This window comes from Streptomyces sp. NPDC052114, assembly GCF_040680155.1.
GTDB lineage: Bacteria > Actinomycetota > Actinomycetes > Streptomycetales > Streptomycetaceae > Streptomyces.
Genome location: NZ_JBFAWC010000006.1, coordinates 393,238 through 448,998, shown reverse-complemented (window position 1 = coordinate 448,998; position 55,761 = coordinate 393,238). Strand labels below are relative to the sequence as shown.

Genomic DNA, 55,761 nt, shown 5'->3' with positions numbered 1-55,761 from the left:
CTCAACGGGCTCATGCTCGGCACCCTGCTGGGCCTGCCCCTGTCCACCGTCATCGGTGAACACTTCGGCTGGCGCGCCGCGTTCTGGGCGATCACCGTGCTGACCGTGCTCGCCGCACTCGCCACGCTGGCCGGTGTGCCGAGCGCCGAGGCCGGCGCCGAGGAGGGCGGCAGCCTGCGCGAGGAGCTGGGCGCCTTCCGCAGCCCGCGGCTGTGGCTGACCCTCGTCACCAGCACCTTCGTCATCGGCGCGACCTTCTCGGCCTTCAGCTACCTGAACCCGATTCTCACCGAGATCACGGGCTTCTCCACCGGAACCGTGCCGCTGCTGCTCGTCGCGTACGGGGCCGCCACCGTCATCGGCAACACCGTCGTCGGCCGGCTCGCCGACCGGTACACCCTTCCCGTGCTCGTCACCGGCCTCGCGCTGAACCTCGCCTTCCTCGTCGGGTTCGCGCTCCTCGCCCAACTGACCGTCCCTGCCGTCGTGTTCATGCTGGGCATCGGCCTCGTCGGCGTCACCATGAACCCGGCCATGGTGACCCGCGTCCAGCGCACCGGCAACGCGCGGGCGCTGGTGAACACCGTCCACTCGTCCTTCATCACGCTGGGCATCATCATCGCCACGTCCGTCGGCGGACCCGCCATCGACGGCTTCGGGCTGCGGGCGCCGCTGTGGATCGGCGCGGCCCTCGCCGTACTGGGGCTCGTGACGCTGGTGCCGGACGCCCTGCGCCGCAGGGCGCAGGCGCGCACCGCCGACCCCGACCCCGCCGGGGCCGCGAACCCGGCCACGGAGGACGTGCCCCAGCCCGTCTAGTCACCCCAGCGCGCCCAAGGGGTCGTCGAGCACCGGCTGCCAGGCCAGCTCGGCGGCCCCCACCAGGCTGTTGTGGTCCAGCGTGCAGGCCAGGATCGGCACGCCGCCGCTGCGGCCCCACAGGCTGCGGTCCGCGACGACGGCCCGCAGCCGCTCCGGGTCCGCCTCCAGGAGGGCGCGGTGCAGGCCGCCCAGGACGATCCGGTCGGGGTTCAGGATGTTGACCAGGCCCGCGAGGCCGAGGCCGAGCCGGTCGATCAGCGCCTCGGCGGCAGAGCGCACGGCCGGGTCGCCGTACGCGCCCTTGAGCAGCTCGCGCGCCTGCACGAGCAGGCCCTCGGGTCCCGGCTCGCGGCCCGCCGCCGTCAGGAAGGCGAGGGGATCCGTCTCCACGTCAAGACAGCCCCGGCCGCCGCAGTGGCAGGGGCGCCCCTCGGGGTTCACGACGACATGGCCGACCTCCAGGGCGAGGCCCGAACTCCCGGTGTGCAGACGGCCGTCGAGGACCAGCGCGCCGCCGACGCCCCGGTGCCCGGTCGCCACGCACAGCAGGTCGCGGGCGCCGCGGCCCGCGCCGTGGCGGTGCTCGGCGAGTGCCGCGAGGTTCACGTCGTTGCCCGCGAAGGCCGGTCCCCCGATGCCCGCGTCACGTACGCAGGCGGCGAAGATCTCGCGCACCTGGGCGCCCGCGGGCCACGCCAGATGCAGCGGGTTGAGTGCGGTGCCCTCCGGCTCGGCGACCGCGGACGGCACGGCGAGGCCCGCGCCCACACAGCGCCTGCCCGTCTCGCGCAGCAACCGTGCGCCCGCGGCCACGACCGCCCCGAGGACCTGCGCGGGATCGGCGTCGATGGTCTCGCAACCGGGCGCGGTCGCCACGATGCGCCCGCCGAGCCCGACCAGCGCGGCCCGGAAGCCGTCGGCGTGCACCTGCGCGGCGAGCGCCACGGGCCCCGCCTCCGCGACCGACAGCCGGTGCGAAGGGCGGCCCTGTGAGCCGGCCGCCGCACTGGGCTTCGCGTCGATACGGATCAGCCCGAGCGCCTCCAGCTCGGCGGCGACGGCGCCCGCCGTGGCGCGCGTGACGCCCAGTTCGGCGGTGAGCACGGCACGGGTCGGCGCGCGCCCGGTGTGGACCAGTTCGAGCGCGGGACCCAACGCGCCGCGCCCCCGCTCCAGGCGGGTACGCGTGGTCACTTCCCCCTCGGCACGGGGGTCAGCCTTGCCGTTCATGAGGGCGAGTCTCCCATGATCCGTACATGCCCTCGCCGTCGTGCCGTCATCTTCCGGTCCTCCCCGAGCCGTCCCGCACGTCACCGCGCAACCGGCTTGTCCACGCCCCGCGCGCACCCCTACTCTGACTTTGTGCCGCTACTGAACAAACTCGACGCCCCCGCGCCGGGGGCCACCGACCCCGACCTCCGCCGCCTGCGCATCGCCCTCACCGTCTTCTTCGCCCTCGACGGCTTCGTCTTCGCCGGTTGGGTCGTCCGCATCCCGGCCATCAAGGAGCAGACCGGCGCCTCGGCAGGCGAACTCGGGCTCGCGCTGCTCGCGGTCTCCGCCGGGGCGGTGGTCACGATGACACTGACCGGACGGCTGTGCAGACGCTACGGCAGCATCCCGATGACCGTGGTCTGCGCGGTGCTGCTCCCCCTGAGCGTGGCGCTGCCGCCCCTGACGGGGTCGGCCCTGACGCTCGGCCTCGTGCTGCTGTTCTTCGGCGCCGCGTACGGCGGGATCAGCGTGGCCATGAACAGCGCGGCCGTGGACCTGGTGCGCACGCTGCGGCGGCCGGTGATGCCGAGCTTCCACGCGGCGTTCAGCCTGGGCGGCATGCTCGGCGCGGGGCTCGGCGGCTTGGTCGCCGGGCACCTCTCCCCCACCCGGCACCTCCTCGGCATCACCGTCGCCGGTCTCGCGGTCACCGCCGCGACGGCGCCCGCACTGCTGCGGAACCCCGCGGTGCCGCGCATCCGGACGACCGCCGGCACCCCCGGCTCCTCGTCCGCCGCCGCGCGCGGCGGCGCCCACCGGCTCGACCGCCGCACCCGCGGGCTCGTCGTGGTCTTCGGTCTCATCGCGCTGTGCACCGCGTACGGCGAGGGCGCCATCGCGGACTGGGGGCCGCTGCACCTGGAGCAGGATCTGCACGCCCATCCGGGCGTCGCCGCCGCGGCCTATGCGTGCTTCGCGTTCGCCATGACGATCGGCAGGCTCTCCGGCACCGCGCTCCTCGAACGGCTCGGCAGGACCCGCACGGTGGTCGGCGGCGGCGCGACGGCGTGCGGGGGGATGCTGCTCGGCGCGCTCGCGCCCTCGACGGGCCTCGCCCTCGCCGGATTCGCCGTCACAGGGCTCGGACTCGCCAACATCTTCCCCGTGGCGGTGGAGCGGGCGGGCGCGCTCGCCGGTCCGAGCGGGGTCGCCGCCGCCTCGACGCTCGGGTACGGCGGCATGCTGGTCGGACCGCCGCTGATCGGCTTCATGGCGGACTGGTACTCGCTGCCCGCGGCGCTCACGAGCGTCGCGCTGCTCGCCGCCGCGGCCTCGCTCATCGGCTTCGCGACCCGGCACACGGAGCACGGCGAGCGTACGAAATCGGACTGACACCGTCCGGAGGCTCCACAGCGGAGTCGTTTCGTCCGCCACAATTTCCGGCATGGAGATTTCGGAGTACGCGGAAGAGCACATACGAGAGCACATAGAAGTGGTGGCCGCGGAAGGGGAGTTACTGGCCCGCGCCGCCGAGGAGGCCGGGCCCGACGCCAAGGTGCCGACCTGTCCGGGCTGGCAGGTGCGGGACCTGCTGCGGCACACGGGAATGGCACACCGCTGGGCCACCGCGTTCGTCGCCGAGCGCCACACCTCGTACCGGCTCGTGGGCGAGCTTCCCCATCAGGACGGCGACGCGCTCGTCGCATGGTTCCGTGAGGGGTACGCCGGGCTGGTCGAGACGCTGACCACCGCGCCCTCCGACGTCGAGTGCTGGACATTTCTGCCCGCCTCCTCGGCGCTCGCCTTCTGGACCCGGCGGCAGGCGCACGAGACCACCGTCCACCGCGTGGACGCCGAGTCCGCGCGCGGCGGACCCCTCTCGCCGATCGACACCGCGTTCGCCGTGGACGGCATCGAGGAACTGCTGCTCGGCTTCCACGCGCGCAAGCGGAGCCAGGTGCGCAGCGACGTACCGCGCGTGCTGCGCGTACGGGTCACGGACGCACCCGGGGAACGGACCTGGACCGTGCGCCTCTCCGAGGGGCAGCCGGTCACGGAACGCGGCGCGACGGCCCCGGCGGACTGCGAGGTGGCGGGGCCCGCGGCGCGGCTCTATCCGGCGCTGTGGAACCGGCTGCCGTTCCCCGAGGTCACGGGTGACCGCACGCTGGCGGACCTGTGGCGGGAACGGTCGGCCATCGTCATGAGCTGAGGCCGCGCGAGCGGCCGGATCCGGCGCTGCGGGCGCGGTGGGGCGCCCGTCAGTCGCCCGAGGCGGCGAGCATCCTCTTGAGGACCGCCCGCTGCACGGGCCGCACCTCGCGGTGGAGGGTGCGCCCCTTGTCGGTGAGGGAGACGCGCACGCCCCGCCGGTCCTCGCTGCACATGCCCCGCTCCACGAGGCCGTCCTTCTCCAGACGCCCGATGAGACGGGAGAGCGCGCTCTGGCTCAAGTGGACCTGCGCGGAGATCTCCTGCACGCGGAACGTGCAGCCCCCGTCGTCCGACGACCCCTCCGCCAGGACGTCGAGGACCTCGAAGTCGCTCGCCCCGAGTCCGTGCGGATGCAGCTCACGGTCGAGTTCGCACAGTGTGCGCGCATGCACCGCGAGGATGTCGCGCCATTGATCCACGAGCCCCTGCTCGGCCGTTTTCGCCGCCATGCCACCGCACGGTAGCAGAATTCCGGCTGTTTGTTGCATCGTCATTAATTGCACATGCATATACATCCGGTGCGGTGCTCGTCGAATCGCTCAACACGCCACTCCCGTAAGGCAATTGCTTGCCGCACGGGAGCACTTTCCCGACACTGAACAGATGGGACGCAGGACGCAGGGCGAGCGGGACGCGACCACCGTGGAGATCGGCTACGCCCTCTTCGTCGCCACGGGGCTCGCGGCCGTCGTGTTCCTCGCCGTCTCGGCACCCGCCGACTTCTTCGGCGTGACCTCGCCCGCCAAGGGCGTCCTGCACCGGGCCGGCCTCCTCGCCGCGGCCGCCGTCTTCGTCACGACCGTGGCGGTCATCCTCCTGCGGCACGGGCGGGCGTCCGCGCGAGCGCGCCGCCGCGCCGACCGCCCGACGACCGGCCCGGCACCGCGCCGCCCTACGCCCGCTCAGCCCAGCCAGCCCGGCCGCACCAAGCCCGACTCGTAGGCGAGGACCACGAGCTGGGCCCGGTCGCGGGCACCCAGCTTCACCATGGTCCGGCTCACGTGCGTCTTGGCGGTGAGGGGGCTGACGACAAGACGGCGGGCGATCTCCTCGTTCGACAGGCCGATGCCGACCAGGCCCATCACCTCCCGCTCGCGCTCGGTGAGGCCGGCGAGCGCGTCGGCGGCCGCCGGCTCCTTGGAGCGGGCCGCGAACTCGGCGATGAGCCGGCGGGTCACCCCCGGCGACAGCAGCGCGTCACCCTCCACCACCGCCCTTACCGCGCGCAGCAGTTCGTCCGGCTCGGTGTCCTTGACGAGGAAGCCCGAGGCTCCGGAACGGATCGCCTCGAAGACGTACTCGTCGAGTTCGAAGGTGGTGAGCATGACCACCTTCACTTCCTGGAGGCCCGGCTCCTCGGTGATCCGGCGGGTGGCGGCGAGCCCGTCGAGCAGCGGCATGCGGATGTCCATCAGGACGACGTCGGGGCGCAGTTCCCGCACCAGCCGGAGCGCCTCCTCCCCGTCCGCGGCCTCCCCGGCCACCCCGATGTCCGACTGCGCGTCGAGGAGCGCCTTGAAGCCTGCCCTGACCAGGGACTGGTCGTCGGCGAGCAGTACGCGGATCACTGGTCCTCCCGAGGTGCCGTACCGGCCCGGGGGCCGCGCCCCGCCGCCGGCGGCAGCACAGCGGTCACCCGGAAGCCGCCGTCCGGGCGCGGGCCCGCCTCGATCGTGCCATCAAGGGCCGCGGCGCGCTCCCGCATCCCGGCGAGCCCGTTGCCGCTGCCGCCCGCGTCGGCGCCGGTGGCGGGACCGTCGTCGTCGATCCGCAGGGTGAGCGCGCCCCGGTCGTGACGGACCAGCACGCGCGCGTGGCGCGATCCGGAGTGGCGTACGACGTTCGTCAGGGCCTCCTGGACGATGCGGAACGCGGCGAGGTCCGCGCCGGGCGGCAGCCTGACGGGCGTCCCCTCGGTGGTGACGTCGACGGCCAGGCCCGTGCTGCGGGCCTGCTCGACGAGTTCGGGCAGCCGGTCGAGGCCGGGGGCGGGGGCGCGGGGCGCCTCGCCCGGGGCCCGCAGGGTGTCCAGGACCTGGCGCACCTCCCCGAGGGCCTCCTTGCTCGCGGCCTTGATCGTGGTCAGCGCGGTACGGGCCTGCTCGGGGTCGGAGTCGAGCAGGGCGAGGCCGACGCCCGCCTGGACGTTGATGACGGAGATGCTGTGCGCGAGGACGTCGTGCAGTTCGCGCGCCATGCGCAGCCGCTCCTCGTCCGCGCGCCGCCGGGCCGCCTGCGCGCGCTCGGCGCGCTCCTTGGCCCACTGCTCACGGCGTACGCGGCCCAGCTCGGACACGGCGACGATCGCGACGACCCAGACGGCGACCGGGATCTCCTCGCCCCAGGAACGGGCGCCGTCGTCGCCGGGCGGCAGCCACGCGTAGAGCCAGTGCGCGATCAGCAGATGCCCGGCCCAGAGCGCGCCGACGGCTCCCCAGGCGGCCCTCCGGTGCCCGGCGACGACCGCGGCGAAGCAGCTCACGGCGACGGCCAGGAAGACCGGCCCGTACGGGAATCCGGCACCGATGTAGACCAGCGTCACCCCTGCGGTGGCGTAGGCGACGGCCACCGGGTGGCGGTGGCGCAGCAGCAGGACCGCCGTCGCGAGGAACAGCAGCACGCGGCCGAACGGGGTCAGCGCCTCGCGGCCGGGCTGGCCGTGCCCGGCGAAGCCCGAGCCGATCTGGACGAAGGCGGTGAGCGCGAGCGTCGTCAGCCAGGGCAGGCGACGGCTCTCGCCCTCTTCGGGCCCGGCGTTCCACCAGGGCGGCCCGTGCCGCCACATCGGCGGCCCGCCCCGTGCGAAGGGCGGACCTCCGGGCCTGCGTTCGTGCTGCTCGTCCATGCCGGCCACGCTAGACGGCGGGGCGCGCCGGGGGCGTCCGACGGGCGTGGTGATCACGGGTACTCCTGGGGGAGTACGCGATCCGGGAGGGGCGGGCGGCGGCGCGGCGCGAGGCAGGGCTCCGGCAACCGGATCCGCCCGGCCTCCCTGCCTCCCGCCTCCCCGCTCCCCCGGGGGTCGCCCGCAGTTCTCAGCTCTCGACCCGCAGCTCTCAGCCCTGCGGCAACAGTCCGACCCCATGGGCGAGTTGCGTCACCGCGCGCGAGAAGAACGCCTCGCGGTCCTCCACGACACGGTTGAACTGTCCGAACACCTCGAAGCCCACGAGCCCGAACAACTGCGCCCACGCCGCCACCATCGCGGTGATCACCGCCGGCGGCAGATCGGGCGCCAGATCCGCGGCGAGCCGCTCGCCCTCCGTACGCAACTCGGCGGGCAGCGGCGCCACGGCGACCCCGCGCCCCCGGTGGGCGTCGCGCACGACGTCGATCAGCAACTGCCCCACGCGCGCGGCGGCCCGAACCGTCGTGGCCGGCGCGCTGTAACCGGGAACGGGCGACCCATAGATGAGCGCGTACTCATGCGGATGCGCCAGCGCCCACTCCCGCACCGCCTCGCACACCACCGTCCACTGCCGCACGGGGGCCTGATCGACGACACCGGCGTGCGCGGCCTCGGCGGCGGCGCCGAGGGAGTCGTACGCGTCGATGATGAGCGCGGTCAGCAGGTCGTCACGGCTGGGGAAGTACCGGTAGAGCGCGGAGGAGACCATCCCGAGCTCGCGGGCGACGGCGCGCAGGGAGAGCTTGGCGGCGCCCTCGGCCGCCAGCTGTCTGCGCGCCTCGTCCTTGATCGCCGCGGTCACTTCTTCGCGGGCCCGGGCCCGCGCTCCTTTGGTGGCACTGGTGCTGCTGCTCATACGGGCCAGTGTGCCACGCAGGCGGAGCGGTGCACACATATGCGAGCGATGCTCTGAATAGAGAGCGGTGCTCCAGCCGTCCACCGCAAGGGCGGCCCCTGCCTCAAACGAGAGCGGCGCACATCTTCGAGAGCACTGCTCTTGCTTTGGAGCACCCATCTCGTGCACACTGCTCTCAAGCGAGAGCAGTGCTCTCGCAGCCTGATCCCCGATCCGCGATCCCCCGGCCCCTGATCCCCAATCCCCGCCCCCTGGCCCCCCGACTCCCCTCCTGGAGGACACCATGTCGTCGTCATCCGCCTACTACCTCAAGGGCAGCCCGCTGAACGTCCGGCTCAACAGCGTGATCGGCTGGCTGGCGCGGCACGGCGTCAGCCTGATGGGCAGCGCCGAACTCTCCGTGCGCGGTCGCAAGAGCGGCAAGATGCAGCGGATTCCCGTCAACCCGTATCTGCACGAGGGCGACCAGCGCCAGTACCTCGTGTCGGCACGCGGGCACTCCCAGTGGGTACGCAATATGCGCGTCGCCGGCGGTGGAGAGTTGCGGGTGGGGCGCAAGGTGCGGGAGTTCACCGTGGTGGAGGTGCCCGACGACGAGAAGCCGGCCGTGCTGCGCGGGTACCTGGAGAAGTGGGGCTGGGAGGTCAACCAGTACTTCCAGGGCGTGACCGCGAAGTCCTCCGACGCGGAGATCCAGGCGGCCGCCCCCGACCACCCCGTCTTCCGGATCACGGTGCGGAACACGACCAAGCGCGGCCGGACGCAGTGAGGGCGGCCCGGGGCCGCCTCGGCCCCGACCCGCCCCCGGCAGCGGCTTCCGCCGCGCCCCTAGCGATCCAGCGTGTTCAGCGCACGCCGTGCCAACGGATGCGTACGCACCAGCTCGCCCAGCGTCGTCGAGCCGCGTGTGATCTTCGCGAAGGCGTTCCACGCGGGACGGAAGCCCGTGATCGCCGCGTGCAGCACACCGGGGCGGCGCTCGAAGACCTGGAGCATGCGGCGCCCCACGCTCATCTCGACACCGAGGCCCGCCTTGATGGCGAAGGCGTAGTTCAGCGCCTGACGGCGGGCGTCCACCGCGTCGTGCGCCTCGGCGATCCGCACCGCCCACTCCCCCGCGAGACGTCCGGAGCGCAGCGCGAAGGAGATGCCCTCGCGCGTCCACGGCTCCAGCAGACCCGCGGCGTCGCCGCACACCAGGACCCGGCCGCGCGAGAGCGGCGAGTCGTCGCTGCGGCAGCGCGTCAGGTGCCCCGAGGAGATGCTGGGCTCGAAGCCGGCGAGGCCGAGCCGGGCGATGAAGTCCTCCAAGTACCGCTTGGTGGCCGCGCCTTCGCCGCGCGCGGAGATCACGCCGACGGTCAGGGTGTCGCCCTTGGGGAACACCCAGCCGTAACTGCCCGGCATGGGACCCCAGTCGATGAGGACCCGGCCCGCCCAGTCCTCGGCGACCGTCTCCGGCACCGGGATCTCGGCCTCCAGGCCCAGGTCGACCTGGTCGAGCTTCACGCCGACATGTGCTCCTATACGGCTCGCGCTGCCGTCGGCGCCGATCACCGCGCGGGCAAGGACCGTCTCGCCGCCCTGGAGCACGACGGCGACGGTGCGCCGGTCGGGCACCTCGGGGCCGTGCTGCTCGACGCGCGCGACGGTGACGCCGGTGCGCAGCTCGGCGCCCGCCTTCTGCGCGTGCTCGACGAGCTGCTGGTCGAACTCCGGGCGGTTGATCAGCCCGAAGAGCATCTGCCGGGAGCGGCGGGTGCGGGTGAACTTGCCGTCGAGGGAGAACGTGACCGCGTGCACCCGGTCCCGGAAGGGGAGCTCGAAACCAGGCGGCAGGGAGTCGCGCGAGGGGCCGATGATGCCGCCGCCGCACGTCTTGTAGCGGGGCAGTTCGGCTTTCTCCAGGAGCAGCACGCGGCGTCCCGCGACCGCCGCCGCATAGGCCGCCGAGGCCCCGGCGGGGCCGGCTCCGACCACGACCACGTCCCACACGTACCGGGCGTCGTCCGCTGAGTTCTCGCTGCTCACGTTGGTCTACCGCTCCTGATCCCGCTGTTGGCCGCGCTTTCCTCAGGCATCCTACGGCGGAGGCTCGCGGCTCCCTCCTGTGGGAGGATCACATGTACCCACACGTACAACGTCGCACCTACGAGGAGCGTGCCCATGTCGCGGAATCCGATCGCCGAGACCGTCGCCTCACTGATGCCGAAGGCGAAGGCGGAGCTCACCGAACTGGTGGCCTTCAAGTCGGTGGCGGACTTCGAGCAGTTCCCGCGGAGCGAGAGCGAGGCCGCCGCGAACTGGGTGGCGGACGCGCTGCGCGCCGAGGGCTTCCAGGATGTGGCGCTGCTGGACACCCCGGACGGCACGCAGTCGGTGTACGGCTTGCTGCCGGGCCCCGAGGGCGCGCCGACCGTCCTGCTGTACGCGCACTACGACGTCCAGCCGCCGCTCGACGAGGCCGCGTGGGTCTCGCCGCCGTTCGAGCTGGTCGAGCGCGACGGCCGGTGGTACGGCCGGGGCAGCGCCGACTGCAAGGGCGGTCTCATCATGCACCTGCTCGCGCTGCGCGCCCTGAAGGCGAACGGCGGTGTGCCCGTGAGCGTGAAGGTGATCGCGGAGGGCTCGGAGGAGCAGGGCACGGGCGGTCTGGAGCGGTACGCGGAGGAGCACCCCGAGCTGCTCACGGCCGACACGATCGTCATCGGTGACGCGGGCAACTTCCGCGTGGGTCTGCCGACGGTGACGTCGACGCTCCGCGGCATGACGCTCGTGCGCGTCAGCGTCGACACCCTCGAAGGGAACCTGCACTCGGGCCAGTTCGGCGGCGCCGCCCCGGACGCGCTGGGCGCGCTGGTGCGCACGCTGGACTCCCTGCGCGCCGAGGACGGTTCGACGACGGTCGACGGCCTGACGAGCGACACCGTCTGGGACGGACTGCAGTACGAGGAGAGCGACTTCCGCAAGGACGCCAAGGTCCTTGACGGTGTCGAGCTGATCGGCGAGGGCACGGTCGCGGACCGGATCTGGGCGCGTCCCGCCGTCACGGTCCTCGGCATCGACTGCCCGCCGGTGATCGGCGCGACGCCGTCGGTGCAGGCGAGCGCGCGGGCGCTGATCAGCCTGCGGGTGCCGCCGGGCGTGGACGCCGCCGAGGCGACGAAGCTGCTCCAGGCCCACCTGGAGGCGCACACTCCGTGGGGCGCGCAGGTGCGGACGGAGCAGATCGGGCAGGGCCAGCCGTTCCGCGCGGACACCACGAGCCCGGCGTACGCGGCGATGGCCGAGGCGATGGGCGAGGCCTACCCGGGCGAGGAGATGCAGTACGCGGGGCAGGGCGGCTCGATCCCCCTGTGCAACACGCTCGCGTCCCTGTACCCGAGCGCGGAGATCCTGCTGATCGGCCTGAGCGAGCCGGAGGCGCAGATCCACGCGGTCAACGAGAGCGTGTCGCCCGAGGAGCTGGAGCGCCTCTCGGTGGCCGAGGCGCTGTTCCTGCGGAAGTACGCGGCGAGCTGACGGAGCCACGCGGCGGGCCGCGCCGCCCCGGGCAGCGGTGCTCTGCCCACAGCTAAGGAGCCTCGCCTTCGGGCGGGGCTCCTTCTTATGGTCGGCGCATGGACGTGATCGAAGTGCTTCCCGAGCTGCACATGCTGCGCTTTCCCGTCGGCCAGGCCTATCTGTGGCGCGACGGCGACGAGTTGACCCTGATCGATGCCGGGGCGGTCGGCGCCGGGGCGGAGATCGCCCGTGCGGTGACCGGGCTGGGCCTGCGCCCCAGGGACGTACGACGGATCGTGCTGACGCACTTCCACGAGGATCACGCGGGCGGCGCGGGCGAGTTCGCGGCGCTCAGCGGTGCTCCGGTGTACGTGCACGCCTCGGACGCGCCGTTCGTGCGCGGTGAGGCGGTGGGTCCGGAGCCGGTGTACGAGGACTGGGAGATACCGATCCACGCCGCGGCGAAGGAGCTGCTTCCGCCGGCACCCGAGGATCCGGTGCTGCCCGGTGAGATACGGGAGGTGGCGGACGGCGACGTCCTGGACTTCGGCGGGGGCGCGCGGGTGGTCGGTGCGCCGGGGCACACGGCCGGCAGCGTCGCCGTCCATCTGCCCGCGCACGGGGTCCTGTTCACGGGTGACGCGGTGGCCGCGTCACCCGTGGACGGCCAGGTGATACTCGGCGTGCTGAACGTGGACCGCGAGCGGGCGATCGCCTCGTTCCGGCGGCTGGCCGCGCTGGAGCACGAGGTGGCGTGCTTCGGGCACGGGGGCCCGGTGACGGAGCGGGCTTCGGAGGTGCTGCGGGCCGCCGCGGACGGCTATCCGTCGAGCCCGTCCGTGGGGGCGCCCGCCTCCAGGTAGAGCGTGGTGCCGCGCTCGCGTGCGCGCAGGGCCCAGCGGAGTCGCGCGTAGCGCACGGCGGGCAGCAGGTCGGCGGCTTCCTCTTCGGTGACGAAGCGCCAGGCGCGCAGTTCGGGTCCGGGCAGCAGCATGCGGACCCCGCCGCCGTCGAGTCTGCCGCCGTCGAAGAGCAGCCGCATCCCTCCGTAGCCGGGCGGGATGGGCGGCTCCCAGTCGGCGACCAGCAGGCGCGGGGTCCCGGTGAGCCGGATGCCGGTCTCCTCCGCCACTTCGCGCACGCCCGCGCGCGCGGGCGCCTCGCCCGGTTCGACGACGCCGCCGGGGAACTCCCATCCGGCCTTGTACGTCGGGTCGACGAGCAGCACCCGGTCGCGCTCGTCGAAGAGGAGCACTCCGGCGGCGAGGGTCTCCGCGGTGGGCTGCGGTGTCTGGACGATGTCGCAGACGGGCGCGGTGCCGGTACGGACGGCGTCGGCGAGGCGTTCGGCGGTCTCGTACGGGGTGAGGTCGCTGGTGTCGACACGGTGGGCGTCCGCGGCGAGCCAGCCGGTGAGGGCGCTGCGATACGGCTCGATGTGGTCGAAGGACCACTGCCGGATGCGCATGTCCCCGTCGGGCAGGTCCGGGGGCAGGTCGCGGGCGGATATGCGGGCGCGCAGGATCGTTTCATCCGGGGCGAGCAGGACATGGCGTACGGCGATCCTGCGCGAGGCGAGTCCACCGAAGATCTCGTCCCGGTACTCCTGGCGCAGCAGTGTCATCGGCACCACGAGCACGCCGCCGACCTCGGCGTGCAGCGCGGCCGCCGTGTCGACGACGAGCCGGCGCCACATCGGCAGGTCCTGGTAGTCGGTCACCTCGGCGAGGTGCTTGGGCGGCAGCAGATGGGTCAGAGCGCCACCGATGACCTCGGGGTCGAAGAGCGTGCTGTTCGGGATCAGCTCGATCAGTTCCCGTGCGGCGCTGGTCTTGCCCGCACCGAACGCGCCGTTGATCCAGACGATCACGGTTCCCCCTCTTCCGTAGGCCCCCTGCTGGTGCCGGACCCTGTGGTTGGCCCCCTGTGGCTTGCCCGCAACACCCTGCCACGGAAACCAGACGCTGATAGGAGAGGAGGTCCCACGGCCGATCCCGATGTCAAGTGTTGCGCAATGAATTCACCCCAATGAGTGGCGCGGCGCTTCCGTGAATCGTTCCCGCACTCCAGAGTGCGCCGGTCCCCGCTAGCGTTGCTGACAGGCGCCCCAGCCCCCGGTGGCCTTCCGACATGGCACTCCGTTGTAGCGCGCCCTCTCATGGGCACGCAGCGTCCGCGCTGGGGGGATGGATGCGGCAGGACCAACTGAGCGAATACGCACGCGAAGAGTCCGATCAGCCTCCTCGGGTGTACGGGCTCGGCCGCGCCATCGTGGTCGAGCTGCACGGCGAGATAGATCTCGCGGCCTATCAGCGAACGGTTCCCCTGCTGGACTCCGTGGCCGCGGGCCCGGAACCGATCGTGGTGGTCGACCTCAGCAAGGTCGACTTCTTCGACTGCTCCGGGGTCGCCCTCCTGATGCGGGCCCGTCGACGTGTGAGACACCGGGGTGGCGAGCTGCGCGTCGTCTGCTCGCACCCCCTGACCCTGCGCATCCTGCGCGTCACCAACCTCTCGACGGTCCTGTCCCCGGCACCGACGCTGGGCGCGGCGCTGCTCGAACCGCACGGCGAGGGCTGACGCGACCGGAGGCCGACCCGGTCAGCACGACCAGCGGGGCCGACGACGGGAACGTCGTCGGCCCGGCGACCGTGAGCCGATCCGCGCCGGGCGGTGTCAGCCGGTGCGCAGCGGTCTCCTGCGCGGCTTCGCGGGCTCGTGGCGACGCTGGTAGTGGTCGCGCCAGGCCGGTGTCGCGGCGCCACCCATGACCGTCATCACGACGTCGTGGGCGAGCGAGTCCGTGACGGGCAGATGGCCGAAGAGCACCCGGTGGTAGGTCGTGGCGCCGAGCATGTCCAGGAGCAGGTCGATGTCGGCGTCCGGCCGGATGTCGCCGCGCTCGACGCCGCGCCGCAGGGCCGCCTCGGTGGTGCTCCGCCGGGGGCGGAAGATCGTCTCGGTGAACACCCGGTCCAGCTCGGGGTCGTCGGCCAGTTCGGCCATCAGCGCGGGGAGCGTACGACGGCCCAGGCTGCCGCCGAACGCGCGGCTGAGCGTGCCGATCCCCTCGATCAGATCGCAGTGCGTGCACCCTGTGTCGGGCGTCGGCGCCGTGCTCATCATGTCGGCCAGCGCGGCGATGACGAGGCGCTGCCGGGACGGCCAGCGCCGCCGGATGGCCGGTTTCGTCGTGCCCGCGCGCCGCGCCACGGCCTCCATGGTCAGAGCGGGATATCCGGCTTCCTCCAGCAGTTCCTGAGTCGCCGTCAGGATCGCCTCGTCGAGCCGGCCGTCGCGAGGGCGGCCCGCGGGACGTGCGGCGCGGGCTGCGGGATCGGGGGTTGCCATGGGAGGGAGTATAGGTAGCGTGTGATTTCGTTCCGTTCCGGATCGAAACATAAGGAGGGGCCACCTTGTCCGAGCAGGAGTCGACCGCCGACCACACGCTCGCGGAGTCCACCGGGACCATGGACTTACGTGATCGCGATCAGGAACGGGGTGACACGGAGACAAGTGACGTCGTGCGCGGGAAAGCCAGACACGACGGGCGGGAGAGCGTGTTCCGCGCTCCCTACGCGGCGCTGACCTGGGGCATCGTCCTGTCGGTCGGCCTGGTGGCCTTCGAGTCCATGGGTGTGGCCACCGTGCTGCCCGAAATCGCGGGAAAGCTAGGGGGGTTGGGCGCCTACGGCTGGGGCCTGTCGGCGCTGATGCTCGCGAATCTCATCGGCACCGTCGCCGCGAGCCGGGACGCCGACCGGCGCGGTCCCGCACGGCCGTTGGCCCTCGGGCTCGCCGTCTTCGCCGTCGGCTGCGCGGTGGCCGGTTCGGCGGCGAACTGGCCGGTGTTCCTGGCCGGGCGCTTTCTGCAGGGGCTCGGGGTCGGCGCCGTGATGGCGCTCGCGTACACGGCGATCGCGCTGGCCTATCCGCAGCGGCTGCGTGCCCGGATGTTCGCGCTCGTGTCGGGCGGCTGGACCGTGCCGTCGCTGATCGGCCCGACGATCGCCGCCGTGATCGCCGAACGCCTCTCCTGGCGCGGCGTGTTCGTCCTGCTGCTCCCGCTGGTCGCCCTGGCCGCCACGCTTGCGCTGCCGCAGCTGCGCAGGCTCGGCGGTGCCGACCGGGCGCGGACCCGCGACGGCGGACCGTGGTGGGCGACCCCGGTGGCGCGCAGTGTGCTGCTCGCCGCGGGCACCGGCGTACTGCTCGCCGGTCTCGAACTGCGTCAACCGGCCCTGCTCGGCGTGCTCGTCGTGGCCGGCGGTGCCGCGGCGGTGCTCGCGCTGCGCTCGGTGACGCCCCCGGGCACGCTCACCGTGCGGCGCGGGGTGCCGACGGGAGTGGTGCTGCGTTTCCTGCTGTGCGGCGCGTACTTCGGGAGCGAGGCGTTCCTGCCGCTCGGCCTGGTCGAACTGCGCGACCTGAGCGCGACGGAGGCCGGGCTCGGCCTTTCGGCGGGCGCGATCACGTGGGTGCTCGGGGCGGCCTGGCAGGGCAGGGCCGACAGCCGCTGGACCGGGCGGTCTCGGGCGGTGCCGATCGCGGCGGGGTTCGCGGTGCTGCTCGCCGGGATCGCGGTGATGGCGCTGGGCATCCTGGTCGACGCCACGCCGTCGCTGACCGCCGTCGCGGGCTGGGCGATCGGCGGCGCGGGCATGGGCGTGGCCTTCAACGCCGCGACCACCGACACGATGGAGCAGGCGCCGGCCGACCGCCAGGGCGAGGCCAGCGGCGCGATGCAGCTGGCCCAGACCCTGGCGGTCGCGGTCCTCAGCGGACTCGGCGGCGCGGCGGTGGCCTTGTCCGACGCACACAGGTCGTCGGTGTCGATCGCGCTGACGGCGACGTTCGCCCTGACGGCGGCGCTTGCGGCGGTGGGTGTCGTGACGGCGCGGAGGATCAGGCCGGGGGTGGGGTGACGCGGGGCGGGGTCGTACGGGTTGGGGGTCTCGCCGGTACGAGGGGCCGGGCCGCGCGGGTACGGGAGTCCGGGGCCGCGCGGGTACGAGGACGGGGCGGCTGTCAGGCTCCGACGGCCCGTGTCACTCCGGCGGGTCCTCCCCCGTGAGCCCGTCCACCGACTCCCGGATGAGGTCGGCGTGGCCGGTGTGCCGCGCGTACTCCTCGATCATGTCGATCAGGACGCGTCGCAGGCTGGGCGATTCGCCGCGCGCGTTGGTGTACCGGCCCAACTGCTCCGGGCCGCCGTCGGCCAGCGCCTTGTCGACGAGCGCGCGGGAACGCAGCACGGCGGAGCGCCAGAGCGCCAGCAACTCCTCGGGCGTGTCCCCGGCGGCCGAGGTCCAGTCCCAGTCGGGCGTGGCGTCCCAGTCCACCGCGTCCCACGGCGGGCCGGGCTGCCGCTGATCGAACAGCAGTCGGGCGAAGTGCGTGTCCTCGACCAGGGCCAGGTGCTTGAGCAGCCCGCCCAGGGTCATCGTCGAGGCGCCCACCGTCACCCGCATGCCCTCGGCGTCCACGCCCGAGCACTTCCACGCGAAGGTCGCGCGCTGGCGCTCCAGGGAGCCGAGAAGGTGGGCGGTCTCGTCGCCCGCGAGGGGTGGTTCGACTCTGCGTATCGGCTCGTTCGCGCTGGTCACATCAGTCATGGGCGGTGAGTGTAACGGGGCGCACCGACACGCTCGCGGTGCTCGGCGCCCGTACGCGGCCCGCGCCCCGAGCCGGCCGGACCGGCGCCGTCGAGCTCGCCGGGGAGGGCGGTGGGGAGGGAGTGATGCAGGACACGCCATTCCCCGGCATGCCTCTGGGTAGGCGGCGCGTGATCGGCCGGGTTCGTCCCGGGAGCACCACCAGAAACACGGAGGTATCGATGTCCTCGAAGCGACGCCGCAAGAAGAAGGCCCGCCGCAAGAACGGCGCGAACCACGGAAGCCGTCCCCAGTCCTGAGGACGGCGCGGCAATCGAGGGCGGCACGGTGACGTGCCGCCCTCGAGGCGTTCGACGGACCATTTCTCAGTTGGCGTCGACGCCGAGGACCCGGTAGCTCTTGACCTGCTTCCGGTCCTTCCATTCGAGCTCGCTGAAGTAGGAGTTCTCGGTGACCTTCTGGCCGGGGCCGACGTTCGAGAAGCTGGCGTAGAGAGTTTCGAGCCGGTCGCCCCTGGCGTCGACGGCCTCGATCTCGACGAAGAAGTCGTGCCGCTTCTTGGTGGGGTTCTGCAATTCGACGTCGACGATGAAGCTGCCGATGCTGTCGGTCTTCGTCTTGACGACCTTCGCCGCGTCAATGAGCTTCTTCTCGTCGACGGAGGGGGTTTCCTCCGGGCTCTCGGGCTCTTCGACTCCGACGGCATCCTCAAGGGCGGATGCCGCTTGTTCCTTGCCGACGCCGTCGTCCTTGGTCTTCTCGGCGGCGCAGGCACCCAGTCCGAGGGTGACGGCGACGACCGCCGTGGCGGTGATGGAGGTCTTCTTGACCCGCATGAAGGCGCTCTCTCCGTTGAACGACACGTGACACCTAGAAGGTAGGGAACGTGTCAGAACGCCTTTGACGAGAGAGGTCCCCTCCGACCGGGGCGTTTGCCCTCTCTCCGCCGGGCCGATGGTCCCGCCCCGCTCGGGCCGCCGAAGCGCGCGGTCCGTGCGCGGGTCACCGCTCGCCCCGCGCGTAGCCGTCCAGCTCGCGCAGCCGTCGGCCGAGTTCGGCCACGCCGATCGCCGCCGCCAGTGGTGTGTCGCGAAGGGGCTCGGCGAGGGCCTCCTGAGTGTCGAGGAGGGTACGGCGCCGGGCGTACCAGTCGACGGAGCGCGGAGGGAGCTGCTTGAGCTGCTCCTGCACGATGCGCGCCACCTCCACGATGTCCGCCCGCAGCAGTGCGTCGAGGCGGGCGAGCTGTTCGACCGACGGCAGGTCATGGCAGGCCGACAGGGCTTCCTCTATCAGGGCGGAGCGTCCGGTGGCTTCGCCGGCGTGATGTGGCTCCGTGGGCTGTTGCATGTCGACGCTCCGGGTCTTTCTTCGTCGGCCGTACCCCCGGTCCGTGCCTGCGGACGGGGAGGTTCTGTGGGGTGGGTGACAGGCTGGGGCGGGACGGGCGGCTTCTTGGTCGATCGCGGATGTGGACGGTGGGTTCGGGATCTCCCGGACGACGGCGCGGCAGGTATGGAAGGGACTTCGCCGGGAAGGGCTCGCGGAGATGCAGTTCGGCACCGTGTTTTTCGACGGTGTGCCGACGCAGCCGGGGCGTCGTACACGGGTCGTACGCGGGTCGTACCCGGACCGGACACCGGGGGACTCTGGGCGGGCGGGTCATGGCAGAAGAACGCCCCGCGCCTGCATCAGGGGGCGGGGCGTCGCGCCGCAGCCAGCGAGCGCGGATGGATACGGGAAGCGTATCGGCCACCACTGACAGAGCCGCTGGCGTCGGGGTCCGTGATGGGCGCCCGAGGCCAGCGGCTGTCGAGGTGCCCGTCGGGGGTCGGGCGCCTTGCCCTCTTCTTCCGCCCGGGGTCCCGTACTGGATGCACCTCACGGACACGCGTGCGGGGCCGCCCCCTGAACTCAGCCTTTCCCCCTCTGCAAGTGAGTCCCGGACGGGGAGTAGCATCAGGCCGAACGGGCCTGCGACGAGGAGCGTCGCTCGCCGACCACGGACCGGCTCATCGAGCAGGTCTTACGCCGGGCCGGGCTGCCGGACACGGAGGGGCCGCTCGATGCCCCATCGTGAAGAGGGCAAGGCGCCCGACCCCCGAGTCGATGACCCATCGTAGATGACGCCGCGCTACGGGCCCGGGCGCCACTGCGACGCCGCATGAGCCAGGCGCCCGCTCAAAGGCGCTCCCCTACTCCCCTGGCCGCTTCCCCAACTCATTGATGCCACGCTCGATGAATTACGAGGACTCCTGGCCATTCGGTGACACGGCGATGTTCCCGCTGGCGAGAAGCCTTTCTGCCGCGCCTGGACTGTTTACCCGCGCACTGCTGGTGTGTTGACCACTGAACCGCGCGATGCGCTTCTTCAACGCACCTGACCTGCCACGCACCTGAGACATCCGATCCCCGCCCAAGCACCGCAGGCGACTGGACGTTCTGACCACGTCGCCAGCAGCCCCTACAGTCCAATGAACAGACGCGACAACGGGGCGGCGCCCTGGACGACGCACCTGACAGGCGACGGGTGCGGCCCCATCGCTCCGACGCCGCCGGTCAGCAGGAGAGCGTCACGGCCGGGCTGTGAACGTCGTACTGGATGAGGTCGTTGTCCCAGCCGTGAGCGCGGACTTGGTAGGTGTGGCTGCCGCCCACGCAGGCGACGGCGGTCGAGAAGGTGAGATTGAAGGGGCCCTTCTGCCAGAACTCCGCCTGCTTCACCAGCTCACCGTCACGGAGAATCTTCAGGTAGACCTTCGCGCCGCCGTCCGCGGGCAGCGTGGGACAGTTCCAAGGCGAATTCGCCCAGACGTGGTTTCCGGCGTGCTCGGGATTGTGGACACTCACCGAACACTGCCCCAGCATTTCGGTGCTTGCCGCGGCCGCTGGGGCCGTGCTGATCCCCGGCACTACGGCAGCCAGGACCACGAGGGCGAACAGCCGCTTTGCGGCAGGCATCAGGAACATCGCGAACTCCGAGTCCCGGTCGGGCCGCCGGGTGAATCCCGGACCAGCAAGCCCTCCCAGTCGACACGCAGCGTAGCCGCATATGCACGCAAAGCAACTGAACCGCTTGGGCGGCGGTAGGCCAGCTGCACTCGCGGGGATCACGTTGAAGGCACTGCGGGGGAAGGCGGCTTCACGGCTCAGGTCCCGTCGGCCGCGAGGTGCTCGTAGCAGAATGGCTGTCACCCGCACCGGCCAAGGAGCACGTCGTGGCACCCCTCGCCCTGAACTTGCCCGGCTCGGACGCCCTCCCCCACTGGTTTCAAACCACGGTCGGCGTCGTCCTCCTCGGGCTCGTCGCGGCCCGCCTATGACTGTTCCTTCGCCGATGGAAGCGACCGTCTTCTCCGACGGTGCGCTGGGGAGTTCAGGACGATGAAGAGCACGAATGCCAGCAGGCGCTAGAACTCTCCTGCGCTCAGCTCGAGTTGGTCGCGTCACCGCTCCCCAGCAGTTCACCCTCGACAGGTCAATGGCGAGTGCTGCCAACCTCACACCGTAGTCCCCCGGCTCTCATGCACTCTACGGCCCTAGCCCGCCGGCTTGCTGGCCGAGCACGGCGTGGAGCTGGACGATTCGTCGATCACAGACCACGGCTTCTACGGCGCTTTCGTGGAGTTGAAGGGCGGCTGGCGGGCGCTGGCGATGCCGGTCAGCCGGTCGGAGTTCGAGCACGACTCGACGGCGCCGACGCTGGTGGCGCTGGAGCTGAGGCCGGCTGCCACACCGGAGCGATTGACGGTGTCACCGGCTGTCCCCGTCTGATCGTGTGCGGTGGGGACTCGACCCTGCCTGATTTCCCCTGACCTTGTGGGGTGTTCGCCGCTTCTGGTTGGCGCACGGTCCTTCGTGTGGTTGCGTGCCGTGGGTTGGTCGCTCTTGAGGGACGTGTGTGATGTCGTCGGAGTTGTGTCTGGATGCTGCTCGCCATGTGTGCGAAGTCGCGGCTGGTGGTGCGTTGCTGCCGGGTTCGACGGTGGTCGAGGTGGAGGCCCGTGGTGTGTCGGCGGTGCTGTCGGTCCGGTTGAACATGACGGAGGTGGGGCGTCGGGCCCGGGAGGGTGTGGCTCCGCTGCTGGATATGACGGTGCTGAATGGGCTGTTGCAGTTGCCGGTTGGTTTGCCGGTGCCTGTGGCGTCATTGACGTCGAAGGAGCGGTGGCGGCTGCGGGAGTGCCCCAAGGATGCCGTGGAGCGCAGTGGCGGTCAGCTGGTGCGTCGTGTTGTGTCGCCGCTGGAGGTGGATGTGGCGGTGACGCGGACTCGGCGGCCGGGTAGGCCCGCTCTGTTGCGGGCAGGATGTTTCGGCTCTTACGCCGCGTCGACGGTCTGGCTCGATGGTCCGGCTGCGGGTTCGGAGCTGATGGTGATTGAAGCCGGTATCTACGGCCTTGGTGTGGTGCACGCTGTCGACGGTGAGGCGCCGGAGTTGTTGGTGGCGCCTCGGTCGTCGAGAAGTTTCGGGCATACGGCCGCGGGCTGGTTGTTCCACGAGCAGGTTTATGAGCAGTTACTGGGGTCTAGTCGGGATCTCCTGCCCACACCTTGAGCCAGCGGGGCGTTTCGAGGGCCCCAGGCTTCGAGAGGTCCTCACGTAATTCTTGGTGGGCGTTGCGGGCATCGTGGCAGAGCTGTTGCCAGGCGGACTTGCGGGCGGCGCCGGGGGCGGTGCGTTGCAGGTGATCGGCCCAGGGCAGCCAAGTGGCGATGTTGTGCCTGTTCGCCTCTTCTTGGTCCCTGGCGTTGTGGTCGAATCGGAGCAGACTGGCACCGCCGCAGACCGTGCAGTGGCAGAGCGGCTCGGATCGCCTGCCATAGAGGTCTCGCAGCGTTTCGACGCGGTAGTAGTCCATGAGTTGCGGGTGCAGCACCATCGTCGTGTACCTGTTGGGCCTGCGGCCTCCCGACCCTCCGCTGCCGGGCTTTCGCACGTGCCGCATCATGGTCTGCATGCCGATGGCGGTGAACAGGGCGCCGTGGGCGTAGGCATCAAGGCCGGCGAGGTCGGTGCGTATGAGGGCGACTCGCTGGAGGCTGCTGATGAGACGGCGCAGCCCGGTGGCGGCACCTTTGGCGGCAAGCGGGTTCTTTGCGGCACCGAGGGCGAGGGCTTTGATGTGGGGTAGGTCGGAGAGTTCGGCGATGAGGTAGTCCACATCGTTGGGAGTCCGCAGCCATTGCTGGTCGATCGGCAGGGTGAGGATGGCCTTCTGCGGGTCTAGGTCGCGGACTGCCTGGACGGCGGCGGCTACAGACGGGCGGTCGCCGCCTTTGAGGTAGCGGGTGGGCGTGAGACCGGCCGTTGCGCCGTTGTGGAGCTGCACTTGCTGATGGTGGCGGAGTTCGTCGGCTTCGGTTTCTTCGAACAGGCTGTACTGCCCATTGCGGATGTGGCTTTCGAGCCGGAATGGACCATCGGCGGTGGCGTGGTCGTCGTAGCTGTCGGGATCGACGAGTTGGAGTCGCCTCCCCCTCCCTTGGTGGTGGCCTGTGCCGATGGTCGGCAGGGCATCGGAGCCGCAGAGGATGATGCCGTCGTGGTCCTGGGTGGAGGCGATGTGCCTTGTGCTGTCGCCGGTGCTGGCCCTGGTGTGGACGAGGATCGCGTCTTGCAGCAGTTTCCATGCGGGCTGTATTCGGCGTAAGTGGTCGCCGGGCTGCTCTGTCATCCGCCCCTCCCCCGGTCACGGATCGCAATGTCCCCGTTTCAAAGAGTGCAAGCGGCAGATGACGGAGGCAAGAGGGCGTTCGGGACGACAGCATGCCGTCGTGCATCGTGACGGGCCCGCCAAAGGCTCAGAGGGCTTCGCGAGCCGTGACTCTGCAGGGCTAGGCCTCCGGGAGCTTGGTGTCCTCGTCCATACACCAGTCCTCGATCATGCCGTGTTCGTAGCTGTCGCCGGTGTTGGTCAGGTCGGTTCCCCTGAATTGGGCATCCCTGTGATGGAGTACGTTCGTGGTTCCGTTGAGTGAGGCGCGGCTGAAGTCAGCCCCCTCCATGGCTGAGTTCATCAAGTCGGCGCCGTCGAGCACTGCCTCGGTGAAGTTGGTTCTTGACGCGCTGCAGTCAATGAGCCTGGCGTTTGTGAGGTCTGCCTTCGTGAAGTCGGCGCCAGTGAAATATCCGTTCCCGAACACGCCTCGCAGGTGCGCTCCTCGGAAGTCCAGCTCGTAGAAGCCGTTGCCGGTGTACTCCGGGCGCCTGACGAGCACGGTGAAGGCCGCTTGACGATCGCCGCTGACGTCTTCCTCCGGGTGATCAACGGGTTCGCGTAGGTATGCGGTGAGGACTCGGACAACGGTTATGTAGTCCTTCTGAGAGTCGCCCATGATGCGTTCGAGCGCGTAGATGCCACCGAGTCGTTCGGCTAGCTTGTCGGACCCCAGCAGTTTGATCGCTTCGACATAGCGTCCGGTGACTTGCCCTTCCCGCGTGAGTTCGGCTTGCCGTTCGTCGCGTTCTTGTGTCTCGCGGAGCGTGGTCTCGAACTGCTTCTGGCTTTCGCGGAACTGCTCTTGGGCGTGCTGGAACTCGTCGCGTTCGAGGCGGTGTTTTTCGCGGGTGTAGCAGAGGCCGACAGCCGCGACCAGACCGGCGGCCAGGGCCACGAGGCCGGTGCGGAAGCCGGTGATGACCACGCCGTCGGCGGAGTCGAGCTGGGTCTTGCGGATGTGGAGTCCGTCGAACCACCAGGGGCCTCGCCAGAAGAGGAGGACGAAGGCGGTGGCACCGGCCAGGCCGGCGATGACGGCGAGGCGGCGCTGCTTCCTGGTGTACTGCCGCTTGCCCAGTTCGTCGCCTGACGGCGGCTTGGCACGGTTGTGGCTGATGGCGAGGGCGGCGCCGACGAGGACGACGAAGGCGACTGCGAGGGCGCTGACGGCTACAGCATCACCGGCGCTGACTGAAGCGAGCGGCACTGGGTTCATGGACGAGATCGTGGCGGACCGCCCACCCCGGCGTGGTCGTTTTGCTCAGGTTGAAAGGCCGATCCGAGGCCGGCCTCTACCGCCCGCCGACTTCCCCGTCGTCTTCATTGTCAGCGACCGTACCGACCTCGCCCGTCCCACCGCACGCGTCCACTCGACGACAGTCCCGTTCTCGTCCGCGTCGACGCCGGTGATAGCTTGCCGAGCGTGTCGCCGCCCGAGAGCGCGGTATAAGACCTGATTCCCAATTCTTCGTTTCGTTCGGGACAAGTGGGCAGGTCGTCGCCACGTCTGTCGGCTACGGCCGGTGTGGGGTCCGCCAGCTTTGGTACCGACGGCGCTGAGGCTGCGCGCCGTGCAGCCCCAGCGGGGTCTTGCGGGTGATCTGAACTTCCCCGGCGGCCCGACCCAGTTAGTCGAGCTGCGCGGCCATCACTCGTTCCCGCTCCTCCAGCCGTTCCAACACGGCGGGCTTCAATTGCAAAGCCCGCTGCACGGTGCCAGCCACAGTGGACCGCAGCCGTAATCGGTCCAGTTGCACGAGAGGTAGCACACCGTGTCGCAGCTTCCGGTCCCCACCCCGCACCGGGAATTGCAGTCCACGGCCTGGATGCTCTGAGCGCTCCGGGGCGCAGCGTCTTGCGTGTCAGCAGGGCCCAGCGCTCTGAGAACGACCCGAGCCTCGCTCTCGCCGAACGCTGCCACAACCGCCGCCTCCAGCCCTTCGACGGCTGCTCCCTGCCGGCGCCCCGCGATGATCTGCGGTGCCAGCCGCGTCGCGTCGTCCAGGACGGCGGACTGCCCGGCCGACAGGCGATGTGTCTTCCGGTAGTTCGCGAAGTGCGCCACCCACAGATCGCTCCGAGCGGAAGAGGACAGCGCACCGTAGATGGCGCGCCGATAGTCCGCGGGGTAGGAGGCGAACTCGGAGTAGCGGGAGGGCAGCCGGTCGAGGTTGGCCTTCACCCATCGCGACGCCTTGCTGCCCTTGGCTCGGGTCACAGCCTGCGCGGGTGAGGTCGCCAGGCCGCCGGTGACCAGAAACGTTCCCAGGGCCAGCCCCGGCACGAGCTTGAGGATTCCTCGACGGCTCGGGGGCCGCAGCGCATCGAGGTCGCGGAGCGCGCGCACCACCCGCAGCGAGTCCGACGGCCCCAACAGCCGCGCCAGTCGGAGGGACAGCGCGGTTCCGGTCCAGGCCCGCACCCGGTCGCCGTTGACCGCCAGCAGGGTCGGGGCCCACTCGCCCCCTTCCCCCAGGGCACGCACGCGCAGGTCGCGAATACGCGGTTCCGTGAGGCCCGCGATGGTCAACGTTCCGTCGACGGACACGCGAATCCGATCCACCACTTCTTCGCAGAACCGGCAGTCGGCGTCGAATGCCAAAATCCACTCGGTCACAAGCTCTCCCCATGTCTATGTGTCAAACCGTGCCGTGGTGCCCGTCAAGTGTGCGTTTCACGCTGATCCTTAGCGCGCCGTTGGGAACTTGCACACTTCGACTCCACCTGAAGAGACATCATTTGTCGAGGCGCCTGAAAGCTCCAGTCATTTTGATGAAAATCGAAACGATCCGCATTCGCAGGCGGTGTCGGGGCCGCCGCGTAGGCCAGGCTCCTGCACCGAGGTGGTGGCGCGCACATCCACCTCGGCAAAGGGTTGTGGGCCCTGGGCGTGCCGCAGTCGGATCGGATCGGCGGTCACCGGGGTTGCAGGCCGAGACGGTGCGAGAACAGCGGCCTGGAGCCTGAGATCGCAGGTTCTCGTAGTTCAGCCCCTCACCCCTTCCCCGCTCCCAACGTCAGCCCCGCGATGAAGTGGCGTTGCAGGAGGAGGAAGACGAGGACCGTGGGGAGGGCCACCAGGACCGAGCCTGCGGCCAGGAGGTTGTAGTCGGTGAAGAACTGGCCCCTCAGGTTGTTCAGGGAGGAGGTGATCGGGAGTTTCTCCGGGTTCGAGATGAAGATCAGGGCCCACAGGAAGTCGTTGTAGATCCAGGTGAATTCGAGGGTCGCGAGCGCCGCGAGTGCCGGACGGCACAGCGGCAGCGTGATGCGCCAGAACTGGGTCCAGACCCCCGCGCCGTCCACGATCGCCGCCTCCAGGATCTCCTTCGGGAGCGTCCGCATGAAATTGGAGAGGACGAAGACGCAGAAGCCGATCTGGAAGCCGATGTTGACGACGATGAGCGCCCAGAACGAGTCGTAGAGGGTGAGCGAGTCGGACATCCACCAGGGCAGCGGGATCTTCAGGAAGAGCGCGTAGAGCGGGGTGACGATGACCTGCGGGGGCAGCAGGTTGCCCGCGGTGAACAGCATCAGCAGGACCATTCCGCCGCGTATGCGCAGCCGCGCGACCGCGAAGGCCACGAACGACGCGAGGAACAATGTCGCGATCACCGCGGGTACGGCGATCAGAAGCGTATTGGTGAAGTACGTGCCCATACCGGATTCGGTGTAGGCCTCGCGGTAGTAGTCGAAGGACAGGCGGTCGGGCCAGGAGAAGTAGCCGTGCTCCGCCGTCTCCTCGTAGGGACGCAGCGACGCGTAGACGGCGAGCAGGAGTGGGGCCAGAAAGGCCAGGGACACTCCGGCCAGGAAGAGGGGTACGCCGAATCTGCCGCGGCGGGGCGGGGGTTGGCGGTGCCCGTGCGGGTGCGGGTTCTGGTTCGGGGACTTCGAGGAATTCGAGAGGGCGCGGCCTCGACCCCGGCCCCGGCCGGGGAATACCGCGCGCAGGTCTGCCGTCATCGGTCGCGCGCACCTCGCAGCTCTTGGACCAGGAACGTCACGATGAATCCCAGGGAGACGGTGAGCAGGACGACCGCGATGGCCGAGCCGAATCCGATGCGGCTCGCCTCACCGATGATGTTGTCGGTGATGAGTACGGAGAGCAGTTCGAGGCCGTTGCGGCCCTTGTTCACCGCGTACACGATGTCGAAGGCGCGCAGTGCCTCGATGACCGTGATCACGCCGACGATGACATTGACGGGGCGCAGCGTCGGGAAGACGACGCGGAAGAAGGTCTGACGGGTGCTCGCGCCGTCGATCGCCGCCGCCTCCTTCAGCGCGGGATCGACCGATTTCAGCCCGGCGAGATAGAGGATCATGACATAGCCGGTGTGCCGCCAACTCGCGGCGATCATCATCATCCAGATGTTGAGGTCGGAATCCCCCAGCCAGTCGATGGGGTCCTTTTCATTGCCGATGAGGGTGTTGATGACGCCTTGGTCGGTGCCGAGGAGCAGTTGCGCCATGAATCCGACGACGGCGAGCGAGAGCACCACCGGCATGTAGAGCACGGACTGGTAGAAGCGGCTGAACCGCACGCCGCGGTCGATGAGGACCGCGAGGAGGATTCCGAACGGCGTGGCCACGAGGCCGAGGAAGGCGATCCAGAGGAGGTTGTGGCGGACGGCCGGCCAGAAGGCCGGATAGGTGTCGACGAGGCTTTCGTAGTTCTTTCCGCCCACCCACTCGATGTCGCCGATGCCGTCCCAGGACGTGAAGGACAAGCCGACGGAGGCCAGTGTCGGGCCCCAGATGATGACGGCTTCGATCAGGACGGGAATACCGAGAAGCACGCCGAGGACGACGGTGTCGCGGCGCGTGAAGCGGGCGGGGCCGCGGCCCCGGCGCTCGCGCCCGCCCGGGGGACGGCCTGTCCGGGTCTGCCTCATCGTCAGCCGACGTCCTGCGCGAAGATGTCCTTCTTCTGCCGCTCGATGCTGTTGCACAGGCCGTCGACGTTCTTCGGGTCGTCGATGAAGTCCTGCAACGCCTTGATCATGACGGTCTGCGCGAAGTCGGGGCGGGTGTCGCGGTCCAGGAACTGCGAGATCTGTCGGGCACCCGAGACCAGTTCCGCGGATTTCTTCTGCAACGGGCTGTACTTGGAGGTATCGGCGCCGTCATTGACCGCGACGTTGTTCGGGTCTCCGGCCAGATAGACGTCCTCGGCCTCGGGCGTGCCCAGCCACTTCAGGAGCTCTTTGCCCGCGTCGACGTTCTTGGCCTTCTTCGCGATCAGGAATCCGTCGATCGGCGCCTCCACCGCGTCCTGGCCGTGCGCCGGGTCGATCTCGGGGAAGGCGAAGAAGTCGATGTCGTCGCGTTCGTCCGCGGGGAACTGCTGGCCGGGGTGGGGCATCCCGAAGACGGCCATCGCGGTCTTGCGCTGCTGGAGGCCCTGTCCCGCCTCCTCCCAGGTACGGCCGAGGGCGCCCTTCTGGTAGTACGGCATGAGTTCGCGCCAGAGGTCGAAGACCTTCTTGACCTTGGGGTCGGTCCAGGATTCCTCGCCCGCCATCAGGCTCTTGTGGAAGTCGTATCCGTTGAGCCGCAGGTCGATGTAGTCGAAGGTGCCCATGGCGGGCCAGCCGTCCTTGTCGCAGAACGCGACCGGAATCCCGTCCTTGTGCATCCTCTTGGCCAGGGCGATGAACTCGTCCCATGTCTTGGCCTGTTCGTACCCCTGTTTCTCGAAGAGACTCTTGCGGTGGAAGACGGCCCACGGATAGTAGTAGTACGGAACGAAGTACTGCTTGCCCTCGTGCGTGGACTGGTCCTTCAGCGCGTCGGAGAAGCCGCTGAAGCCCTTCCACACATCACTGATGTCGACCAGCAGGCCCTGTTCCGCGAAGTACTGCATGCGGTATCCGGCGAACCACATGAAGACGTCGTCCGGTGTGGCCCGCAGATAGCGCGTGATGTTCTGCTGGAATTCGTTGTGCTCTGTGGTGTGGACCTCGACGGTCTTCCCGGTCTTCTTCTTGTACGCGTCGAAGGCGTCCTGGAACGCCTTCTTCGGAACGGCGTCCGAGGAGTTGGAGCCCATGGTGACTTCGTTCTTCTTGCCACCGGGCTTCTCACCGCAGGCGCTGAGCAGCGCGGGAAGCGTGACCGCCCCGGCTCCGGCGGCCGCGCCGCGCAGGACGTTCCGACGGGACATCCGATGTCCTGTCATGCCGTGTGGCGTGACGGGACCGCTGATCGATGACTGTGCCATGTCCCCCTCCTCGGGGTGCAACCGAACACAACCGAACGCGAGGGTTGGATCTCACTCCCCAGAGTCACCGCCGTCAAGGGTTCCGGCGCCAGGCGACCGAACCGTTACCGCTCCTCTTCCAACAGAGTCCAACACGCCCTACCGTGAACGCGCAGCCATGACACGTGCGTGCAAACCCCCCATCTTCCGCGAGTACGGAGGAACGTGACGATGCGTCAACTCCCCTTACGCACCACCCGCCGAAGAGTGGTCGGATCGCTGGCCACCGCTTTGCTGTGTGCAGGCGGCCTCGCCGCGCCCGCCACGGCACGCGAATCCGCCGAACCGGCCGCCACCGACAGAACAGCCGCCGACAGAACGGCCTCCGACAGGACGGCCGCCGACAGGGCCGCCGACCCCGACGTGAAGCTCCCAGACGGTCTGGCGCTCACCCCGCCCATGGGATTCAACAACTGGAACTCCACCCATTGCCGCGCCGAGTTCGACGAGGCGATGGTCAAGGGGATCGCCGACATCTTCGTCGAGAAGGGCCTCAAGAAGGCCGGCTACGAGTACGTCAATCTGGACGACTGCTGGGCGCTGCCCGAACGCGACGCCAACGGCAAGCTGGTGCCCGACCCCAAGCGATTCCCCAACGGCATCAAGGCGGTTGCCGACTACGTCCACGCCAAGGGACTGAAGCTCGGCATCTACACCAGCGCGGGCACGAAGACCTGCAACGAGGCCGGTTTCCCGGGTGCGCTCGGCCATGAGCGCAGCGACGCCCAGCAGTTCGCCGACTGGGGCGTCGACTACCTCAAGTACGACAACTGCAACAACCAGGGTGTGGACGCCAAGCAGCGGTACATCGCGATGCGCGACGCGCTGAAGGCCGCGTCCGAGACCACCGGCCGGCCCATCGTCTACAGCATCTGCGAGTGGGGCGAGAACAAGCCGTGGGAGTGGGCCGCCGACGTCGGCCATCTGTGGCGCACCACCGGTGACATCAGTGACAACTGGGGCTCCATGCTGTCGATCATGAAGCGGAACCTGCCGCTCGCGAAGTACGCGGGCCCCGGCCGCTGGAACGACCCCGACATGCTGGAGGTCGGCAACGGCGGCATGACCGACACCGAGTACCGCACGCACTTCTCGATGTGGTCGATCATGGCGGCGCCGCTGCTCATCGGCTCCGACCTGCGCAAGGCCTCGCCCGAGACCTACGAGATCCTCGGCAACGAAGAGGTCATCGCCGTCGACCAGGACCCGCTGGGCAAGCAGGGCGAGGTCGTCTCCTCCGAGGCCGGCCGCTGGGTCGTCGCCAAGGAGATGAAGGACGGCAGCCGCGCCGTCGCCCTCTTCAACGAGACCGAGAGCGCCCAGCGCATCGCCACCACCGCGAAGGCCGTCGGCCTGCCCGCCGCCGACGGGTACACGCTGCGCGACCTGTGGCGGCACAAGAGCTACCAGACCGCGGGCGGCATCTCCGCGACCGTGCCCGCGCACGGCACCGTCCTGCTGCGCGTGTCGGCCGACGGCAAGTGGAGCACGTACCCGCCGGCCGTCGAACTCGGCCTGAGCGGCGGCGACTTCTTCGAGGCCGGCAAGGCCACGCCGGTCACCACCTCGGTCACCAACCTCGGCCGCGTGCCCGCCAAGCGCGTGGCCGCCTCGCTCGGCGCGCCCGAGGGCTGGCAGGTCAAGGCCACCTCGCCGACCACCGCCCGTTCCCTGGCGACCGGCAAGGCGCTGCGCACGTCGTGGCAGGTGACCGCGCCCGCGGGCACCGCACCGGGGTCGTACGACCTGGCGCTGAAGGCGACGTACCGCTCGCCGAGCGGCGTGCGCGCCGAGAACGTCCTGCCGCTGGCCGTGCGCGTGGTCGTCGCGCCGCCCGCGGGGGCCTCGGCGCTCGGTGACCTGCCGTGGCTCTCGATGACCAACGGCTGGGGCCCCGTCGAACGGAACACCAGCAACGGCGAGGGCGCGCTCGGCGACGGCAAGCCGATCACCATCGGCGGCAAGGTGTACGCCAAGGGGCTCGGCGCGCACGCCGAGAGCAACGTCGCCTACTACGCGGGCCGTTCCTGCGAGAAGGTGACCGCGGACGTCGGGGTCGACGACGAGACCCTCACCGGCGGCACGATCGCCTTCGAGGTCTGGGCGGACGACAAGAAGGTGGCGTCGACGGGCGTCCTCACCAACGCCATGCCCGCCCAGGCGCTCTCCGCCGACGTGACCGGCGCCCAGGTCGTCCGCCTCGTCGTCACCGACGGCGGAGACGGCATCTACGCCGACCACGCGGACTGGGCGGAGGCGACGCTGACCTGCTGAGCGGCGCCCTCCCGCCGGGGCCGGGGACACGGGTCACCCGAGCCACGAGTGACCCGGCTACGGAGCCACCGGGCTGCGTGACCCGGCGTGCCCCGCCCCGGCACCCGCTCCGGCACCGCTCCCGGCCGCGCCCCGCCCACCGCCGAGCGCTGCCGCCGCCGCTCCCACCAGACCGGCGTCCGTGCCCATCAGCGCGGGCGCCACGGTGAGCCTGCGTACGAAGGACAGCGTCGCGTACTCCCGCAGGGCGCGGCGCAGGGGGGTGAAGAGCACGTCGCCCGCCTTCGCCACTCCCCCGCCGATCACCGCGATGTCGATCTCGACGAGCGTGGCCGTCGCGGCGATCCCGGCGGCCAGCGCCTGCGCCGCGCGCTCGAAGGAGGCGAGAGCCACCGCATCGCCCGCGCGGGCGGCGCCCGCCACCGCGGCGGCCGTGGTGTCGCCGTCGGGGCCGGGGAGCCAGCCGCCCTCCAGGGCCCGGCGCGCGATGTTGGGCCCGCTGGCTATCCGCTCGACGCAGCCGCGCGCACCGCACGGACAGGACTCGCCGTCGAGGTCCACGCTGATGTGGCCGATGTGGCCGGAGTTCCCCGTGGGGCCCGGGTGCAGCTTGCCGCCCAGGACGAGGCCGCCGCCGACGCCCGTCGAGACGACCATGCAGAGCGCGTTGTCGTGCCCGCGGGCCGCGCCCTGCCAGTGCTCGGCCGCCGTCATCGCCACGCCGTCGCCGACCAGTTCGACGGGGAGCCCGCCGGCCAGCTCACGGACCCGGGCCACCAGCGGATAGCCGCGCCAGCCGGGGACGTTGACGGGGCTGACCGTGCCGGCCGACGCGTCGACGGGACCCGCGCTGCCGATGCCCACGGCGCCCGTCCGGGCCCACAGGTCACTGGTCGTCAGCTCCCGCAGGACCTCTTCGACCGCCCGCATCACGGTGTCGCCGTCCTCGCGCGCGGGCGTCGGCCGCTGGGCGCGCAGGAGGATCCGGCCGCGGCCGTCCACCAGGGCTCCGGCGATCTTGGTGCCGCCGATGTCGAGTGCGGCGACGAGGTCCATGTGCATCTGTGTCGGGTCTCCTGGTGTATCGGCAGGCCGGAGAGTGCGAAGGACAGTCTCTCTTGCTTCTGACAACGTTGTCCAGGCCCTATGCTCGACGCCACATGCTCATGCCGGGCCCCTCGGGCGAACCGTGGACACCCTGCGGAAGTACCTCGTACGAACCGTGGAGAGACCGCGGACGTACGGCGTACCCGCCGCGGATGTCGGCGGGACGTGCCTCGGGCGCCCCCTGAGCGACCGCATGGACGACAGGACAGGACAGCGCACCGTGGCCGAGACCGCCGCCCGCCGACCCGAGAACCGCTATGGCAACCGTCCGACCATGAAGGACGTCGCCGCGCGCGCGGGAGTCGGCCTCAAGACGGTGTCGCGCGTCGTGAACGGCGAGCCGGGCGTCACGCCCGACACCGAGCGCCGTGTCCAGGAGGCCATCGAGGCCCTGGGCTTCCGCCGCAACGACAGCGCGCGCGTGCTCCGCAAGGGCCGCACCGCCAGCATCGGTCTCGTCCTGGAGGATCTCGCCGACCCCTTCTACGGCCCGCTGAGCCGCGCCGTGGAAGAGGTCGCGCGGGCGCACGGCGCGCTCCTCATCAACGGTTCGAGCGCCGAGGACCCGGACCGCGAGCAGGAGTTGGTGCTCGCTCTGTGCGCGCGGCGCGTCGACGGGCTCGTGGTGATCCCCGCCGGTGACGACCACCGCTATCTGGAGCCGGAGATCGCCGCCGGTGTCGCCACCGTCTTCGTCGACCGGCCCGCCGGGCGGATCGACGCGGACGTGGTGCTCTCCGACAGCTTCGGCGGCGCGCGGGACGGCGTGGCGCACCTCATCGCGCACGGCCACCGCCGCATCGGCTTCATCGGTGACCAGCCGCGCATCCACACCGCCATAGAGCGGCTGCGGGGCTACCGGGCCGCCATGGAGGACGCGGACATCCCCGTCGACGAGGCGTGGGTGTCGCTCGGCCTCACCGATCCCGAGCGGGTCCGGACGGCGGCCGAGTCGATGCTCTCGGGGCCCGAGCCGGTCACGGCGATCTTCGCGGGCAACAACCGTGTGACGGTGACCGTGGTCCGGGTGCTCGCCTCGCTGGACCGGCCCGTGGCGCTGGTCGGCTTCGACGACTTCGAGCTCGCCGACCTGCTCGACCCGGGCGTGACCGTCGTCGCGCAGGACGCGGCACAGCTGGGCAGGGCGGCTGCGGAACGGCTCTTCCGGCAGCTCGACGGCGTGACGGAGGCCCCGGAGCGGGTGGAGCTGCCGACGCGGCTCATCATGCGCGGGTCGGGGGAACTGCCGCCCGCGCGGTGAGCCCGACGCATGACGAGACGGGTCATGCGCGGCCGGGGGCCTCGCGCCCTCGTGTCGGCTTCAGGCCAGGAAGACGACCGCCAGGGCGATCAGCGTGCCCAGGGCCACGACGCCGCCGATGACGCCGAAGACGCGCGCGACGTTCTGGCCGGTGGGCTTGGTCTCCTCCCAGCCCAGGGCCTGCGCCGCGCCGCGGATCAGGCGGTGGCCGTCGGCGGACGCGAAGCTGTGGCGTTCGGAGCCGTCCAGGGAACGGCCCCAGGTCCGGTAGCGGCTCCGGCCCGTCGTCACCGTGCGTCCGCGGGCCGGGCCGGGGCCGTGCTGCTCGGTGACGACGACGTCCGTCATCACGAACGTCCTCTCCCGCGGGCTCAACACGACCCGGTAGGTGTGCACTTGAGTGGTGTACCGGCTCGTCTGGGGGACGTCGGCCACCAGGTCGAAGCCCCGCTCCGTCCGCCGCAGCCGGTACTCCGTGCCCGTCGCCGCCGTGACGGCCGACTGGACGCGGGCGTACAACTCATCGGCCCCGCGCGTTAGTTGGGGATCACTCAAGGGCGCGCCCATTCTCTTCTCGTACGGGGGGTCAGCAGGTCGGCAGGCCGGGCAGCGGCTTGTCGTTGTCGCCGCCCTTGAGGTAGACGTCGCTGACGAAGACGTTCGTGTTGCCGCTGTCGTCGTCCGTCTTGGCCCACCAGACGTTCGTCCACTGGCCGTACGTCTCGCGGCGGCCCAGGTTCTGCTGGCAGTAGAAGTAGTTCGTGCCGGCGTTCAGGGTGCCGGCCTCGGCGCCGCCCGCCGTGTACGACTTCGCGGTGCGCCAGACGTCGCAGTCGTACTTGCCGCCGCCGGCCGGGTGGCAGGCGCGGTCCGGCGCGGAGCCGCCGCCCGAGCCCGCGGAGCCGCCCTCGGTGGGCTTGGTGGTGGGGTCGGGGCGCGAGGCGGGCTCGTCGCCGTCCTTGGCCTTCCCCTTGTCGCGGTCCCGCGTGTCTTCGTCCTTGCCGGCGTCCTCGGTGCCGTCGGACGGCTTCGCGTCGGGCTCGCGGTCCTTCGCGTCGCCCTGCTCCTTCGGCTTCGGGCGCTTCGACTCGCCGCCGCCGAGGGGGCCGCGGCTGCCGTCGTCCTCGTTCGCGTCCGCGCGCCCCGGGCCCGTGCCCTCGCGCGCCTGGGTGTTCGTGTCGTCCTTGTTGTTCAGGACCGCGACCGTGACGCCGGTCGCCGCGAGGACCACGGCGACGGCCGCGGCGGAGAGCAACGCGCGACCGCGCCGCGGGCGTTGCGTGGACCGCGTCTCGGCGCGACCGGCGGCCACGGCTTCCCGCTGCCCGACGACGGGAGCGGCGCCGGGCTGCCCGGGCCCCTGCGCCACGCCCGGGGACGGCATCGCGGACGGCGGTCCGAACCCCGGCGGCGGCCCGCTCGGGATGCTGCGCTCCGTGCCCGCGTACGACACCGGAGCGGTCTCCCCCGGCGCGGCGGCGGTCGCGCCGCCCACGCCCGTGCCGCCGAGAGCCCCCACCCCGGCGAGCAGCCGCTGCGCCGCGTCGGCGTCGGGGCGCGCGTGCGGCTCCTTGTGCATGAGCTGTCGCAGTACGGGGGTGAGCGGGCCCGAGCGGCGCGGCTCGGGGAGCGGGTCGACGACGATCGCGGTGAGCGTGGACCACGTCGACGTGCGCCGGAAGGGCGAGGAGCCCTCGACCGCGGCGTACAGGGTGGCGCCGAGCGCCCAGACGTCGGAGGCGGGGCCCGGGTCGTGGCCCTGGGCGCGCTCGGGCGCCAAGTAGTCCAGGGAGCCGACCAGTTCGCCGCTGCGGGTGAGGTGGGTGGCCGAGCCGTCGCCGGGGTCGTCCATCGTGGCGATGCCGAAGTCGGTGAGGACGACGCGGCCGCCGGTCTCCAGGAGGATGTTCCCGGGCTTCACGTCGCGGTGCAGGACGCCCACGCGGTGCGCGGCGGCCAGGGCCTCCATGACCTTGGCGCCGATGGCGGCGGCCTCGCGCGGGTCGAGGGTGCCGCGCTCGCGCAGCACGTCGTCCAGGGAGGGGCCGTCGACGAGCTCCATGACGATGAGGGGCCGTCCGTCGACCTCCGCCACGTCGTGCACGGCGACGACTCCGGGGTGGCGCACGCGGGCGGCCGCGCGGGCCTCGCGCTGCATCCGCAGGCGCAGGTCGGCCAGTTCGGGTCCGGCCGTGTCCGTGTACGTCCGCAGTTCCTTGACCGCGACCTCGCGGTGCAGCACCTCGTCGACGGCGCGCCACACGACGCCCATGCCGCCGCGCCCGAGCTGCGCCACGACGCGATAGCGCCCGGCGAGGAGCCTGCCGACCCCGCCCGTCTGTTCCTGATCCCCCGAAGACACCGCTGCCCCGTTCCTGCGACACCACATTGCGTGGCGTACAGACTACGGGGCAGCTGTGACGGTCCGGGACTTCTGTTACTCGCCTGGCACCGTAGAGTGCCGGATCCCTACTTTCCGGACGCCGTGAGGTCGCCGCGGCGCGGTCCGGCGAAGCCCTGGAGGCGGGCCAGGGTCAGGCCGGTGAGGCGGGTCACCTCGCCGGCGTCGAGGGCGCCGCAGTCCAGGCCGCGCAGCAGGTAGCCGGCGAGTGCCTTGGCGGTGGCGGGCTCGTCGGCCACGTCGCCGCCCTCGTGGTGACCGGCATAGGCGGCCAGGCGCGCGGCGGCGGCCTCGAAGCCCTCGCGGTAGAACGCGAACACGGCGGCGTAGCGGGTGGGGATGTGGCCGGGGTGCATGTCCCAGCCCTGGTAGTAGGCGCGGGCCAGGGCGCGGCGGGTCAGGCCGTAGTGCAGCCGCCAGGCGTCGTGGACCTTCGCGGTGGAGCCGACGGGCAGGACGTTGGTGGAGCCGTCGGAGACGCGGACCCCGGTGCCTGCGGCGGCGACCTGCATGACGGCCTTGGCGTGGTCGGCGGCCGGGTGGTCGCTGGCCTGGTAGGCGGCGCTGACGCCGAGGCAGGCGCTGTAGTCGAAGGTGCCGTAGTGCAGGCCGGTGGCGCGGCCCTCGGCGGCCTGGATCATCCGGGCGACGGCGGCGGTGCCGTCGGTGGCGAGGATGGACTGGCTGGTCTCGATCTGGATCTCGAAGCCGATCCGGCCCGGCTCGAGGCCGCGCGCCTTCTCGAACTCCTCCAGGAGCCGCACCATGGCGGTGACCTGCTCGGGGTAGGTCACCTTGGGCAGCGTCAGGACGAGGCCGTCGGGAAGACCGCCCGCCTCCATGAGGCCGGAGAGGAAGATGTCGAGGGTGCGGATGCCGCGGTCGCGTACCGCTTCCTCCATGCACTTCATGCGGATGCCCATGTACGGGGCGGCGGTGCCGTTCTTGTACGCCTCGGCGACCAGACGGGCCGCGCGGGCGGCGTCCTGGTCCTCGTCGGCGCCCTTGTAGCCGTCCTCGAAGTCGATGCGCAGGTCCTCGACGGGCTCGCGCTCCAGCTTGCCGCGCACGCGCGTGTAGACGGCCTCGGCGAGGTCGTCGCCCAGGCCGAGGACGGACGCGAAGGACGCGGCGTCCGGGGCGTGCTCGTCGAGCATCGCGAGGGCCTCGTCGCCCCAGGTGCGGATCGAGTCGGCGTCGAACCGCTCACCGGGGACGTAGACCGTGTGGACGGGCTGGCGGGTGCCTGGGTCTCCGGGATAGCGGCGCTCCAGCTCCGCGTCCACCGGGGCGAGGGAAGCGCTGATGCCCTCGCTGACCGCGCCGGCGAGGCTCGTTGCCACCTTCTCTTGCTGACCCATTCCTGCATCCTCCACACGCTCGGTGCCGCGCCCGGCATTTCCGCTTCACGGAATCAACAATCCGTATAGCGAAGTTATCCGTGACCTTCGTGCTGGTCAACACCCTCTCGCGTCCTGGACCCGTCCTCGACCTCGGGAGTTCACGCGTGTCCCGCATTCTTCTCGCGCTGTCTCAGATCCTGCTTCCGCACGCGTGCGCGCGCACCCCATCCTGGCCGCGCGCCCCGAACCGAAGGAGACCGTGTGCCGACCGACTCCCGTGTCACACGCCGTTCCGGACTGCGGACCGTGTTCGCAGCGGCCGCCGCCCTGCCCCTGTTCAGCACGGCGCTGTCCGCCGGTCCGGCGCACGCCGTGGAGCGACCGGGCCGCCGCCTGGAGGTCATGTCGTTCAACCTCCGGTACGCGAGCGCCACCCCGCCCAACAGCTGGCCCGAGCGCCGCCCGGTGACCCGGGAGCTGCTGCGCCGCGCCAGGCCGCACGTCATCGGCACCCAGGAGGGCCTCTACCAGCAGGTGCGGGACATCGCGGCCGACCTCGGCCCGCACTACGACTGGCTCGGCACGGGACGCGCGGGCGGCAGCCGCGACGAGTTCATGACGGTCTACTACGACACCCGCAGGCTCGCCCCGGTCGCGTACGACCACTTCTGGCTCTCGGACACCCCCGACGTCATCGGGTCCAACACCTGGGGCGGCGGCTCGATCCGCATGGTCACCTGGGTCCGCTTCCACGACCTGCGCACCGACCGTGAGCTGTACGTCCTCAACACCCACCTCGACAACGCCTCGCAGAACGCACGCGCGCGTGCCGCGCGTCTGATCGTCGAGCGGATCGGCCGCCTCGACGCCTCCCTGCCGGTGATCGTGACGGGCGACTTCAACGTGGCCGCGCACAAGAACCCGGTGTACGAGACGCTCCTGGGCGCCGGGCTCGTCGACACCTGGGACGCGGCGGACCGGCGCGGCAAGGCGTACGCCACCTTCCACGGGTACAAGCCCCTCACCCCGGACGGCGACCGCATCGACTGGATCCTGGCGAGCCGGGGGACACAGGTCCACGAGGCGTCGATCAACACGTTCTCGCTGGACGGGCAGTTCCCGAGCGACCACCTGCCGGTGCAGGCGAGCCTGACGCCGTGACGCGCGAAGGCCCCCGGCCCCGCGGCGCGCGGGAACGGGGGCCTTCGGCGATCGACGGGCTCAGCCCTTGCGGGACTTGACCTCTTCGGTGAGCTGCGGGACGACCTCGAAGAGGTCGCCGACCACGCCGTAGTCGACCAGGTCGAAGATCGGGGCCTCGGCGTCCTTGTTGATGGCGACGATCGTCTTCGAGGTCTGCATGCCGGCGCGGTGCTGGATCGCACCGGAGATACCGGACGCGATGTACAGCTGCGGGGAGACCGACTTGCCGGTCTGGCCCACCTGGTTGGAGTGCGGGTACCAGCCGGCGTCGACCGCGGCACGCGAGGCGCCGACGGCGGCACCGAGCGAGTCGGCGAGGTTCTCGATGATCGAGAAGTTCTCGGCGCCGTTGACGCCGCGGCCGCCGGAGACCACGATCGCGGCCTCGGTCAGCTCGGGGCGGCCCGTCGACTCGCGCGGGGTGCGGGCGACGACCTTGGTGCCGGTGGCCTTCTCCGAGAAGGTGACGGCGAGGGCCTCGACGGCGCCCGCGGCCGGGGCGGCCTCCACGGCGGCCGAGTTCGGCTTGACCGTGATGACCGGGGTGCCGTTGGAGACACGGGACTTGGTGGTGAAGGAGGCGGCGAACGCGGACTGCGTGGCCACCGGGCCCTCGTCGCCGGCCTCGAGGTCGACGGCGTCCGTGATGATGCCGGACTTGATGCGGACCGCGAGACGGGCCGCGATCTCCTTGCCCTCGGCGGAGGACGGGACGAGCACGGCGGCCGGGGATACGGCGTCGTACGCGGCCTGGAGGCCGTCCACCTTCGGCACGACGAGGTAGTCGGCGAACTCGGGGGCGTCCGCGGTGAGGACCTTGACCGCACCGTGCTCGGCGAGCGTGGCGGCGGTGGCCTCGGCGCCGGCACCGAGGGCGACGGCGACGGGCTCGCCGATGCGGCGGGCCAGCGTAAGCAGCTCCAGGGTGGGCTTGCGGACGGCGCCGTCCACGTGGTCGACGTAGACGAGAACTTCAGCCATGGGACTTCAATCTCCTGCGATTACGAAGAAGTTGGGGCGGTTGAGGGGTGACTGAAGCTCAGATGAACTTCTGGCCCGCGAGGAACTCGGCGAGCTGCTTGCCGCCCTCGCCCTCGTCCTTGACGATCGTGCCGGCCGTGCGGGCCGGACGCTCGGCGGCGGAGTCGACCTTGGTCCAGGCACCCTCGAGGCCGACTTCCTCGGCGTCGATGTCCAGGTCGTCCAGGTCGAGCGACTCCACCGGCTTCTTCTTGGCGGCCATGATGCCCTTGAAGGACGGGTAGCGGGCCTCGCCCGACTGGTCCGTCACGGAGACGACGGCCGGCAGGGACGCCTCCAGCTGCTCGCTGGCGGTGTCGCCGTCACGGCGGCCCTTGACGACGCCGCCGTCGACGGAGACCTCGGAGAGCAGCGTGACCTGCGGGACGCCGAGACGCTCCGCGAGGATCGCCGGCAGCACGCCCATGGTGCCGTCGGTGGACGCCATACCGGCGATGACCAGGTCGTAACCGGTCTTCTCGATGGCCTTGGCGAGCACCAGCGAGGTGCCCATCACGTCGGTGCCGTGCAGGTCGTCGTCCTCGACGTGGACGGCCTTGTCGGCGCCCATGGACAGCGCCTTGCGCAGCGCGTCCTTGGCGTCCTCGGGGCCGACGGTCAGCACGGTGATCTCCGCGTCGTCCGCCTCGTCGGCGATCTGCAGCGCCTGCTCGACCGCGTACTCGTCGAGTTCCGAAAGGAGGCCGTCGACGTCGTCGCGGTCGACGGTCAGGTCATCGGCGAAGTGCCGGTCGCCGGTGGCGTCGGGCACGTACTTCACACAGACAACGATCCTCAAGCTCACGCCGGCTCTCCTACTGCATCGTCTTTACTGGGCTGCTGCCTTGGCTCATGGCCACTGCCTTCTTGCAGGCAGCATAGGCGCCTGAAGCGGCGGATCCCGGTCGGGGCGGCCCGCGCTCCGACCGAAATATTACTCATGAGTACACCCAGTTCATTCCCCCTGAGCAAGCGCTTTGAACTGTGACCTTCCCAACGCTCCGTAATCGGGCGGCGGTGCCGCGCTCCGGGAACTCTCAGTCGCGCAGAGCGTTGAAGCGACCTTGGTGGTACAGAAGCGGGCGCCCCTCGCCCGCCGGGTCGCCGTCGACGACCTCCGCGAGCACCAGACGGTGGTCGCCCGCGGGCACGCGCGCCACGATCCGGCAGACCAGCCAGGCCAGCGCGCCGTCGAGCACGGGCACCCCCTCGGGCCCCTCGCGCCAGCGGGTGGGCGCGCCGAAGCGGTCGGCGCCGCTGCGCGCGAACGTGGCGGCGAGGTCCTGCTGGTGCTCGCCGAGTATGTGCACGCCGACGTGGTCCGCCTCGGAGATCGCGGGCCAGCTGGAGGCGCCGGTGCCGATGCCGAACGAGATCATCGGGGGTTCGGCGGAGACCGAGGTGAGCGAGGTGGCGGTGAAGCCGACGGGGCGTGAGCCCTGCGCGGCGGTGATCACGGCGACCCCCGCGGCATGTCGGCGGAAGACCGAGCGCAGCAGGTCGGGGGTGGTGAGCCGGGGAGTGCCGAGGGCGGGCGATGCCGTCATGGAGTTGTCCTTCTGCCGGAGGTGCGAGCGAGGTCGTCGGTGCTCAGCAGTGCGGACAGCGCGCGCTCGCGTGGCGGGCGAGGTCCACATGGACGCGCTCGTACAGAAGGAGATCGCGAGGCATGGCAGCAGGCTCGCGACAGATGGCATGTGCAGTCAAGTCGATTCCGCCAGATGAAAGATGCGTCACTGCCGCACCCCCGCGCCGTCCGCCGTGACCTGCGCGGCGACCGGCTCCACGGCCTGCCCCAGAGCGGCGATCACATCGGCCCTGCGGGGCTGTCCGGCGGCCCGGCGCACCTGGCGCCCCCGGGCGTCCAGGACGAGCACCGTGGGCGTCTTGAGGACGCGCAGTTCGCGTACGAGAGCCAGGCGCTCCTCGGCGTCGATCTCCACGTGGGCCACGCCGGGCACCATCGCGGCCACGTCGGCGAGAACTCTGCGGGTGGCGCGGCAGGGCTGGCAGAAGGCGCTGGAGAACTGCACGACCGTGGCCCGCTCCCCCAGCGGCGCGCCGATGTCCGCCGCGCCGAGCGGCCGCCCTGCGTCGCGTCCCCCCATCTCGCGTCCTCGCACCTGTGCCTCCCGCCCCGACGCCGTCTTCCGTTCGCTCCCCAGTACAGCGCTCATACGCCCGTAAAGATTCCGACGTGACGAGAATCTCCCGGATCGGCGGCACCAAGGGTGGCCAGTCGTCCGTTCATGGGGCACGATCTGCGCAACGCCGAAAACCTACGGCTGCGTAACTTTCCCGCCGGGAGCCCCCTCCCCAGGCAGAAACGAAGGGCCCTCCCCACCCATGGCAGAGCTTGTCTACCGTCCGGTCATCGGTGCCGCGAAAACCCTGTTCAAGGCATGGGACCTGAAGATCGACTGCAAAGGGTCGGAGAACATCCCCCGCGTCGGTGGCGCGGTCCTGGTCAGCAACCACATCAGCTACCTGGACTTCATCTTCGACGGTCTCGCCGCCCTCCCGCAGAAGCGTCTGGTGCGCTTCATGGCGAAGGAGTCGGTGTTCCGCCACAAGATCTCCGGTCCGCTCATGCGCGGGATGAAGCACATCCCCGTCGACCGCAAGCAGGGCGAGGCGGCCTACGCGCACGCCCTGGACTCGCTGCGCTCCGGTGAGGTCGTCGGCGTCTTCCCCGAGGCGACGATCTCGCAGTCCTTCACGCTGAAGTCGTTCAAGTCGGGCGCCGCGCGCCTGGCCCAGGAGGCCGGCGTACCGCTCGTCCCGGTCGCCCTGTGGGGCACCCAGCGGCTGTGGACCAAGGGGCACCCGCGCAACTTCAAGCGCAGCCACCTGCCGATCACGATCCGCGTCGGCGAGCCGGTGGAAGCGCCCCAGGACCAGTTCGCGGGCGCGATCACCCGGCGACTGCGCGAGCGCTGCCAGGAGCTCCTGGAGGCCGCGCAGCGCGCCTATCCGGTACGCCCCAAGGGTCCGGACGACACCTGGTGGATGCCGGCGCACCTCGGCGGCACGGCGCCGACCCCCGCCGAGGTCAAGGCCGCCGAGGCGAGCTGAGCTCCCGCTCCGGACGGCCCGTGTGACTACTCCGGCGCGCGGACGGTGATCCGCGCGCCGGGGCTGAACTTCTCCAGGAGTTCGGCGAGCTCGGCGCCCGCGGCCTCCAGCCCCGCGTCCGGGCCCATGCCCTCCAGCAGGAAGACCGCGTTCACGGACTCCTCCGTGAGGCGGGTGCGCGGGCCCTGGCGCCAGTTCCAGCGGCGGCAGGTGACGCCCTCGTCGTCGCACCAGACGACCTCACCGGGCTCGGGGTGCTCGACGACCCGCTCCCCCGCCGCGGCGGTCACGAAGTCCTCGTCCCCGCTCGCCCGCACCAGGCGCATGCCGCCCTTGATCAGGTCCAGGTCCTCGCCGCCGACCGGGATCAGATGCGCCACGCTGATCGCGTTGTAGACGTCGACGAGGGCGTTGATGCGCGGCAGGCCACCGTCGGCGAGAGCCCGCCTGGCGAGGGCCTCGGCGGAGTTGCGGGTGCGCGAGGGCTTGGCCCCGAACGCCGTGTAGACGGCGCGCCAGGCGACCATGTGCGGGTCCTCGTGCGGAGCCCGCCCGTCCAGGCGTGCGGCCAGCCTGCGGGCCGCGTCGTCGAGCAGCTCCGACGTGGCGTCGGTGCTGGGGCCGTTGACGAGTCCGTGCGCCTCGACGGCGACATGGGTGAAGCCGGGCGCGAGGGCGCGCACGTCGTCGGACACGGTGAGCGTGAGGGTCATCGTCTGCCTTGCTGCGTCGGCGCTTCTCAGAGCGTGTCGGGAAGGTTCTCCCACAGGTACGGCCGGTCCGGGGAGTCCTTCATGACGTCCAGGACCGCCGCATGCGGTACAGCGAAGAGTACTGGATAGTCCACCTCATTGGACTCCGGATCCGGCACCCAGGCCAGCCGCTCACCCTCCAGCGAGAACTGGGCGTCGACGCCCGGCTTGTTCCCGCGGCAGTCCTGCCGGTGCCAACCGCCCCGGAAACGCACCGCGACGAGCCCATGGAGACAGTGCCCGGTCCCGGCGTCATGGGTCAGCCGCTGATAGCAGAGCGCGGTCGGGATGTCCTCGGCCCGCAGCAGGGCGGCGAGCGCGTGGGCCTTGGCGTGGCAGATGCCGGTGCCCTGCGCAAGGACGTCGGAGGCCCGCCAGGTGACGCGCATGTCGCCGCTGTCGGCGGAGTGCGGAATGGTGTCGCGCACGAACTCATAGGCGGACTGCGCGTATACGTATGAATCCGCGGCCTTCCCCGCGAGGCGCGCGGCGGTCTCGCGTACGAGCGGATGGTGATGATCGATGACCTCGTCGGCGGCCAAGTACGCGGACAGGTCTGGGTTTTCCTGGATCAGCTGCATGGCCGGGAGCATAGGAATACGACCGACCGCGAGTCAATGACTTTACGGTCGGCCGTATATCTATGCGGCACTGGCTCCGGTGCGGGCCGTCAGCGCGCCATCTCCTCCTTGAGCGCCGCGAGGAACCCGTCGACGTCCTCCTCACGGGTGTCGAACGCGCACATCCAGCGGACGTCGCCCGCCGCCTCGTCCCAGAAGTAGAAGCGGTAGCGCTTCTGCAGGCGCTCGCTCACGTCGTGCGGCAGCCGCGCGAAGACGGCGTTGGCCTGCACCGGGTAGAGGATCTCCACGCCGTGCACGGAGCGGACGCCCTCCGCGAGGCGCTGGGCCATCTCGTTGGCGTGCCGGGCGTTGCGCAGCCAGAGGTCCTTGGCGAGCAGCGCCTCCAACTGCACCGAGACGAAACGCATCTTGGAGGCGAGCTGCATGGACATCTTGCGCAGGTGCTTCATGTGGCGCACGGCGTCCTGGTTGATGACCACGACGGCCTCGCCGAACAGCGCGCCGTTCTTCGTGCCGCCCAGCGACAGGATGTCGACGCCGACCGCGTTCGTGAACGTCCGCATCGGGACGTCGAGCGCCGCGGCGGCGTTGGCTATGCGCGAGCCGTCGAGGTGCACCTTCATGCCGAGCTGGTGGGCGTGGTCGCAGATCGCGCGGATCTCGTCGGGCGTGTAGAGCGTGCCCAGTTCGGTGTTCTGCGCGATCGAGACGACCTGCGGCATCGCGCGGTGCTCGTCGTCCCAGCCGAACGCCTGCTTGTCGATCAGCTCGGGGGTGAGCTTGCCGTCGGGCGTGGGCACCGTGAGCAGCTTGAGGCCGGCCATGCGCTCGGGGGCGCCGCCCTCGTCCACGTTGATGTGCGCGGACTCGGCGCAGATCACCGCGCCCCAGCGGTCGGCGACCGCCTGGAGCGCGACGACGTTGGCGCCCGTGCCGTTGAACACCGGGAACGCCTCGGCGGTGGCGCCGAAGTGACCACGGATCACCCGCTGGAGGTTGGCCGTGTAGTCGTCCTCGCCGTACGCGATCTGGTGGCCGCCGTTGGCGAGGGCCAGGGCGGCCATCACCTCCGGGTGCGCGCCCGCGTAGTTGTCGCTCGCGAAGCCGCGCACATCCGGGTCGTGGTGACGTCTGGCGTCGGTCTTCGGCGGGTTCACCGCTTCCTTGTCGCGGGCGGTCACGGCTTCTCGGTCAGCCACAGGCGGTTTCCGTTCACTTCCCCGGCGGGCCGCTCCCAGACGCCCGCGATGGCCTCGGCCAGATCCTTGACGTCCGTGAAGCCCGCGAACTTCGCGTTGGGCCGCTCCGCGCGCATCGCGTCGTGCACCAGCGCCTTGACCACCAGGATGGCAGCCGCCGCGCTCGGGCCGTCCTCGCCCCCCGCCTTGCGGAAGGCGTCGGCCAGCGCGAGCGTCCAGGCCTCGGCCGCCGCCTTGGAGGCCGAGTACGCCGCGTTGCCCGCGGTCGGCTTCGACGCGCCCGCCGCGCTGATCAGCAGATAGCGGCCGTTGCCGCTGCGGCGCAGACCGTCCTCGAAGGCGAGGGAGGTGTGCTGCACGGTGCGGATCAGGAGCTTTTCGAGCAGGTCCCAGTCGGCGAGGTCCGTCTCGGCGAAACTGGAGCTGCCGCGCCAGCCGCCGACGAGGTGGACCAGGCCGTCGATCCGGCCGAACTCCTTCTCCGTGCGCGAGGCCCACGCACGGGTGGCGTCGAGATCGAGCAGGTCGACCGTGTCGCCCGTGACCGTGGCCCCGCCGTGCGCGTACCGCGCGGCGTCGACGGCCTCCGCGAGGCGCGCCGCGTCGGCGTCCGACGCCACGACGGTGGCGCCCGCCTCGGCGAGCCTGAGCAGCGTGGCGCGGCCCGCGGGTCCGGCGGCCCCGGCCACCGCGATGACGGCTCCATCCAGTGCGGACATGGTCCTCGCCTCCTCCTGGCGGCCGCTCACGCGGCGACCTGCTCGGCGCTCGCGGCAGCGGTGATCCCCTTGGTGGAGGCGATCACGTGCTTCAGCTTCTTGGAGAGCGCCTCATAGAACATGCTGAGCGGAAACTCGTCGGGAAGCACCTCGTCGACGAGTTTGCGCGGCGGGAGCGAGGTGTCCAGGGCGTCCGGGCCCTTGGCCCAGCGCGACCCGGGGTGCGGGGCGAGATAGCCGGAGACCAGGTCGTACGCGGCGAACCAGTGGACCAGCTTGGGACGGTCGATGCCGGCGCGGTAGAGCTCCTCGATCTCGCCGCAGAGCTGGTTGGTGATCTGCGGGGCGCGCTCCCAGTCGATGGTGAGCTTGTTGTCGGTCCAGCGGACCACGTCGTGCTTGTGCAGGTACGCGAAGAGGAGCTGGCCGCCGAGCCCGTCGTAGTTCTTGACGCGGTCGCCGGTGACCGGGAAGCGGAACATGCGGTCGAAGAGGACGGCGTACTGCACGTCGCGCGCCTGCGGGACGCCCTCGGCCTCCAGCTTCACGGCCTCCTTGAAGGCGGTGAGGTCACAGCGCAGCTCTTCGAGGCCGTACATCCAGAACGGCTGGCGCTGCTTGATCATGAAGGGGTCGAAGGGCAGGTCGCCGTGGCTGTGGGTGCGGTCGTGGACCATGTCCCACAGGACGAACGCCTGCTGGCAGCGGTCCTGGTCGCCGACCATCGCGCGGATGTCGTCGGGCAGTTCGAGCCCGAGGAGGTCCACGGCGGCCTCGGTGACGCGGCGGAACCGGGCCGCCTCGCGGTCGCAGAAGATGCCGCCCCAGGAAAAGCGCTCCGGGGCCTCGCGCACGGCGATCGTCTCGGGGAACAGGACGGCCGAGTTCGTGTCGTACCCGGCGGTGAAGTCCTCGAAGGTGATGCCGCAGAACAGCGGGTTGTCGTAGCGCGTGCGCTCGAGATCGGCCAGCCAGTCGGGCCAGACCATGCGCAGGACGACCGCCTCCAGATTGCGGTCCGGGTTGCCGTTCTGCGTGTACATCGGGAAGACGACCAGGTGCTGCAGGCCGTCCTCGCGGTGCGCCGCGGGCTGGAAGGCGAGCAGCGAGTCGAGGAAGTCCGGCACCCGGAAGCCGTCCTCGGCCCAGCGGCGCAGGTCGGCGACGAGCGCCTGGTGGTACGCCGCGTCGTGCGGCAGGAGCGGGGCGAGCTGGTCGACCGCGGAGATCACGCGGTCCACCGTGAGCTCGACGACGGCCTTCGCCGGGGCGCCGTCCGCCTCGAAGTCGATCGAACCGTCCGCGGACTGCCAGGGCCGGATCTCTTCGACGGCGTCCTTGAGCACCGGCCACGCCGGGTGGTCCACCACCCGCCCATCAGCGGAAGGAACCGCACCCTCCGTACCCGACTGCACAAGAATTTCCGTCATAACCCATCCTCCACGGGAGAACCTCGCGTATGAACACCGTATGCATGCGAGGTTCTCCGCGACAAGGGGGGTCTCGGGAAATTATCCTGTGCGACCCCCTTCCGTACCGCTGTTTTTCCTGCGCTTACCCGCTGAGGCAACCGCATACGCCACTTCTGCCATCGCCTTCGCCGCTTCGGGCAGCAGGTCGGGGAACCCCAGGAAACCGTGGAACATGCGCGGGTGGTGGTGGAGGGCGACGTCCACACCGGCGGCCCGCAGTCGCTCCGTGTAGGCGAGGCCCTCGTCGCGCAGGGGGTCGCAGCCCGCGGTGACCAGGAGCGCGGGCGGCAGCCCGGCGAGGTCGGCCGCCCGCAGCGGCGAGGCCAGGGGGTGCGTGCCGTCGCCGTCGGGGCCGAGGTACTGCCGCCAGAACCAGCGCATGTGCGCGGCGGTCAGGAAGTGGCCCTCCGCGTTCTCGCGATACGAGGGCGTGTCCTGGGCTGCGTCGAGCACGGGATAGACGAGCACCTGCAACGCGACGGCCGGGCCCCGCTCGTCCCTCGCTCGCAGGGCCACGGCGGTGGCGAGCCCGCCGCCGCTGCTGTCCCCCGCGGTGACCAGGGCGGCCGGTTCGCCCCCGAGGGACGCGCACTCCGCCGCGGCCCAGCACAGCGCCGCGTACGCGTCGTCGACGGCGGCGGGGAAGCGGTGCTCGGGGGCGAGGCGGTAGGCGACGGAGACCACGGTCGCCCCTGACGCGACGGCCAGGCGGCGGGCCGTGGCGTCGTGGGAGTCGAGGCCGCAGAGGGTGTAGCCGCCGCCGTGGAAGAAGACGACGGTGGGCCGTGGCCCCTCGGCTTCCCGTTCCGGGACGTAGAGGCGTACGGGAATCCCGGGGGCGCCCGGCGGGCCGGGAACGGTGCGGTCCTCCACCGTGGCGACGGCGGGCGGCGCCTTGGGGGCGGCGGGCGCGGCGGCGAGGATGCGGCGGGCCTCGACGGCGTCGGTGACGGTGCCGCCGAGGTCGGGGAAGGCGGCGGCGAGGGCGTCCACGAGGGGGCGGGCGGCGGGGGCCAGGCGATCCGGGGCGGAGGGCGGCGCGGCCGGCGTCGCCCGGGCGGGGTCGGCCGGCATCAGGCGGTGCCCGCTTCCTGGGCGCGGAAGTACGGGATGACCTTCTCGCCCCACTGCCGCAGGGTCTCCATGCAGGCCTCCTGCGGGACGGTGCCCATCTGGATGAGGCACATGATCTCGTCGGCCCCGGCGTCGCGCAGCCGCTCCACATAGGCGATGGCGTCGTCCGCCGTGCCGTACGCGTGGTCGGCGTTGAACGTGGCCGTCGAGGTGGGGCGCACCGGGATGTGGTGCTCGTGCAGCCGCGCGACGACCTGCTCGGCGGCCTTGCGCATCTCGGCGGCCTCGTCGCTGCCCTCGACGACCGCCTCGTCGGGGATGCCGGCGCCGCCGTACCAGTGGCCGATGGACTGCGCGAAGAACCGCTGTCCGCGGATGCCGACGCGCCGCGCGGTCTCCCGGTCGTCGAGCACGATGGTCGGACACAGCACGGAGAAGTGGTCGTTGACGACGCTCGACACGAAGCGGGCGTCGGTGCGGGCGGCGACGGCGGCGTCGTACGCCCGGCGCATCTCGGCGATCGACTCGGGCCCCGCGAACCCCATCACCAGGGCGCCGATGCCCAGTTCGGCCGCCTGGGTCAGCGTCTCGGTCCTGCTGCACGCGAGGAAGAGCGGCGGGTGCGGGGTCTGCCGCGGGCGCGGCAGGATCGGGTGCGGGTCGATGTCCAGGAGCGCGCCGTGGTGCTCCAGCTCCTCCTTCTCCCAGGCCTTCCCGATGATCTGGAGCGCCTCCTCGACCTCTTGGGTCGTCCGTTCCTTGTCGACCCCGCACAGCGACGTCTCCTGCGCCGTGCCGCCCCGGCCCGCGCCGAGGTCGAGCCGGCCGCCGGAGAGGAGGTCGAGCATGGCGGCGCGCTCGGCCACGCGTGCCGGGTGGTTGAAGCGGAACGGCATGCAGACCACGCCGTGCCCGATCCGGATGGTGCTGGTCCGCGCGGCGACCCAGGTCAGGAAGATCTCCGGCGCGCTCATGTGCGCGTACCACTTGAGGGAGTGGTGCTCGACCGCCCAGACGCGGTCGAACCCCATCTCCTCGGCGAACACGGCCTGTTCGACGCTGTCGCGGATCACTTGGTGCTCACGCTCGACGGTCGGGTCGGCGAGCTGGGCTTCGAAGATGACGGAGAACTTCACGTGCCCTCCCGGGATAGGTGCCGATGCGGCATGGCCCTTGTTTCGATTCACCATATGACTAGTCGTCATACCGCGAACAAGCAAGAGTCTCCGAGGGGGTGGTTCGTGTCAGCGATAGCCTGCGTCACCATGACGCGCATATGGATGCTTCCGGTACTGCTCGTGTGCTGCGGTGCGGCCCTCGCGACCGGGCTGGCCCTCATGGGGAACCCCGGCGCCGCCGCGGCGCTGTCGGCCGCGTTCCTGGTGCTCGCGGGCGTGAACTCGCCCCTGGTCTTTCCCCGGTCGATCGGCGCGCGGGAGGCACAACGGCGCAGCGCGGCCGACGGCAGGCCGGTCGTGTACTGGCGTCCGGGCTGCGCGTACTGCTTGCGGCTGCGCGTCCGCCTCGGCCGTGGCGCCGCCCGGCGGTTGCACTGGGTCGACATCTGGCGCGACCCGGAGGGAGCCGCGGAGGTGAGGGCGGTCAACGACGGCAACGAGACCGTGCCGACGGTCGTCGTGGCGGGCCGGGCGCACACCAACCCCGATCCGGGGTGGGTGCGCGCACAGCTCTCCCGTTCCGCGTGATCCCGCACCGCGCCCCGCGACCTCGCGGGGCGCGGTGCACCGGTCAGACCGTCCTGGCCAGGCGGTCCGCGAGGAGCTTGGCGAAGCGGGCCGGGTCGGACAGGTCGCCGCCCTCGGCCAGCAGGGCGGTGCCGTACAGGAGCTCGGCCGTCTCGGTCAGCGCCGCCGCCTCGGAGTCGGAGGCCGGGCGGGCATCCGGGACCGCCCCGGAGCCGGCGGCCGCCTCGGAGTCGGGGGCCGCCCCGGATTCGGGGGCCGCGTCCGTTTCCGTCTTCGCGTCCGGCTCCGTAATCGCGGTCGCGGCGTACCGCTCGTGCGCCGCCTTCAGGCCGCTCACCAGCGGGTGCTGCGGGTTCAGTTCGAGGATGCGCTGGACCGACGGGACGTTCTGGCCCATCGCCTTGTACATCTTCTCCAGCGTCGGCGTGAGGCCCTCGGCGTCACTGACGAGGCACGCGGGCGAGCTGGTCAGACGGGTCGTCAGACGCACGTCCTTCACGTCGTCGAGCGTCTTGGTGAGCCAGGTCAGCAGCGGCGCGTACGCACCGGACTCCTCCTGCGACGGCTCCTCCTGGGAGGGCAGGTCGACCGCGCCCCGCGCGATGGACTGGAACCCCTTGCCGTCGTGCTCCGGCACCGCCTCGACCCAGATCTCGTCCACCGGGTCGGTGAGCAGCAGGACCTCGTACTCCTTGGCCTTGAAGGCCTCCAGGTGCGGGGAGTTCTCGACCTGCGCGCGGCTCTCGCCGGTCATGAAGTAGATCTTGTCCTGGCCGTCCTTCATGCGGGAGACGTAGTCGGCCAGGGTGGTGGGCTCGTCACCGGCGGTCGAGGCGAAGGACGCGATGTCGAGGATCGCCTTCTGGTCCTCGGGCCCGCCGAGCAGCCCCTCCTTGACGGCGGCACCGAACTCGCGCCAGAACGTGCGGTACTTGTCCGCGTCCTTCTTCATCAGGTCCTTGATGGTCGAAAGGACCTTCTTCGCGAGGCGGCGGCGGATCAGCTGGATGTGCCGGTCCTGCTGGAGGATCTCGCGGGAGATGTTCAGCGACAGGTCGGCGGCGTCCACGACTCCCTTGACGAAGCGGAGGTAGTCCGGGAGCAGTTCGCGGCTGTCGTCCATGATGAACACGCGCTTCACGTACAGCTGGATGCCGTGCCGGGCGTCGCGCTGGAACAGGTCGTGCGGGGCGCGCGCCGGCAGGAAGAGCAGCGCCTCGTACTCGAAGGTGCCCTCCGCCCGCATCTGGATGACGTCGAGCGGGTCCGTCCAGTCGTGGCTGATGTGCCGGTAGAACTCGCGGTACTCCTCGTCCTTGACCTCCGAACGCGGGCGCGCCCAGAGCGCCTTCATCGAGTTGAGGGTCTCGTCGCCGAACCGGATGGGGAAGGAGATGAAGTCCGAGTACCGCTTGACGATCTCCCGGATCTTGCGGTCGTCGGCGTAGTCGAAGAGCGCGTCCTCCTCGTCCGTGGGGCGCAGGTGGACGGTGACCGAGGTGCCCTCCGGCGCGTCCTCGACCGTCTCGATGGTGTAGGTGCCGCCGCCGTCGGACTCCCAGCGCACCCCGGACTCCTCGCCGGCCTTGCGCGTGAGCAGGGTGACCTTGTCGGCGACCATGAAGACGGAGTAGAAGCCGACGCCGAACTGGCCGATCAGCTCGGCCGCTTCCTTGTTCTCCTTCAGGCGGCGCAGGGTCTCGGCCGTGCCGGACCGGGCGATGGTGCCGATGAGGCCCACCACGTCCTCGCGCGACATGCCGATGCCGTTGTCCCGCACGGTCAGCGTGCGGGCCTCGCCGTCGGCCTCGACGTCGATGTGGAGGTCGTCGGCCCGGAGGCTGTCGTCCTGCAGCCCGGCGAGGCGCCGCTTGTCCAGCGCGTCAGAGGCATTGGAGATCAGTTCACGCAGGAAGATGTCCTTGTTCGAGTAGATCGAGTGGACCATCAGCTGCAGGAGTTGCCGTGCCTCGGCCTGAAACTCCAGCGTCTCGGTGCTCATTGCGTCCCTTCTGGTCAAACCTTCTGGTCACACGGCGTGCGCACGCGCATGCCACCGAAATCTGACACATCGGGAATGGCCCACACAAGCGTTCACGGCAGCTGCCCGCGCCGGGGGCGGGGCCGTCACCGGCGCGGGTGGCCCGCGGGGGCCGTCAGGCGTTCAGATAGGCGAGGACCGCGAGTACGCGCCGGTTGCTGTCGCCGGACGGCGGGAGCATCAGCTTCACGAAGATGTTGGAGATGTGCTTGGCGGCGGCGCCCTCGCTGACGCAGAGGCGTTGCGCGATGGCGGTGTTGGAGCAGCCCTCGGCCATCAGTTCCAGGACGGTGCGCTCGCGGGCGGTGAGGGTGGCGAGCGGTTCGTCGCGGGAGTGGCTGGTCATGAGCTGGGCGACGACCGCGGGGTCCATGGCGGTCCCGCCGTCGGCGACGCGGCGCACGGCGCCGATGAACTGCTCGTCGTCGAAGACGCTGTCCTTGAGGAGATAGCCGATGCCGCCGGTGCCGTCCGCGAGGAGCTCGCGGGCGTACATCTGCTCCACGTGCTGGGACAGGACGAGGATGGGCAGGCCGGGGCGCTCCCTGCGGGCCTTGAGGGCCGCCTGGAGGCCTTCGGTCGTGAACGTCGGGGGTAACCGTACGTCCACGACGGCGATGTCGGGCTGGTGTTCGGTGATCGCTGCGGCCAGGTCCTCGCCGTTGTCGACGGCCGCGGCCACTTCGAAGTCGTAATCCTCCAGAAGCTGGATGAGCCCCTGCCTCAGGAGGAAGAGGTCTTCCGCGAGGACAACGCGCACGGTATCTCCATTTTCGTCACGGTGGGTCCGCCGGAGGGACTGTCGATCTCCAACGTCCCGTCAAAGGTTGCCAGGCGTCGGCGGATCCCCTCCAGTCCGCTCCCGGCCGAGCCGCAGGCGCCCCCCTTGCCGTCGTCGATGACCTGCGCGTACAGCACGCCGTCCGTGTACCGGGCGGTGATCTCGACGTGTTCCGCTTCGGCGTGCTTGAGCGCGTTGGTCAGCAGCTCCGACACGGAGAAGTAGACGGCGGACTCGACGGGCGGGGGCAGCGCCACGGGCAGGTCCGCGTCGACCGTGACGGGCAGCGGGCTCGCGATGCCCAGGGCCCGCACCGCGTCGGCGAGGCCGCGCTCGGCGAGGACCGGCGGGTGGATGCCGCGGACCAGGTCGCGCAGTTCGGTCAGGGCGAGCACGGAGGACGCGCGGGCCTCGCGCAGCAGCCGCCGTGCCTCGTCGATGTCGTGGCCCATCTTCCGGTCCACGGCGCCGAGTTTGAGGCCGAGGCCCACGAGCCTGGCCTGCGCGCCGTCGTGCAGGTCGCGTTCGATGCGGCGCAGTTCGGCGGCCTGGGTGTCCAGGGCGCCGGAGCGGGTCTCGGCCAGGTGGCGCACCCGGGAGGCCAGCCGGGTCCGTTCGGTGGGGCCGAGCAGGAAGCGGCAGAAGTACGCGTAGCCCTTGAGCACCACCGGTCCGACGAACAGCCAGGCGCCGAGCAGGCCCACCGCGATCGCCCCGGCCACCAGCGCCGCGGGCCAGGAGTCGATGACGACGAGGGCGTACATGCGGCCGTCGCCGTCCGCCGCGAGGGGCCGCCACAGGCCGCACGCGAGGGCGAGGCCCTCGCCCGCGTAGTAGAGGACCGCGGCCGGCAGGAACCCGACGAGCGCGCCGGCGGTGTTCAGGAGCAGCCACAGCAGGTCGCGCCAGGTGGCGGGGTCGGTGAGGATCCACTTGCAGCGGCGCATCCAGCCGACGATGTCCTTCTCGACCTCCTGCGGTTCCGGCTGGTACGGCGCCTCGATCGGTACTCCCGAGCGGGCGGCGGCGGCGCGGGTCAGGCCGGTCAGCCGACGGATCGCCCGCGTGAGGTAGGGCAGGGCGACGAAGCCGATGCCGATGAGGCAGAGGATCACGAAGTACGTCGTCGTCAGGAACAGCGCGAGCGACGCCGTCATGCCGACGGCGATCAGCGCGCCGACCGCCGTGTCGGACGCGGCGCGGCGGGCCAGGGCGCGCCACGGGACGGGCACGGATGTCATGCCGTCATGCTCCCATCGCGTGCGGTGTACAGGGAAAGCTGTGGTGTACGGGACATGAAAGGGCGGCCCCTGCCCGGGGGATGGCAGGGACCGCCCGGCTCGGGGAAGGCTCACGCGGCCTTCACGGTGTCCACCGCCGGCTCGCGCATGCCGCGCCACGAGGGCAGCAGGGTGGCGCCGAAGACCAGCAGCAGGGATCCGCCGACGATGGCGAGGTAGATGCCGATCGAACCGGAGGGCAGGAGCGAGTCGTTCTTGACGAGGCTGTACGGGACGATGGTCGTCGCGGAGGCCGCGGTGCCGAGCACGGTGGCGATGACGGCGATCAGGGCCCCCTCGACGCCGAGCATGCCGAGCACCTGGGCGCGGGTCGCGCCGGTCAGCCGCTGCAGGCCGAACTCCGCGCGCCGCTTGCGGGTCACCGCCACCAGGGTGTTGACGACGGTGATGGCCGCGTAGCCCACGATCATCGCGACGATCGTGTAGTTGGCGGAGACGAGGATCTGCTGGATCTGGTTGTTGCGTCCGGCGAGCGAGGAGCTGTCGTCGAGTTCGGTGCCGGGCACCCTGCCCGCCACGTCGGCGAGGCGGGCGTGCAGGCCCTCGGCGCCGGCCGCGGCCGTGACCAGGATCTGGTGCGGCAGGCCGTCGGTGGTGTGCGGGGCGAGGGTGCTGGCGGGCAGGACCAGGTACTGCTGCTTGGGGTTGTCCTCGAAGAGCGCGACGACGGTGGGGCGGGTGCGGAAGCCGTCGCCGAGGTGCATGGGCAGCCGGTCGCCGACCCGCACGCCGAACTCGTCGGCCTTCTTCTCCGAGAGGGCCACGGTGTCGCCCTTGAGGCCGGAGAGGCTGCCGACGGTGGTGCGCAGGTCGAGGGTCTTGGCCACGCCGTCGGCGCTGACTCCGCGCAGGTCGAGGTCGGCTCGGCCGTCGGGGGCGTCCACGAAGCCGCGGCTGGTGACGAGTTCGGAGGCGCCGGCCACCCCGGCGGTGGTGCGGACGGTGTCGACGACGTCGGGGGCGAAGCCGCCGGTGGTGGAGTCAAGGACGTAGTCGGCGAGGATGTTCGCGGTGTACGAGCGGGCCGAGACGTCGTCCTCGGTGGACTGCATGTAGAGCGTGCCGGTCGCGATGCCGATGAGCAGGACGATCGGGGCGATGGCGCCCGCCATGCGGACGTTGGCCGTGGTGGCGTTGCGCAGCGCGAGGGCGCCGGGCAGGCCGGACAGGGCGCGTACCGGCAGGCGCAGCAGCGCGATCATGGCCTTGGTGATGCCGGGGGCGAGCAGCGCGAGACCGATGCAGAAGAGCACGGAGGCGGGTCCCGCGGTGCTGGCGAGGGTCGGGCCGTCCTCCATGACGGTGGCGGTGGCCACGGCGAGGCCGATG

The 55,761-nt window shown here is 71.0% G+C and carries 52 protein-coding genes and 1 pseudogene (2 of these 53 cut by a window edge); 16 read left to right on the top strand and 37 right to left on the bottom strand.

The features are described from left to right. A protein-coding gene (locus tag AB0L89_RS16480; protein ID WP_365140884.1) for an MFS transporter crosses the window boundary here: on the top strand, positions 1–819 show its 3' portion. Its footprint begins 396 nt before the window's first position; the window shows 819 of its 1,215 coding nt (coding positions 397–1,215); its start codon lies off the left edge, out of view; its stop codon occupies positions 817–819. On the opposite strand, the gene AB0L89_RS16475 is transcribed toward AB0L89_RS16480, so the two are convergent. Beyond that, on the bottom strand, positions 820–2,052 hold the full coding sequence (locus AB0L89_RS16475) for an ROK family protein (RefSeq protein WP_365140881.1): 1,233 nt from the start codon (positions 2,050–2,052) through the stop codon (positions 820–822). Positions 2,053–2,184: 132 nt separating this feature from the next. Here AB0L89_RS16475 and AB0L89_RS16470 point away from each other — a divergent pair, with 132 nt between their 5' ends. Further along, entirely contained in the window at positions 2,185–3,429 is a 1,245-nt protein-coding gene (locus AB0L89_RS16470; protein WP_365140878.1) for an MFS transporter, read from the top strand. Positions 3,430–3,481: 52 nt separating this feature from the next. Beyond that, entirely contained in the window at positions 3,482–4,249 is a 768-nt protein-coding gene (locus AB0L89_RS16465) for a maleylpyruvate isomerase family mycothiol-dependent enzyme (protein WP_365140875.1), read from the top strand. A 49-nt stretch (positions 4,250–4,298) separates the two neighbouring features. Here the strand turns inward: AB0L89_RS16465 and AB0L89_RS16460 are convergent, their stop codons facing one another. Further along, entirely contained in the window at positions 4,299–4,700 is a 402-nt protein-coding gene (locus tag AB0L89_RS16460) for a MarR family transcriptional regulator (RefSeq protein WP_365140872.1), read from the bottom strand. A 154-nt stretch (positions 4,701–4,854) separates the two neighbouring features. On the opposite strand from AB0L89_RS16460, the gene AB0L89_RS16455 reads away from it, so the two are divergent. Beyond that, positions 4,855–5,193 carry a DUF6332 family protein gene (locus AB0L89_RS16455; RefSeq protein ID WP_365140869.1) on the top strand — a complete coding sequence of 113 codons (339 nt, stop codon included), beginning with the start codon at positions 4,855–4,857 and terminating at the stop codon, positions 5,191–5,193. Here AB0L89_RS16455 and AB0L89_RS16450 read toward each other — a convergent pair. From AB0L89_RS16450 to AB0L89_RS16440, 3 genes are all read right to left on the bottom strand, one after another. Beyond that, on the bottom strand, positions 5,154–5,819 hold the full coding sequence (locus AB0L89_RS16450; RefSeq protein ID WP_365140866.1) for a response regulator transcription factor: 666 nt from the start codon (positions 5,817–5,819) through the stop codon (positions 5,154–5,156). The genes AB0L89_RS16455 and AB0L89_RS16450 overlap by 40 nt on opposite strands. Then, positions 5,816–7,096, bottom strand: a complete 1,281-nt coding sequence (locus AB0L89_RS16445; RefSeq protein WP_365140863.1) for a sensor histidine kinase — start codon at positions 7,094–7,096, stop codon at positions 5,816–5,818. The genes AB0L89_RS16450 and AB0L89_RS16445 overlap by 4 nt, the downstream gene beginning before the upstream one ends. Before the next feature lie 211 nt (positions 7,097–7,307). Next, the gene (locus tag AB0L89_RS16440) at positions 7,308–8,015 is read right to left on the bottom strand and encodes a TetR/AcrR family transcriptional regulator (RefSeq protein ID WP_365140860.1); all 708 of its coding nucleotides are present in this window, start codon (positions 8,013–8,015) and stop codon (positions 7,308–7,310) included. A 283-nt stretch (positions 8,016–8,298) separates the two neighbouring features. Here AB0L89_RS16440 and AB0L89_RS16435 point away from each other — a divergent pair, with 283 nt between their 5' ends. Then, entirely contained in the window at positions 8,299–8,784 is a 486-nt protein-coding gene (locus tag AB0L89_RS16435) for a nitroreductase family deazaflavin-dependent oxidoreductase (protein WP_365140857.1), read from the top strand. A 59-nt stretch (positions 8,785–8,843) separates the two neighbouring features. Here AB0L89_RS16435 and AB0L89_RS16430 read toward each other — a convergent pair whose 3' ends face one another. Continuing rightward, a complete protein-coding gene (locus tag AB0L89_RS16430) occupies positions 8,844–10,046 on the bottom strand; it encodes a geranylgeranyl reductase family protein (RefSeq protein WP_365140854.1) in 1,203 nt (400 codons plus the stop codon). A 135-nt stretch (positions 10,047–10,181) separates the two neighbouring features. Between AB0L89_RS16430 and AB0L89_RS16425 the strand changes: the two genes are divergently transcribed. Beyond that, the gene (locus AB0L89_RS16425; RefSeq protein WP_365140851.1) at positions 10,182–11,537 is read left to right on the top strand and encodes a dipeptidase; all 1,356 of its coding nucleotides are present in this window, start codon (positions 10,182–10,184) and stop codon (positions 11,535–11,537) included. Positions 11,538–11,635: 98 nt separating this feature from the next. Next, positions 11,636–12,382 carry an MBL fold metallo-hydrolase gene (locus AB0L89_RS16420; RefSeq protein ID WP_365140848.1) on the top strand — a complete coding sequence of 249 codons (747 nt, stop codon included), beginning with the start codon at positions 11,636–11,638 and terminating at the stop codon, positions 12,380–12,382. Here AB0L89_RS16420 and AB0L89_RS16415 read toward each other — a convergent pair. Further along, positions 12,340–13,389, bottom strand: coding sequence for an NUDIX domain-containing protein (locus tag AB0L89_RS16415; protein WP_365140845.1), 1,050 nt, complete (start codon positions 13,387–13,389; stop codon positions 12,340–12,342). The genes AB0L89_RS16420 and AB0L89_RS16415 overlap by 43 nt on opposite strands. A gap of 377 nt (positions 13,390–13,766) precedes the next feature. Here AB0L89_RS16415 and AB0L89_RS16410 point away from each other — a divergent pair, with 377 nt between their 5' ends. Continuing rightward, entirely contained in the window at positions 13,767–14,099 is a 333-nt protein-coding gene (locus tag AB0L89_RS16410) for an STAS domain-containing protein (RefSeq protein ID WP_365140842.1), read from the top strand. Between the two features lie 96 nt (positions 14,100–14,195). Here AB0L89_RS16410 and AB0L89_RS16405 read toward each other — a convergent pair whose 3' ends face one another. After that, complete coding sequence (locus AB0L89_RS16405) at positions 14,196–14,870, bottom strand: TetR/AcrR family transcriptional regulator (RefSeq protein WP_365140839.1); 675 nt, start codon at positions 14,868–14,870, stop codon at positions 14,196–14,198. Between the two features lie 65 nt (positions 14,871–14,935). Here AB0L89_RS16405 and AB0L89_RS16400 point away from each other — a divergent pair, with 65 nt between their 5' ends. Next, positions 14,936–16,444 (top strand): MFS transporter, encoded by a 1,509-nt coding sequence (locus tag AB0L89_RS16400; protein ID WP_365140836.1) that lies wholly within the window; start codon positions 14,936–14,938, stop codon positions 16,442–16,444. 123 nt (positions 16,445–16,567) lie between these two features. On the opposite strand, the gene AB0L89_RS16395 is transcribed toward AB0L89_RS16400, so the two are convergent. From AB0L89_RS16395 to AB0L89_RS16380, 4 genes are all read right to left on the bottom strand, one after another. Beyond that, entirely contained in the window at positions 16,568–17,134 is a 567-nt protein-coding gene (locus tag AB0L89_RS16395) for a DinB family protein (protein WP_365140833.1), read from the bottom strand. A gap of 365 nt (positions 17,135–17,499) precedes the next feature. Continuing rightward, a complete protein-coding gene (locus AB0L89_RS16390) occupies positions 17,500–17,997 on the bottom strand; it encodes a hypothetical protein (protein ID WP_365140830.1) in 498 nt (165 codons plus the stop codon). 139 nt (positions 17,998–18,136) lie between these two features. Beyond that, positions 18,137–18,484 (bottom strand): DUF6415 family natural product biosynthesis protein, encoded by a 348-nt coding sequence (locus AB0L89_RS16385; protein ID WP_365140827.1) that lies wholly within the window; start codon positions 18,482–18,484, stop codon positions 18,137–18,139. A 1,209-nt stretch (positions 18,485–19,693) separates the two neighbouring features. Next, positions 19,694–20,104 (bottom strand): hypothetical protein, encoded by a 411-nt coding sequence (locus tag AB0L89_RS16380; protein ID WP_365140824.1) that lies wholly within the window; start codon positions 20,102–20,104, stop codon positions 19,694–19,696. A gap of 582 nt (positions 20,105–20,686) precedes the next feature. On the opposite strand from AB0L89_RS16380, the gene AB0L89_RS16375 reads away from it, so the two are divergent. After that, the gene (locus AB0L89_RS16375; RefSeq protein WP_365140821.1) at positions 20,687–20,908 is read left to right on the top strand and encodes a hypothetical protein; all 222 of its coding nucleotides are present in this window, start codon (positions 20,687–20,689) and stop codon (positions 20,906–20,908) included. A gap of 130 nt (positions 20,909–21,038) precedes the next feature. Next, positions 21,039–21,692, top strand: coding sequence for a hypothetical protein (locus AB0L89_RS16370; protein ID WP_365140818.1), 654 nt, complete (start codon positions 21,039–21,041; stop codon positions 21,690–21,692). Here AB0L89_RS16370 and AB0L89_RS16365 read toward each other — a convergent pair. The 6 genes and pseudogenes from AB0L89_RS16365 to AB0L89_RS16340 form a co-directional block, all read right to left on the bottom strand. Continuing rightward, positions 21,664–22,812, bottom strand: coding sequence for a hypothetical protein (locus AB0L89_RS16365; protein ID WP_365140815.1), 1,149 nt, complete (start codon positions 22,810–22,812; stop codon positions 21,664–21,666). The two genes, AB0L89_RS16370 and AB0L89_RS16365, sit on opposite strands and share 29 nt — an antisense overlap. Positions 22,813–22,972: 160 nt before the next feature. Further along, the gene (locus AB0L89_RS16360; protein ID WP_365140812.1) at positions 22,973–24,073 is read right to left on the bottom strand and encodes a pentapeptide repeat-containing protein; all 1,101 of its coding nucleotides are present in this window, start codon (positions 24,071–24,073) and stop codon (positions 22,973–22,975) included. 474 nt (positions 24,074–24,547) lie between these two features. Then, entirely contained in the window at positions 24,548–25,474 is a 927-nt protein-coding gene (locus AB0L89_RS16355) for a bacteriocin fulvocin C-related protein (RefSeq protein ID WP_365140809.1), read from the bottom strand. 377 nt (positions 25,475–25,851) lie between these two features. Beyond that, positions 25,852–26,703: pseudogene (locus AB0L89_RS16350) on the bottom strand (carbohydrate ABC transporter permease); the annotation flags it as partial. Between the two features lie 116 nt (positions 26,704–26,819). Next, complete coding sequence (locus tag AB0L89_RS16345) at positions 26,820–27,752, bottom strand: sugar ABC transporter permease (RefSeq protein WP_365140806.1); 933 nt, start codon at positions 27,750–27,752, stop codon at positions 26,820–26,822. Positions 27,753–27,754: 2 nt separating this feature from the next. Continuing rightward, on the bottom strand, positions 27,755–29,023 hold the full coding sequence (locus AB0L89_RS16340; RefSeq protein ID WP_365140803.1) for an ABC transporter substrate-binding protein: 1,269 nt from the start codon (positions 29,021–29,023) through the stop codon (positions 27,755–27,757). 267 nt (positions 29,024–29,290) lie between these two features. On the opposite strand from AB0L89_RS16340, the gene AB0L89_RS16335 reads away from it, so the two are divergent. Next, positions 29,291–31,393: an NPCBM/NEW2 domain-containing protein gene (locus AB0L89_RS16335; protein WP_365140800.1), complete on the top strand. Its 2,103-nt coding sequence runs from the start codon at positions 29,291–29,293 to the stop codon at positions 31,391–31,393. A 57-nt stretch (positions 31,394–31,450) separates the two neighbouring features. Here AB0L89_RS16335 and AB0L89_RS16330 read toward each other — a convergent pair whose 3' ends face one another. After that, positions 31,451–32,455, bottom strand: coding sequence for an ROK family protein (locus tag AB0L89_RS16330; protein ID WP_365140797.1), 1,005 nt, complete (start codon positions 32,453–32,455; stop codon positions 31,451–31,453). A gap of 238 nt (positions 32,456–32,693) precedes the next feature. Between AB0L89_RS16330 and AB0L89_RS16325 the strand changes: the two genes are divergently transcribed. After that, a complete protein-coding gene (locus AB0L89_RS16325; RefSeq protein WP_365140794.1) occupies positions 32,694–33,761 on the top strand; it encodes a LacI family DNA-binding transcriptional regulator in 1,068 nt (355 codons plus the stop codon). Between the two features lie 60 nt (positions 33,762–33,821). Here the strand turns inward: AB0L89_RS16325 and AB0L89_RS16320 are convergent, their stop codons facing one another. From AB0L89_RS16320 to AB0L89_RS16310, 3 genes are all read right to left on the bottom strand, one after another. Next, complete coding sequence (locus AB0L89_RS16320) at positions 33,822–34,328, bottom strand: hypothetical protein (RefSeq protein ID WP_365140791.1); 507 nt, start codon at positions 34,326–34,328, stop codon at positions 33,822–33,824. A gap of 19 nt (positions 34,329–34,347) precedes the next feature. Beyond that, positions 34,348–36,123, bottom strand: a complete 1,776-nt coding sequence (locus AB0L89_RS16315) for a protein kinase (RefSeq protein ID WP_365140788.1) — start codon at positions 36,121–36,123, stop codon at positions 34,348–34,350. A 107-nt stretch (positions 36,124–36,230) separates the two neighbouring features. Further along, on the bottom strand, positions 36,231–37,523 hold the full coding sequence (locus tag AB0L89_RS16310; RefSeq protein ID WP_365140785.1) for an aldolase/citrate lyase family protein: 1,293 nt from the start codon (positions 37,521–37,523) through the stop codon (positions 36,231–36,233). Positions 37,524–37,766: 243 nt separating this feature from the next. On the opposite strand from AB0L89_RS16310, the gene AB0L89_RS16305 reads away from it, so the two are divergent. Continuing rightward, positions 37,767–38,666 carry an endonuclease/exonuclease/phosphatase family protein gene (locus tag AB0L89_RS16305; protein WP_365140782.1) on the top strand — a complete coding sequence of 300 codons (900 nt, stop codon included), beginning with the start codon at positions 37,767–37,769 and terminating at the stop codon, positions 38,664–38,666. A 60-nt stretch (positions 38,667–38,726) separates the two neighbouring features. On the opposite strand, the gene AB0L89_RS16300 is transcribed toward AB0L89_RS16305, so the two are convergent. The 4 genes from AB0L89_RS16300 to AB0L89_RS16285 form a co-directional block, all read right to left on the bottom strand. Further along, complete coding sequence (locus AB0L89_RS16300) at positions 38,727–39,689, bottom strand: electron transfer flavoprotein subunit alpha/FixB family protein (RefSeq protein WP_365140779.1); 963 nt, start codon at positions 39,687–39,689, stop codon at positions 38,727–38,729. 58 nt (positions 39,690–39,747) lie between these two features. Then, positions 39,748–40,533, bottom strand: coding sequence for an electron transfer flavoprotein subunit beta/FixA family protein (locus tag AB0L89_RS16295; RefSeq protein ID WP_365140776.1), 786 nt, complete (start codon positions 40,531–40,533; stop codon positions 39,748–39,750). Positions 40,534–40,765: 232 nt separating this feature from the next. Next, entirely contained in the window at positions 40,766–41,275 is a 510-nt protein-coding gene (locus tag AB0L89_RS16290) for a flavin reductase family protein (RefSeq protein ID WP_365140773.1), read from the bottom strand. 186 nt (positions 41,276–41,461) lie between these two features. Further along, on the bottom strand, positions 41,462–41,836 hold the full coding sequence (locus AB0L89_RS16285; RefSeq protein WP_365140770.1) for a thioredoxin family protein: 375 nt from the start codon (positions 41,834–41,836) through the stop codon (positions 41,462–41,464). Between the two features lie 238 nt (positions 41,837–42,074). On the opposite strand from AB0L89_RS16285, the gene AB0L89_RS16280 reads away from it, so the two are divergent. Continuing rightward, positions 42,075–42,803: a lysophospholipid acyltransferase family protein gene (locus AB0L89_RS16280; RefSeq protein WP_365140767.1), complete on the top strand. Its 729-nt coding sequence runs from the start codon at positions 42,075–42,077 to the stop codon at positions 42,801–42,803. Positions 42,804–42,829: 26 nt separating this feature from the next. On the opposite strand, the gene AB0L89_RS16275 is transcribed toward AB0L89_RS16280, so the two are convergent. The 7 genes from AB0L89_RS16275 to AB0L89_RS16245 all read right to left on the bottom strand — a co-directional run bounded on the left by AB0L89_RS16275 (position 42,830) and on the right by AB0L89_RS16245 (position 49,739). Next, on the bottom strand, positions 42,830–43,516 hold the full coding sequence (locus AB0L89_RS16275; RefSeq protein ID WP_365140764.1) for a phenylalanine--tRNA ligase beta subunit-related protein: 687 nt from the start codon (positions 43,514–43,516) through the stop codon (positions 42,830–42,832). A gap of 26 nt (positions 43,517–43,542) precedes the next feature. Further along, a complete protein-coding gene (locus AB0L89_RS16270; protein WP_365140761.1) occupies positions 43,543–44,136 on the bottom strand; it encodes a transglutaminase domain-containing protein in 594 nt (197 codons plus the stop codon). An 89-nt stretch (positions 44,137–44,225) separates the two neighbouring features. Next, positions 44,226–45,296, bottom strand: a complete 1,071-nt coding sequence (locus AB0L89_RS16265) for a low specificity L-threonine aldolase (RefSeq protein WP_365141080.1) — start codon at positions 45,294–45,296, stop codon at positions 44,226–44,228. Positions 45,297–45,316: 20 nt separating this feature from the next. Continuing rightward, complete coding sequence (locus AB0L89_RS16260; protein WP_365140758.1) at positions 45,317–46,057, bottom strand: SDR family NAD(P)-dependent oxidoreductase; 741 nt, start codon at positions 46,055–46,057, stop codon at positions 45,317–45,319. Between the two features lie 26 nt (positions 46,058–46,083). Beyond that, positions 46,084–47,487 carry a DUF6421 family protein gene (locus tag AB0L89_RS16255; protein WP_365140755.1) on the bottom strand — a complete coding sequence of 468 codons (1,404 nt, stop codon included), beginning with the start codon at positions 47,485–47,487 and terminating at the stop codon, positions 46,084–46,086. Between the two features lie 81 nt (positions 47,488–47,568). Continuing rightward, on the bottom strand, positions 47,569–48,603 hold the full coding sequence (locus tag AB0L89_RS16250; protein WP_365140752.1) for an alpha/beta hydrolase: 1,035 nt from the start codon (positions 48,601–48,603) through the stop codon (positions 47,569–47,571). Next, entirely contained in the window at positions 48,603–49,739 is a 1,137-nt protein-coding gene (locus AB0L89_RS16245) for an LLM class flavin-dependent oxidoreductase (protein ID WP_365140749.1), read from the bottom strand. The genes AB0L89_RS16250 and AB0L89_RS16245 overlap by 1 nt, the downstream gene beginning before the upstream one ends. 129 nt (positions 49,740–49,868) lie before the next feature. On the opposite strand from AB0L89_RS16245, the gene AB0L89_RS16240 reads away from it, so the two are divergent. Continuing rightward, entirely contained in the window at positions 49,869–50,309 is a 441-nt protein-coding gene (locus tag AB0L89_RS16240) for a glutaredoxin domain-containing protein (RefSeq protein WP_365140746.1), read from the top strand. A 43-nt stretch (positions 50,310–50,352) separates the two neighbouring features. Here AB0L89_RS16240 and htpG read toward each other — a convergent pair whose 3' ends face one another. From htpG to AB0L89_RS16220, 4 genes are all read right to left on the bottom strand, one after another. Then, complete coding sequence (gene htpG / locus AB0L89_RS16235; RefSeq protein ID WP_365140743.1) at positions 50,353–52,311, bottom strand: molecular chaperone HtpG; 1,959 nt, start codon at positions 52,309–52,311, stop codon at positions 50,353–50,355. A gap of 154 nt (positions 52,312–52,465) precedes the next feature. Next, a complete protein-coding gene (locus tag AB0L89_RS16230; RefSeq protein ID WP_365140740.1) occupies positions 52,466–53,110 on the bottom strand; it encodes a response regulator transcription factor in 645 nt (214 codons plus the stop codon). Continuing rightward, the gene (locus AB0L89_RS16225; RefSeq protein ID WP_365140737.1) at positions 53,074–54,372 is read right to left on the bottom strand and encodes a sensor domain-containing protein; all 1,299 of its coding nucleotides are present in this window, start codon (positions 54,370–54,372) and stop codon (positions 53,074–53,076) included. Before AB0L89_RS16225 ends, AB0L89_RS16230 begins: the two co-directional genes overlap by 37 nt. 110 nt (positions 54,373–54,482) lie before the next feature. Continuing rightward, a protein-coding gene (locus tag AB0L89_RS16220; RefSeq protein WP_365140734.1) for an FtsX-like permease family protein crosses the window boundary here: on the bottom strand, positions 54,483–55,761 show its 3' portion. 1,235 nt of this gene lie beyond the right edge of the window; the window shows 1,279 of its 2,514 coding nt (coding positions 1,236–2,514); its start codon lies beyond the right edge, outside the window; it ends in the stop codon at positions 54,483–54,485.

What these genes read in the sequence shown, in the direction of transcription:
- AB0L89_RS16475 (WP_365140881.1), bottom strand. Translation starts at nt 2,052, where the DNA reads ATGAACGGCAAGGCTGACCCCCGTGCCGAGGGGGAAGTGACCACGCGT.
- AB0L89_RS16465 (WP_365140875.1), top strand. Translation starts at nt 3,482, where the DNA reads ATGGAGATTTCGGAGTACGCGGAAGAGCACATACGAGAGCACATAGAA.
- AB0L89_RS16460 (WP_365140872.1), bottom strand. Translation starts at nt 4,700, where the DNA reads ATGGCGGCGAAAACGGCCGAGCAGGGGCTCGTGGATCAATGGCGCGAC.
- AB0L89_RS16455 (WP_365140869.1), top strand. Translation starts at nt 4,855, where the DNA reads ATGGGACGCAGGACGCAGGGCGAGCGGGACGCGACCACCGTGGAGATC.
- AB0L89_RS16445 (WP_365140863.1), bottom strand. Translation starts at nt 7,096, where the DNA reads ATGGACGAGCAGCACGAACGCAGGCCCGGAGGTCCGCCCTTCGCACGG.
- AB0L89_RS16440 (WP_365140860.1), bottom strand. Translation starts at nt 8,015, where the DNA reads ATGAGCAGCAGCACCAGTGCCACCAAAGGAGCGCGGGCCCGGGCCCGC.
- AB0L89_RS16435 (WP_365140857.1), top strand. Translation starts at nt 8,299, where the DNA reads ATGTCGTCGTCATCCGCCTACTACCTCAAGGGCAGCCCGCTGAACGTC.
- AB0L89_RS16425 (WP_365140851.1), top strand. Translation starts at nt 10,182, where the DNA reads ATGTCGCGGAATCCGATCGCCGAGACCGTCGCCTCACTGATGCCGAAG.
- AB0L89_RS16420 (WP_365140848.1), top strand. Translation starts at nt 11,636, where the DNA reads ATGGACGTGATCGAAGTGCTTCCCGAGCTGCACATGCTGCGCTTTCCC.
- AB0L89_RS16405 (WP_365140839.1), bottom strand. Translation starts at nt 14,870, where the DNA reads ATGGCAACCCCCGATCCCGCAGCCCGCGCCGCACGTCCCGCGGGCCGC.
- AB0L89_RS16395 (WP_365140833.1), bottom strand. Translation starts at nt 17,134, where the DNA reads ATGACTGATGTGACCAGCGCGAACGAGCCGATACGCAGAGTCGAACCA.
- AB0L89_RS16385 (WP_365140827.1), bottom strand. Translation starts at nt 18,484, where the DNA reads ATGCAACAGCCCACGGAGCCACATCACGCCGGCGAAGCCACCGGACGC.
- AB0L89_RS16380 (WP_365140824.1), bottom strand. Translation starts at nt 20,104, where the DNA reads ATGTTCCTGATGCCTGCCGCAAAGCGGCTGTTCGCCCTCGTGGTCCTG.
- AB0L89_RS16370 (WP_365140818.1), top strand. Translation starts at nt 21,039, where the DNA reads ATGTCGTCGGAGTTGTGTCTGGATGCTGCTCGCCATGTGTGCGAAGTC.
- AB0L89_RS16365 (WP_365140815.1), bottom strand. Translation starts at nt 22,812, where the DNA reads ATGACAGAGCAGCCCGGCGACCACTTACGCCGAATACAGCCCGCATGG.
- AB0L89_RS16360 (WP_365140812.1), bottom strand. Translation starts at nt 24,073, where the DNA reads ATGAACCCAGTGCCGCTCGCTTCAGTCAGCGCCGGTGATGCTGTAGCC.
- AB0L89_RS16345 (WP_365140806.1), bottom strand. Translation starts at nt 27,752, where the DNA reads ATGAGGCAGACCCGGACAGGCCGTCCCCCGGGCGGGCGCGAGCGCCGG.
- AB0L89_RS16340 (WP_365140803.1), bottom strand. Translation starts at nt 29,023, where the DNA reads ATGTCCCGTCGGAACGTCCTGCGCGGCGCGGCCGCCGGAGCCGGGGCG.
- AB0L89_RS16335 (WP_365140800.1), top strand. Translation starts at nt 29,291, where the DNA reads ATGCGTCAACTCCCCTTACGCACCACCCGCCGAAGAGTGGTCGGATCG.
- AB0L89_RS16330 (WP_365140797.1), bottom strand. Translation starts at nt 32,455, where the DNA reads ATGCACATGGACCTCGTCGCCGCACTCGACATCGGCGGCACCAAGATC.
- AB0L89_RS16325 (WP_365140794.1), top strand. Translation starts at nt 32,694, where the DNA reads ATGGACGACAGGACAGGACAGCGCACCGTGGCCGAGACCGCCGCCCGC.
- AB0L89_RS16320 (WP_365140791.1), bottom strand. Translation starts at nt 34,328, where the DNA reads ATGGGCGCGCCCTTGAGTGATCCCCAACTAACGCGCGGGGCCGATGAG.
- AB0L89_RS16310 (WP_365140785.1), bottom strand. Translation starts at nt 37,523, where the DNA reads ATGGGTCAGCAAGAGAAGGTGGCAACGAGCCTCGCCGGCGCGGTCAGC.
- AB0L89_RS16300 (WP_365140779.1), bottom strand. Translation starts at nt 39,689, where the DNA reads ATGGCTGAAGTTCTCGTCTACGTCGACCACGTGGACGGCGCCGTCCGC.
- AB0L89_RS16290 (WP_365140773.1), bottom strand. Translation starts at nt 41,275, where the DNA reads ATGACGGCATCGCCCGCCCTCGGCACTCCCCGGCTCACCACCCCCGAC.
- AB0L89_RS16285 (WP_365140770.1), bottom strand. Translation starts at nt 41,836, where the DNA reads ATGGGGGGACGCGACGCAGGGCGGCCGCTCGGCGCGGCGGACATCGGC.
- AB0L89_RS16280 (WP_365140767.1), top strand. Translation starts at nt 42,075, where the DNA reads ATGGCAGAGCTTGTCTACCGTCCGGTCATCGGTGCCGCGAAAACCCTG.
- AB0L89_RS16275 (WP_365140764.1), bottom strand. Translation starts at nt 43,516, where the DNA reads ATGACCCTCACGCTCACCGTGTCCGACGACGTGCGCGCCCTCGCGCCC.
- AB0L89_RS16270 (WP_365140761.1), bottom strand. Translation starts at nt 44,136, where the DNA reads ATGCAGCTGATCCAGGAAAACCCAGACCTGTCCGCGTACTTGGCCGCC.
- AB0L89_RS16260 (WP_365140758.1), bottom strand. Translation starts at nt 46,057, where the DNA reads ATGTCCGCACTGGATGGAGCCGTCATCGCGGTGGCCGGGGCCGCCGGA.
- AB0L89_RS16255 (WP_365140755.1), bottom strand. Translation starts at nt 47,487, where the DNA reads ATGACGGAAATTCTTGTGCAGTCGGGTACGGAGGGTGCGGTTCCTTCC.
- AB0L89_RS16250 (WP_365140752.1), bottom strand. Translation starts at nt 48,603, where the DNA reads ATGCCGGCCGACCCCGCCCGGGCGACGCCGGCCGCGCCGCCCTCCGCC.
- AB0L89_RS16240 (WP_365140746.1), top strand. Translation starts at nt 49,869, where the DNA reads ATGACGCGCATATGGATGCTTCCGGTACTGCTCGTGTGCTGCGGTGCG.
- htpG (WP_365140743.1), bottom strand. Translation starts at nt 52,311, where the DNA reads ATGAGCACCGAGACGCTGGAGTTTCAGGCCGAGGCACGGCAACTCCTG.
- AB0L89_RS16225 (WP_365140737.1), bottom strand. Translation starts at nt 54,372, where the DNA reads ATGACATCCGTGCCCGTCCCGTGGCGCGCCCTGGCCCGCCGCGCCGCG.